The organism is Streptomyces flaveolus (assembly GCF_000716535.1).
GTDB classification, from domain to species: Bacteria; Actinomycetota; Actinomycetes; order Streptomycetales; family Streptomycetaceae; genus Streptomyces; species Streptomyces flaveolus_A.
In genome coordinates this window covers 171,990-214,992 of sequence record NZ_JNWV01000008.1, presented here as the reverse complement: position 1 = coordinate 214,992, position 43,003 = coordinate 171,990, and the positions used below count along the sequence as shown (strand labels likewise).

36 protein-coding genes and 1 pseudogene (1 of these 37 running past the window's edge) are annotated in these 43,003 nt (G+C 72.4%); 17 read left to right on the top strand and 20 right to left on the bottom strand.

From position 1 onward, the window contains the following. Positions 1–375 precede the first annotated feature (375 nt). Entirely contained in the window at positions 376–1,383 is a 1,008-nt protein-coding gene (locus tag OO52_RS10880; protein WP_030658233.1) for a stage II sporulation protein M, read from the bottom strand. A 142-nt stretch (positions 1,384–1,525) separates the two neighbouring features. Here OO52_RS10880 and OO52_RS10875 point away from each other — a divergent pair, with 142 nt between their 5' ends. After that, the gene (locus OO52_RS10875) at positions 1,526–2,461 is read left to right on the top strand and encodes an RDD family protein (protein WP_030658231.1); all 936 of its coding nucleotides are present in this window, start codon (positions 1,526–1,528) and stop codon (positions 2,459–2,461) included. 55 nt (positions 2,462–2,516) lie between these two features. On the opposite strand, the gene OO52_RS10870 is transcribed toward OO52_RS10875, so the two are convergent. Together OO52_RS10870 and ahcY are read right to left on the bottom strand one after the other, a co-directional pair. Then, positions 2,517–3,131, bottom strand: coding sequence for a hypothetical protein (locus OO52_RS10870; protein WP_030658229.1), 615 nt, complete (start codon positions 3,129–3,131; stop codon positions 2,517–2,519). Positions 3,132–3,451: 320 nt separating this feature from the next. Continuing rightward, entirely contained in the window at positions 3,452–4,909 is a 1,458-nt protein-coding gene (gene ahcY / locus OO52_RS10865; protein WP_030658227.1) for an adenosylhomocysteinase, read from the bottom strand. 517 nt (positions 4,910–5,426) lie between these two features. On the opposite strand from ahcY, the gene lepB reads away from it, so the two are divergent. Then, on the top strand, positions 5,427–5,984 hold the full coding sequence (gene lepB / locus OO52_RS10860; protein WP_030936899.1) for a signal peptidase I: 558 nt from the start codon (positions 5,427–5,429) through the stop codon (positions 5,982–5,984). A 21-nt stretch (positions 5,985–6,005) separates the two neighbouring features. On the opposite strand, the gene OO52_RS10855 is transcribed toward lepB, so the two are convergent. From OO52_RS10855 to OO52_RS10835, 6 genes are all read right to left on the bottom strand, one after another. Further along, on the bottom strand, positions 6,006–6,986 hold the full coding sequence (locus OO52_RS10855) for a cation diffusion facilitator family transporter (protein ID WP_030658224.1): 981 nt from the start codon (positions 6,984–6,986) through the stop codon (positions 6,006–6,008). A gap of 168 nt (positions 6,987–7,154) precedes the next feature. Beyond that, complete coding sequence (manA, locus tag OO52_RS10850) at positions 7,155–8,306, bottom strand: mannose-6-phosphate isomerase, class I (RefSeq protein WP_030658221.1); 1,152 nt, start codon at positions 8,304–8,306, stop codon at positions 7,155–7,157. Positions 8,307–8,406: 100 nt separating this feature from the next. Further along, on the bottom strand, positions 8,407–9,534 hold the full coding sequence (locus OO52_RS10845) for an SIS domain-containing protein (RefSeq protein WP_030658217.1): 1,128 nt from the start codon (positions 9,532–9,534) through the stop codon (positions 8,407–8,409). Between the two features lie 55 nt (positions 9,535–9,589). Then, entirely contained in the window at positions 9,590–9,760 is a 171-nt protein-coding gene (locus OO52_RS47055; RefSeq protein WP_014673093.1) for a Trm112 family protein, read from the bottom strand. Positions 9,761–9,833: 73 nt separating this feature from the next. Beyond that, complete coding sequence (locus tag OO52_RS10840; protein ID WP_030658215.1) at positions 9,834–11,198, bottom strand: phosphomannomutase/phosphoglucomutase; 1,365 nt, start codon at positions 11,196–11,198, stop codon at positions 9,834–9,836. 207 nt (positions 11,199–11,405) lie between these two features. Next, positions 11,406–11,831 carry a DUF3499 domain-containing protein gene (locus OO52_RS10835; protein ID WP_030658212.1) on the bottom strand — a complete coding sequence of 142 codons (426 nt, stop codon included), beginning with the start codon at positions 11,829–11,831 and terminating at the stop codon, positions 11,406–11,408. 351 nt (positions 11,832–12,182) lie between these two features. Between OO52_RS10835 and OO52_RS10830 the strand changes: the two genes are divergently transcribed. Continuing rightward, positions 12,183–12,569 (top strand): metallopeptidase family protein, encoded by a 387-nt coding sequence (locus OO52_RS10830; protein WP_030658210.1) that lies wholly within the window; start codon positions 12,183–12,185, stop codon positions 12,567–12,569. A gap of 63 nt (positions 12,570–12,632) precedes the next feature. On the opposite strand, the gene OO52_RS10825 is transcribed toward OO52_RS10830, so the two are convergent. The 3 genes from OO52_RS10825 to OO52_RS10815 all read right to left on the bottom strand — a co-directional run bounded on the left by OO52_RS10825 (position 12,633) and on the right by OO52_RS10815 (position 18,383). Continuing rightward, positions 12,633–14,150, bottom strand: a complete 1,518-nt coding sequence (locus OO52_RS10825) for a DUF5719 family protein (RefSeq protein WP_030658209.1) — start codon at positions 14,148–14,150, stop codon at positions 12,633–12,635. Continuing rightward, on the bottom strand, positions 14,147–17,920 hold the full coding sequence (locus OO52_RS10820) for a glycosyltransferase family 2 protein (RefSeq protein WP_106971966.1): 3,774 nt from the start codon (positions 17,918–17,920) through the stop codon (positions 14,147–14,149). Before OO52_RS10820 ends, OO52_RS10825 begins: the two co-directional genes overlap by 4 nt. Positions 17,921–18,119: 199 nt before the next feature. After that, a complete protein-coding gene (locus OO52_RS10815) occupies positions 18,120–18,383 on the bottom strand; it encodes a WhiB family transcriptional regulator (RefSeq protein WP_003975777.1) in 264 nt (87 codons plus the stop codon). Positions 18,384–19,072: 689 nt separating this feature from the next. Between OO52_RS10815 and OO52_RS10805 the strand changes: the two genes are divergently transcribed. From OO52_RS10805 to OO52_RS10790, 4 genes are all read left to right on the top strand, one after another. Continuing rightward, on the top strand, positions 19,073–19,579 hold the full coding sequence (locus tag OO52_RS10805; protein ID WP_030658205.1) for a cysteine dioxygenase: 507 nt from the start codon (positions 19,073–19,075) through the stop codon (positions 19,577–19,579). Positions 19,580–19,613: 34 nt separating this feature from the next. Further along, complete coding sequence (gene cofD, locus OO52_RS10800; RefSeq protein WP_030658203.1) at positions 19,614–20,573, top strand: 2-phospho-L-lactate transferase; 960 nt, start codon at positions 19,614–19,616, stop codon at positions 20,571–20,573. After that, positions 20,570–21,895 carry a coenzyme F420-0:L-glutamate ligase gene (locus OO52_RS10795; RefSeq protein WP_030658201.1) on the top strand — a complete coding sequence of 442 codons (1,326 nt, stop codon included), beginning with the start codon at positions 20,570–20,572 and terminating at the stop codon, positions 21,893–21,895. The genes cofD and OO52_RS10795 overlap by 4 nt, the downstream gene beginning before the upstream one ends. Before the next feature lie 114 nt (positions 21,896–22,009). Further along, positions 22,010–23,032 carry a DNA-3-methyladenine glycosylase family protein gene (locus tag OO52_RS10790; protein ID WP_199819905.1) on the top strand — a complete coding sequence of 341 codons (1,023 nt, stop codon included), beginning with the start codon at positions 22,010–22,012 and terminating at the stop codon, positions 23,030–23,032. Positions 23,033–23,501: 469 nt separating this feature from the next. Here the strand turns inward: OO52_RS10790 and OO52_RS10785 are convergent, their stop codons facing one another. Together OO52_RS10785 and OO52_RS10780 are read right to left on the bottom strand one after the other, a co-directional pair. Beyond that, positions 23,502–24,584 (bottom strand): nucleotidyltransferase family protein, encoded by a 1,083-nt coding sequence (locus tag OO52_RS10785; RefSeq protein ID WP_030658196.1) that lies wholly within the window; start codon positions 24,582–24,584, stop codon positions 23,502–23,504. A 227-nt stretch (positions 24,585–24,811) separates the two neighbouring features. Further along, positions 24,812–26,242: a peptidoglycan recognition protein family protein gene (locus OO52_RS10780; RefSeq protein ID WP_030653118.1), complete on the bottom strand. Its 1,431-nt coding sequence runs from the start codon at positions 26,240–26,242 to the stop codon at positions 24,812–24,814. 129 nt (positions 26,243–26,371) lie between these two features. On the opposite strand from OO52_RS10780, the gene OO52_RS10775 reads away from it, so the two are divergent. From OO52_RS10775 to OO52_RS10760, 4 genes are all read left to right on the top strand, one after another. Further along, positions 26,372–27,127 (top strand): TIGR03089 family protein, encoded by a 756-nt coding sequence (locus OO52_RS10775; protein ID WP_030653123.1) that lies wholly within the window; start codon positions 26,372–26,374, stop codon positions 27,125–27,127. 167 nt (positions 27,128–27,294) lie between these two features. Next, entirely contained in the window at positions 27,295–28,473 is a 1,179-nt protein-coding gene (locus OO52_RS10770) for an LCP family protein (RefSeq protein WP_030653125.1), read from the top strand. 252 nt (positions 28,474–28,725) lie between these two features. After that, positions 28,726–30,483 (top strand): LCP family protein, encoded by a 1,758-nt coding sequence (locus OO52_RS10765; RefSeq protein ID WP_030653129.1) that lies wholly within the window; start codon positions 28,726–28,728, stop codon positions 30,481–30,483. A gap of 82 nt (positions 30,484–30,565) precedes the next feature. Continuing rightward, on the top strand, positions 30,566–32,224 hold the full coding sequence (locus OO52_RS10760) for an LCP family protein (RefSeq protein ID WP_030653132.1): 1,659 nt from the start codon (positions 30,566–30,568) through the stop codon (positions 32,222–32,224). A gap of 60 nt (positions 32,225–32,284) precedes the next feature. Here OO52_RS10760 and OO52_RS10755 read toward each other — a convergent pair whose 3' ends face one another. After that, positions 32,285–33,316 (bottom strand): glycosyltransferase family 2 protein, encoded by a 1,032-nt coding sequence (locus OO52_RS10755; protein ID WP_030653135.1) that lies wholly within the window; start codon positions 33,314–33,316, stop codon positions 32,285–32,287. A 281-nt stretch (positions 33,317–33,597) separates the two neighbouring features. Here OO52_RS10755 and OO52_RS10750 point away from each other — a divergent pair, with 281 nt between their 5' ends. Next, positions 33,598–34,965: an LCP family protein gene (locus OO52_RS10750; protein ID WP_030653139.1), complete on the top strand. Its 1,368-nt coding sequence runs from the start codon at positions 33,598–33,600 to the stop codon at positions 34,963–34,965. Between the two features lie 10 nt (positions 34,966–34,975). Here OO52_RS10750 and OO52_RS10745 read toward each other — a convergent pair whose 3' ends face one another. Beyond that, positions 34,976–35,536, bottom strand: a complete 561-nt coding sequence (locus OO52_RS10745; RefSeq protein ID WP_030653142.1) for an acyl-CoA thioesterase — start codon at positions 35,534–35,536, stop codon at positions 34,976–34,978. 119 nt (positions 35,537–35,655) lie between these two features. Between OO52_RS10745 and OO52_RS10740 the strand changes: the two genes are divergently transcribed. Continuing rightward, positions 35,656–36,981 carry an LCP family protein gene (locus tag OO52_RS10740; protein WP_030653145.1) on the top strand — a complete coding sequence of 442 codons (1,326 nt, stop codon included), beginning with the start codon at positions 35,656–35,658 and terminating at the stop codon, positions 36,979–36,981. Between the two features lie 61 nt (positions 36,982–37,042). On the opposite strand, the gene OO52_RS10735 is transcribed toward OO52_RS10740, so the two are convergent. Then, a complete protein-coding gene (locus OO52_RS10735) occupies positions 37,043–37,411 on the bottom strand; it encodes a four-helix bundle copper-binding protein (protein ID WP_030653147.1) in 369 nt (122 codons plus the stop codon). 85 nt (positions 37,412–37,496) lie between these two features. Beyond that, the gene (locus OO52_RS10730) at positions 37,497–38,654 is read right to left on the bottom strand and encodes an acyl-CoA dehydrogenase (protein ID WP_030653150.1); all 1,158 of its coding nucleotides are present in this window, start codon (positions 38,652–38,654) and stop codon (positions 37,497–37,499) included. Positions 38,655–38,845: 191 nt separating this feature from the next. Between OO52_RS10730 and OO52_RS10725 the strand changes: the two genes are divergently transcribed. Beyond that, positions 38,846–40,189 (top strand): UDP-glucose dehydrogenase family protein, encoded by a 1,344-nt coding sequence (locus OO52_RS10725; protein ID WP_030653153.1) that lies wholly within the window; start codon positions 38,846–38,848, stop codon positions 40,187–40,189. Positions 40,190–40,289: 100 nt separating this feature from the next. Here the strand turns inward: OO52_RS10725 and OO52_RS10720 are convergent, their stop codons facing one another. Continuing rightward, positions 40,290–40,796, bottom strand: a complete 507-nt coding sequence (locus OO52_RS10720) for a CGNR zinc finger domain-containing protein (protein WP_030653156.1) — start codon at positions 40,794–40,796, stop codon at positions 40,290–40,292. Between the two features lie 86 nt (positions 40,797–40,882). On the opposite strand from OO52_RS10720, the gene OO52_RS10715 reads away from it, so the two are divergent. The 3 genes and pseudogenes from OO52_RS10715 to OO52_RS47050 all read left to right on the top strand — a co-directional run. Beyond that, positions 40,883–41,242, top strand: a complete 360-nt coding sequence (locus OO52_RS10715) for a VOC family protein (RefSeq protein WP_030653159.1) — start codon at positions 40,883–40,885, stop codon at positions 41,240–41,242. Between the two features lie 20 nt (positions 41,243–41,262). Next, positions 41,263–41,655 carry a VOC family protein gene (locus OO52_RS10710; protein WP_030653161.1) on the top strand — a complete coding sequence of 131 codons (393 nt, stop codon included), beginning with the start codon at positions 41,263–41,265 and terminating at the stop codon, positions 41,653–41,655. A 90-nt stretch (positions 41,656–41,745) separates the two neighbouring features. Continuing rightward, positions 41,746–41,971: pseudogene (locus OO52_RS47050) on the top strand (leucine zipper domain-containing protein); the annotation flags it as partial. 24 nt (positions 41,972–41,995) lie between these two features. On the opposite strand, the gene OO52_RS10705 reads toward OO52_RS47050, so the two are convergent. Next, positions 41,996–43,003, bottom strand: the 3' portion of a protein-coding gene (locus OO52_RS10705; protein WP_030653164.1) for a dipeptidase. The gene runs 87 nt beyond the window's last position; the window shows 1,008 of its 1,095 coding nt (coding positions 88–1,095); its start codon lies beyond the right edge, outside the window; the stop codon is at positions 41,996–41,998.

The following is a 43,003-nucleotide window of genomic DNA, read 5'->3' as shown; positions in this document are numbered from 1 at the left end:
CACCCTCTCGGGCTTTCCTCCGGGCGCTTCCCTTCGGTCTTGCGTTTCCGACTCTATCAGATCTTTTCTCGACCCGATTTCCTCGGTGCTTTCCAGGTTTGCGCTCTCGCGTTTCCCTTTCCGGCTTTTCCGACTTTATCAGAAGTTCTTGGCCGGTCTGACCGGCCGCTCATTCCTGAGTAATCGGAAGGTGCTTCCCGGAGTGCCGTTCACGGCTCCCGGCGAAGCGATTAGATTCTAACGGCTGCCCGCTGGATCTGTCCAGCTCCGGGCAACTGTTTGAATCTACCTCCCCACTCCCTCCGTGTCAACGGCTCTTGCGGGGCGAAGAGGAGATTAGCAGCTCACAGGGGTCGAGTGCACATCCGCCGGCCGTCAGGCGGCCGTGGGGACCGAGGAGCTGCGGTCCGTGGCTTCGAGATCGCCCGTCTCACCCGCGCGTGCCGCACGCCCGCCCAGCACGTAGACGTACGTCAGGAACGCCAGCTCGGCCGCGACTCCGATGCCGATGCGGGCCCAGGTGGGCAGGCCGGAGGGGGTGACGAAGCCTTCGATGGCACCGGAGACGAACAGGACCAGGGCGAGGCCGATCGCCATGCCGACGGCAGCCCGTCCCTCCTCCGCGAGCGCCGCGCGCCGGCTGCGCGGGCCGGGGTCGATGACGGTCCAGCCGAGGCGCAATCCCGTACCGGCGGCGACGAAGACCGCGGTCAGTTCGAGCAGGCCGTGCGGGAGGATCAGACCGAGGAAGGTGTCGAGGCGGCCGGCCGAGGACATGAGGCCGAAGCCGACGCCCAGGTTGAGCATGTTCTGGAAGAGGATCCAGAGGACGGGCAGTCCCAGAAAGACACCCAGGACCAGGCACATCGCCGCCGCTTGGGCGTTGTTCGTCCAGACCTGGGCCGCGAAGGCGGCAGCCGGATGGCTGGAGTAGTAGGTCTCGTACTCACCGCCGGGCCGGGTCAGCTCCCGCAGCTGGCTGGGTGCCGCGATGGACGACTGCACCTCGGGGTGGGTGCCGATCCACCAGCCCAGGAGGATGGCGACGGCGGTGGAGACCAGCGCTGTGGGCACCCACCAGTGGCGGGTGCGGTAGACGGCGGCCGGGAAGCCCTGGCCGAGGAAGCGCGTGACGTCCCGCCATGACGCGCGGCGGGTGCCGGCGACGGTGCTGCGCGCGCGTGCCACGAGCTGGCTGAGCCGTCCCGTCAGTTGCGGGTCCGGAGCGCTCGACTGGATGAGGGACAGGTGGGTGGCGGTGCGCTGGTAGAGGGCGACGAGTTCGTCTGCTTCGGCGCCGGTGAGCCGGCGTCGGCGGCCGAGCAGTGCGTCGAGCCGGTCCCATTCGGCTCGGTGTACGGAGACGAAGACGTCCAGGTCCATCGGGTCTGCCTGCTCCTCGGCTGGTCGTCCACGGCTCGTCGTGGATGCTCGTGCTTGCTGTCAGCTTGTCGTACTGCGGCGCGATGCGCCCACAGCTTGGCAGACTTGCGGTTCAGGGGCGGACCAGGGAAGGGCGGCGGGCGTGAGTGAGCTGGTGACGGGCGAGGCGGTGGCGCTCGAACTGCGGCCCGCGAAGCTGCCGAGCAGGGCGCTGGCCGTGTTGTTGGACCTGGTCGTGGCGGTGGTCGCGTACATCGTCGTGATGATGGTGCTGGCCGTGTCGACGGCTTCGTTGGACGAGGCCGCGCAGCTGGCGCTGTCGATCGCGACGTTCCTGCTGGTGCTGGTCGGCGGGCCGATAGCCGTCGAGACGCTCAGTCACGGGCGTTCGCTGGGGAAGCTGGCGTTCGGGCTCCGGGTGGTGCGGGACGACGGTGGGCCGATCCGCTTCCGGCATGCGCTGGTGCGGGGCGCGATCGGGGTGGTGGAGATCCTGATGACGTTCGGGGTGGTGGCCTGTATCGCCTCGCTGGTCTCGGCTCGGGGGCGGCGGCTCGGGGACGTTTTCGCGGGCACCCTGGTCGTTCGGGAACGGATACCCGCCGGGCGGACCGGCTTCGTTCCGCCTCCGCCGCCGTGGCTCGTGGGGCGGTTCGCCGGGCTGGACCTGTCGGCGGTCCCGGACGGGCTGTGGCTCGCCGTCCGGCAGTACCTGACCCGGATGCAGCAGCTCGATCCGCAGGTCTCGGCGGGTATGGCACAGCGGCTGGCGGCCGACCTCGCGGAGCGGACCGGGGCACCGGTGCCCCGGGACCTGCCTCCTGCCGCCTTCCTGGCGGCCGTGGTGCACGAGCGGCAGTCCCGTGAGGTCCGGCAGGCGTTCGGGAGGGGCGGCGGCGGCTTCGCTCCGCCGATGGCAGGGCCCGCAGCACAGCCGGTGGCGCACCCGGCAGCACCGCCGATGGCGCACGGAGCCGCACCGCAGCCGCCGCAGGCCCCTCTCGCTCCCTCGTCGGCGCCGCCGCGGGAGGAGTCCCGGACCGACCGGCCGGCCACGGGGTTCGCGCCGCCGGCGTAGTCCGGGTCTGCTTCCGCCGTGCTCGCGGCACCCCGGGCCGCCGGGGGTACCGGGTTCAGTCGAATCGCGACGGCGGTGACTGGAGGTCTTCCAGCTCGATCCCGGGTGCGGCGAGGACGACGTCGCCGGCGATGTGGACGGTGTGCTGTTCACCGGTGTCCAGGGCTGTGACCTGGTATTCGTCCACGATCAGGGGGGCGTTGTCAGTGGCGTGTGCTTCGCTGTTCACCAGAGCCCAGGACTGGTCCACGGTGCGGGGGGCGAGGACGGGGTCGGTGAAGGCCACGAGGCGTACGCGGGTCGCGGCGGACGAGGGGGTGAGGCGCAGGAGCCGGGCGGTGGCGACGAGGAACGCGGGGGACGTGCCGGTGAAGGCGTGGGCGCGCACATTGCCTTCGGTGGCTTGGGTGCCGGTGGGGTCGGTGCGGACCCAGGTGACGCCGTCGATGGCGGCGCCGCGCACCTGCCAGTCACCCGCGTGGAGTTCGAGGCGGATGGGGCGGCCTAGGTCGTCCAGGGCGAGGTCGACCGAGCCGCGGTGGTCGCCGGCGGGGCCGGTCAGCCGGGAGACGTAGCGCCAGCCGGACGGACCGGGGGCGCACTGGAAGTGTTCGTCCGCGAGGGGGGTGTGATCGTGCGGATCGTGGAGCGAATAACGGCCGCGGGGCATGGGGGTCCTGGGTCTTGACGGGCTGATCCGGCCGGAAGGCGCGGGTCCGGGAGCGATAGGGCGAGGGGTCGGAAAGCCCTGGGTCCCGAAACTCCCGGCTCCCCGAAACCCTGGCTTGCGGGATCCCTGGGTCCGGGAAGCCATGGCTCGGCCGGCCAGGCTCGGGGCGCCACGGGCCGGGTGCCGCAGGTCAGGGAGCCAAAGGGGCAGGCCCCCGGCACGGGGGTGCGGGGGCCTGCCTCGGAGGACCTGCTGCCGGGAGGGTGCGCCGGTGCACCGCGCACTCCCCCGGCGGGCTGGACTACGGGAGGATCACCGGATCAGTAGCGGTAGTGGTCCGGCTTGAACGGGCCGTCGACCTCCACGCCGATGTACGCGGCCTGCTCCGGGCGCAGCTTGGTGAGCTTGACGCCGAGTGCGTCCAGGTGGAGGCGGGCGACCTTCTCGTCGAGGTGCTTGGGCAGCACGTAGACGCCGATCGGGTACGCGTCGGGCTTGGTGAACAGCTCGATCTGGGCCAGGGTCTGGTCCGCGAAGGAGTTGGACATCACGAACGACGGGTGGCCGGTGGCGTTGCCCAGGTTCAGCAGGCGGCCCTCGGAGAGGACGATGATCTTCTTGCCGTCGGGGAACGTCCAGGTGTGGACCTGCGGCTTGACCTCGTCCTTGACGATGCCGGGCACCTTGGCGAGACCGGCCATGTCGATCTCGTTGTCGAAGTGACCGATGTTGCCGACGATCGCCTGGTGCTTCATCTTGGCCATGTCCGAGGCCATGATGATGTCCTTGTTGCCGGTCGTGGTGATGAAGATGTCGGCCTTGTCGATGACCTCGTCCAGGGTCGTGACCTGGTAGCCGTCCATCGCCGCCTGCAGGGCGCAGATGGGGTCGATCTCGGTGACGATCACGCGGGCGCCCTGGCCGCGCAGGGACTCGGCGCAGCCCTTGCCCACGTCGCCGTAGCCGCAGACGACGGCGGTCTTGCCGCCGATCAGGACGTCGGTGGCGCGGTTGATGCCGTCGACCAGGGAGTGGCGGCAGCCGTACTTGTTGTCGAACTTCGACTTGGTGACGGCGTCGTTGACGTTGATCGCCGGGAAGAGGAGGACGCCGTCGCGCTGCATCTCGTACAGGCGGTGGACACCGGTGGTGGTCTCCTCGGTGACGCCGCGGATCTCCGAGGCGAGCTGGGTCCACTTCTGGGGGTTCTCGCCCAGGGTGCGGTGCAGCAGCTGGAGGATGACGCGGTGCTCGTCGGACTCGGCGGTGTCCAGGGCGGGGACCTCACCGGCCTTCTCGTACTCGACGCCCTTGTGGACGAGGAGGGTGGCGTCGCCACCGTCGTCCAGGATCATGTTGGGACCGCCGGTGGGGCTGTCCGGCCAGGTCAGCGCCTGCTCGGTGCACCACCAGTACTCCTCCAGGGTCTCGCCCTTCCAGGCGAAGACCGGGACGCCCTGCGGGTTGTCCGGCGTGCCGTTCGGGCCGACGGCGATGGCCGCGGCGGCGTGGTCCTGGGTGGAGAAGATGTTGCAGGAGGCCCAGCGGACCCGGGCGCCGAGGGCGACCAGGGTCTCGATGAGCACGGCGGTCTGCACGGTCATGTGCAGCGAGCCGGTGACGCGGGCGCCGGCGAGCGGCTGGGCCTCGGCGTACTCCTTGCGGATCGCCATGAGGCCGGGCATCTCGTGCTCGGCGAGGGTGATCTCCTTGCGGCCGAACTCGGCCAGCGAGAGGTCGGCGACCTTGAAGTCCTGTCGGTTCTCGACAGTCGTCATTACGAGCTGCTCCTCGGGGTTGGGGCGAGGTGGGTACGGCTGGTCTGCGCGGCGGCGGACACAGGGGTGCCCGAGAAGAGGACACAGGCATGCCCACGTACGCGCAGCGCAGTCCGTCGGAGGCCCTCTCTCCCTCGGTCGGTCCGCGTGGGACCGCCCGACCGCCATCAGCAGCGACGTCTGGCTCCGTCCCAAGCTACACCGGACGGCCCGGTCGGCCCCAGTCCGCCTGAGCATTCGACGGGCCGTACGCGCGGCGTTCTCGTCGGTGGGCACCGCTCACCGGCGAGGGTGCGGCGAGCGGTCACGGGAGTGCCGAGGGCACCGGGCGTTCACGGAGGACCGCTATTGTCCGCGCCGCGGACGGGCCGCATGGGGAGGACGGGACATGGCGGGCAGAGGGCGGGGACTGGGGATCGCGGCGCTGGTGGTGGGGCTGCTGGGTGTGGTGCTGGCCGGGGGTGCCTTCGTCTACGGGCGCGGCGCGTACGGCACGGGCACGCAGCCGAGCCAGAGCATGGAGCCGACGTACCAGCGGGGTGACCGGATCATCTGGGAGCGGGTGGACGGGAGCGAGGTGCGGCGCGGTGACGTCGTGGTGTTCTCGTTGCCGGGGCGCTACCGGTCCGCGGGCGTTTTCATGCAGCGGGTGATCGGCGTGGGCGGCGACCGTGTGGCGTGCTGCACGAACGTGGGCTCCGAGGAGCGGGTCACCGTGAACGGCAAGCCGGTCGAGGAGCCGTACGTCTACGAGGGGGACGCCGACGGTGTGCACCGGCCGTACGACGTGAAGGTGCCGCGGGGCCGGCTGTTCCTGATGGGTGACCACCGGTCCGACTCGATGGACTCCCGCTTCTTCGCCGCCGATCACGGCGGAACCGTGCCGGCGGACGCCGTGCGGGGGCGGGTGACGGACGACCGTACGGGCCCGGCCCTGCTGGGTACGGCCCTGCTCGCGGGCGGTCTGCTGGTCCTGACCGGTGCCGGGCTGGGGATCGCCGCCCTGGTGGTGCGGCGGCGGAAGGCGCCGACGGTGCCGCCGGCGCCCTGGCCCGTGCAGCCGGCTCAGGGCTGAGGGCCGTACCGCGGAGTTTCCTCAGTGACCGGCGGGGTGCGGGGTCGGGCCGCCCGGGGTCGCGTCCGGGTCCGGGCCCTTGGCGGCCTCGGCCTCGCTGTAGATGTCCGGTTCCAGGTAGATGACGCGGGCGATGGGGACGGCGGCGCGGATACGGGCCTCGGCGGCGTCGATGGCGCTCGCGACCTCGGTGGCCGTGTCGTCGTGCCGGACGGCGATCTTGGCGGCGACCAGCAGCTCCTCCGGGCCGAGGTGGAGGGTGCGCATGTGGATGATGCGGGGGACCGTGTCGCCGTCGACGATCGCGGCCTCGATCTTCTTTATGTCTTCGAGCCCGGCGGCCTCGCCGAGCAGCAGCGACTTGGTCTCGGCGGCCAGGACGAGGGCGATCAGGACGAGCAGGACACCGATGCAGAGGGTGCCGATGCCGTCCCAGACGCCGTCGCCGGTGAGCAGGGAGAGGCCGACGCCGCCGAGGGCGAGGATCAGACCGATGAGCGCGCCGAAGTCCTCCAGGAGGACGACGGGCAGCTCGGGTGCCTTGGCGCGGCGGATGAACTCCTTCCAGGAGAGCGTGCCGCGCAGGCCGTTGGACTCCTTGATGGCCGTGCGGAAGGAGAAGCCCTCGGCGATGATCGCGAAGACGAGGACGCCGACCGGCCAGTACCAGTGCTCCAGGTCGTGCGGGTGGCGGACCTTCTCGTAGCCCTCGTAGATGGCGAACATGCCGCCGATGGAGAAGAGGACGATCGAGACGAGGAAGGCGTAGATGAACCGCTCGCGGCCGTAGCCGAAGGGGTGCTGCGGGCTCGCCTGGCGCTGCGCCTTCTTGCCGCCGACGAGCAGCAGGAACTGGTTGCCGGAGTCGGCGAGCGAGTGGACGCCCTCGGCGAGCATCGAGGAGGAGCCGCTGAACGCGAACGCCACGAACTTCGATGCCGCGATGGCGAGATTGGCGCCGAGTGCCGCCACGATCGCCTTGGTACCGCCTGACGCGCTCATGTGTTCGCGTTGTCCCTTCGCCTCTGTCGCCCTGGTGCGTCCGTCCGGACGAGTGCCCGGCTTTGCCCGGCCTTTGCCGGTGGGCCATTCTTGCAGCCCGGCCGGGCCCCGGTGCGTCAGGTATCCACAACCCCGGTCATATGATCCACAGGTTGTCCACAGCTCCGGTCATACGATCACGGTGGCGCGGAAGACCGTGCCCGCGCCCGCGATCTCCGCCCGCTCGCCGGCCGGGACGAAGACCGACTGACCGGCCCGCAGCTCGAGTTCGCCCGCCCGGACGGTGCCGGCCGTGCAGAGCAGGATCTGCGGGGTGTCCCGGGTGAGGTCGTGGGCGGCGCCGCCCTCGGGGAGGACGTACCGGGAGAGCCGGAACTCGTCGATCGGGGTCTCGTAGACCTCCTCGCCCTCCGGGGAGGCCTCCGGGCGCAGCACGCCCGGGTCGCTCGGCTCGAAGCGGACGATCCGCAGGAGTTCGGGGACGTCGACGTGCTTGGGGGTCAGGCCGCAGCGCAGGACGTTGTCGGAGTTGGCCATGATCTCGACGCCGAGACCGCTGAGGTAGGCGTGCGGGATGCCGGCGCCGAGGAACAGGGCCTCGCCGGGCTGGAGCCGGACGTGGTTGAGCAGCATGGCCGCGATGACGCCGGGGTCGCCCGGGTAGTGGTGGGCGATGTCGGCGTAGGGAGCGTAGGCGCCGCCGAGGCGGGTGCAGGCGGCGGTGGCCTCGGCGACCGTGCGGGCCATCTCCTCCGGGTCGGCGCTGAGGATCGCGGTGAGGACCTCGCGCAGGGCCGCGTCCTCGGGATGGGCGTGCAGCAGGTCGACGTACGGCTTGAGGGAGTCCACGCCGAGCCCGTCGAGCAGGTCGGCGGCCCCCACCGGGTCGCGGAAGCCGCACAGGCCGTCGAACTCGGTGAGGGCGCAGATCAGTTCGGGCTTGTGGTTGGCGTCCTTGTAGTTGCGGTAGGGGGCGTCGACGGGGATGCCGCGCCGCTCCTCGTCGGCGTATCCCTCCCTGGCCTGTTCCAGGTCGGGGTGCACCTGGAGGGACAGGGGCGCGCCGGCGGCGAGGATCTTGAGCAGGAACGGCAGCTGGGGGCCGAACCTGGCGACCGCGCGGGCACCGAGTTCCCGCTCCGGGTCGGCCTTGATGACCTCGACGAGGGTCCCGCGCTCGGTGCGCGACGGGGCGCCCGGGTGTGCGCCCATCCACATCTCCGCCTGGGGTTCACCGGTCGGCTCGACGCCGAGGAGGTGCGGGATGGCGGTGGGAGAACCCCAGGCATAGGGGCGGATGGTGTTGTCGAGGCGATCCATGTGTCTTCTCAGTCTCCGTACGTACGCTGCTCGGCCGCGTCGGCGACTGTACCTTCGCGGTGCCGGGGGGCGGGCTCGGGTCGTCCGGCCCGGAACAGGATCAGGCCCCTGAAGCGAGCGCCAGGTAAACGGCGGCGAAATCCGTGACGGCGATCAGTTCCGCGAGGGTCTCCAGTTCGCCGCCCTCCTCCGGTTCGAGTTCGCTGATCGCCGTGTCGTGGCTGAGGGCCACGTCACGGGCGGCGGGGGCGGCGGTGAGGCCGGTGATCGGGCGGTCGCGGAGCAGCACCACGCGCGCGTGCAGCGCTGGCGGCTCCTCGACGCGGTCGCGGAAGAAGTCCTCCGGGTCGGCGCTGGCGGCGAGCGGGCCGGCCAGCAGGGCGCCGTGCGCGGCGAGCGCCTCGGGCAGTTCGGCGACCAGGGCGGGGCGGCCGGCGAGTTCGGCGAGCGCGGCGGCGAAGCGGCGGCCCGCCGGACCGGCCGAGGTCCCTTCCGTCCACACCAGCGGGAGCGCGTCGGCGAGTTCGGCGGCGAGGGTCTTCGCCGGGTTGCTGTAGGTCGCGATGGCGGGGCCGCAGCGCTCCGCGATGTGGTCGAGGCGGTCGGCGACCTTCTCCAGGGCGTCCGGCGCGGCGGCGATCAGACCGATCCGGTCCAGGAGCGCGAGCAGCGGGGTCAGCAGCGCCCAGAAGACGCCCGGGGAGGACGCGGCGAGCGGTTCCTCCTGGTCGTACGGTGCCGTCGCCATCGGGACGAACATGCCGTGCGCGCCGGCGACCGCTTCGGCGAGCGGGGTGCCGGGCGGGGCCACGGCGGCTACCGAGCAGCCACGGCGGTAGGCCTGGTCGGCGAGGAGGGACAGGCTCGGTTCGGTGCCGTCCGGGGTGGCGATCAGCAGCAGGTCCACCGAACCGGCCCAGCCCGGGAGTTCCCAGCGCAGGGCGCCCGCTGCCGGGGCGACGCCGGTGGGGGCGAGCCGGACGACGGGGCTGCCGGGGCCGGCCAGGGTGCCGAGGAGGTCGGCGGTGTGGGTGGCGGCGGCGCCGGGGCCCGCGATGAGGACCGCGCGGGGGCGGCCGTCGGGCTTGAGCTCGCCGATGCCGGCCTCGGTGGCGTGCCGGGCGGCGGTGCGGACGCGGGCGCCGGCCTCCGCCGCGCCGCGCAGCAGACCCCGGCGGTCGGCCTCGGCGAGGCCCTCCGGGGTGTCGAGCAGCGTTTCGTCCAGCATGGGCGGCAGCCTCCGATGGCCGGGATCCTGGGGTGCTACGAGGTGACGGGCCTCGTCACTCGGGGCGGCGGGCCTCGTCGACCAACAGGACCGGGATGCCGTCGCGGACCGGGTAGGCGAGGCCGCAGTCCTGGCCCGTGCAGATCAGCTCGGTGTCCTGCTCCTTCAGCGGGGCATGGCAGGCCGGGCAGGCGAGGATCTCCAGGAGGCCGGCTTCGAGCGGCATGGGCTGTCCCTTCAGAGGGCGTACGGGTGTCTGTGCATATGCCTGGTCAGCGTACCGCTCATGGGCAGACCGCTCAGCCCCTGATGATCGCCAGTGCCTCGTCGCGGACCTTCGTCATCGTGGCCTCGTCCTTCGCCTCGGCGTTCAGGCGCAGGAGCGGCTCCGTGTTGGACGGGCGGACGTTGAACCACCAGTCGGCCGCGGCGACCGTGAGGCCGTCGAGGTCGTCGAGGGTGACGTCGGCGCGGCCCTCGTACGCGGTGCGGATCGCGGCGAGGCGGGCGGCCTGGTCGGCGACGGTGGAGTTGATCTCGCCGGAGCCGGTGTAGCGGTCGTACTGGGCGACCAGGGCGGACAGCGGGCCCTCCTGGCCGCCGAGGGCGGCGAGGACGTGCAGGGCGGCCAGCATGCCCGTGTCGGCGTTCCAGAAGTCCTTGAAGTAGTAGTGGGCGGAGTGCTCGCCGCCGAAGATCGCGCCGCTGCGGGCCATCTCCGCCTTGATGAAGGAGTGGCCGACGCGGGTGCGCACGGGGGTGCCGCCGTTCTCCTTCACCACCTCCGGGACCGTGCGGGACGTGATCAGGTTGTGGATGACCGTGCCCTTGCCGCCGTTGCGGGCCAGTTCCCGGGCGGCGACCAGCGCGGTGATCGCGGACGGGGAGACCGGGTCTCCGTGCTCGTCCACGACGAAGCAGCGGTCGGCGTCGCCGTCGAAGGCGATGCCGAGGTCGGCGCCCTCCACCGGGACCCGCTTCTGAAGGTCCACGAGGTTGGCCGGGTCGAGCGGGTTGGCCTCGTGGTTCGGGAAGGTGCCGTCCAGTTCGAAGTACATCGGGACGAGGGTCAGGGGCAGGCCGGCGAAGACCGGGGGGACCGTGTGGCCGCCCATGCCGTTGCCGGCGTCGACCACGACCTTCAGGGGGCGGATGGACGTGAGGTCGACCAGGGAGCGGAGGTGCGCCGCGTAGTCCTCCAACGTCTCGCGCGCAGAGAGGGTTCCCGGCCGGTCCACGGGCTCCGGGGCGCCCTCCGCCAGCCAGCGCTCGACCAGTTCGCGGATCTGCGTGAGGCCCGTGTCCTGGCCGACGGGGGCGGCGCCCGCGCGGCACAGCTTGATGCCGTTGTACTGGGCCGGGTTGTGGGAGGCCGTGAACATCGCGCCCGGCAGGTTCAGCGCGCCGGAGGCGTAGTAGAGCTGGTCCGTGGAGCACAGGCCGATCTCGGTGACGTCCGCGCCGCGGTCCGCCGCGCCGCGCGCGAAGGCGCGGGAGAGGCCGGGGGACGAGGGCCGCATGTCGTGGCCGACGACGATGGCCGCCGCTTCCGTCACCTCCGCGAAGGCGGCGCCGAAGAGTCCGGCCAGTGCCTCGTCCCACTGGTCCGGGACCACTCCGCGCACGTCGTACGCCTTCACGATCTGCGACAGATCAGCAGTCACGGCCAACCCTCCTGAAGTCCTATGGGTGCCCACAAACTACCCGCCGGGCGTTCGGGCGCCGTGCGCGGACACCAGTCGGACGCGCGGTGGACCCCCTTCCGTAACGCCCGGACGGGCCGGACCGTCACGCGGGCCGGGGGTGGCGTGGGGTGGCGTTCCGTCGTGGCGCACAGGCGGCCCCGGGGTGGTGCTCGCCGGTTGTCGCGCTCAGTTGTCAGGGGAGCGCAGGACCCTCAGATGGCCGCGGCGGGCGACCTCCATGGGGTCGGCGGCGCGGGATCCGCCACCGCCGGCCTCCGCCGCGCGCTCCTGCGGACGGGCCGCCTCGCGCACGGCGTTGGCGAGCGCTTCCAGATCGTCTCCGCTGGGCCGCGCGGGCGCGGATCCGTCGAGGAGTCGTACGACCTCCCAGCCGCGCGGGGCGGTGAGGCGCTCGGAGTGCTCGGCGCACAGGTCGTAGCAGTGGGGTTCGGCGTAGGTGGCGAGCGGGCCGAGGACCGCGGTCGAGTCGGCGTAGACGTACGTCAGCGTCGCGACGGCGGGTCGGCCGCAGGCGGTGCGCGAACAGCGACGTACAGGGCTCACGACGTTGGACGGTACCGCACTCTTGAGCGGGCCGCGACGACTCTCCACCAGGTCACTCCACCGTGTCGTGTTGTGAAACGCCCCACACACCCCTTCGAGCGGACTTCGTTGACCTGCATGGACGCATCTGCGGTGAGTGCCGGGCGGGACCGCGTCCGGTCAGGAGTCGGCACAAACACCGTCAATTGCCTTGAGTTCGGCGGTCTCGGAGAGTTACGGAAACGAGCCAGACCTTGGCTGAAATGGTCATCCTGCGACATGCGGGGGCAGGGGCCGGTTGCCGCGCGGAGCCGGACGTGCGGAGGGCGCGGGGACTACCCTTCACCAGTGATGGACAACCGTGTACCGCCCCGTGCCGCCGGCCCCGGGCCCCGTCGCCGTGATCGCCACGGGCGGGGCATGCGAGGGCCGATCGCGCCGCCGCAGGTGCCGCTGGCGGCCAGCCGTGCCGAGGTGTTCGCGGACCTGGTGCAGGACTCCGTGGAACGCCTCGAGCGGCGGTGGCCGCAGCTGGCCGACATCGACTTCCTGGTGCTGGAGGTGCCCCGGTTGGAGGGGCGCGGAGATCAGGTGGCGTGGGCGGACGACACCGTTCCGCTCGGTGGGGTCAGTCCCGCGCGGGACGGACGGCGGGCTCGGGTGGTCGTGTACCGGCGGCCCGTGGAGATCCGGACCAAGGGGCGGGACGAGCGGGCCGCGCTGGTGCACGAGGTGGTCGTGGAGCAGGTGGCCGAGTTGCTGGGGCTGACGCCGGAGACCGTGGACCCCCGGTACGGGGAGGACTAGGGCACCTTTGCCGGTGCCCGGCGTCCCGTGCTGGGCGGGGGGCGGCCTGCCAAGCCGCACCCCTCACTTCTGCAGGACCGACAAGTCCTGCTCCGTTCTCGGTACCGACACCATTCCGTGGTCGTTCGGGAGGGTCTGGACGGTGAAGGCGGGGACGCCCCCCTCGGTGGCCGCGAGCGTGCGGGAGCCGTAGACGGGGGCCCCGGAGACGGGTTCGACCGTGAGGGCGTACGTGCCCTTCAGGCCCGCCGGGGCGGGGACGTCGACGTTCTGGGTGGTGCCGGACTTGATCGTGTACGTCTTGGTCACCGGGGCCCCGCCCTCGCTGCCCGCCGACGCCGTCACCTTGACCGTGGCCGTGCCGGTGGGGGCCGTCAGGGCGAGCGTCGTGCCCTTCGCGCTGTTGTCGGCCGAGGTCGCGCGCGTGCCGACGGCGGCCGTGGCCGGGATGAACGCCGTCTCCTTCCTGTCTCCCTTGCCGCGCACCACCTGGAGCGCCGCGACGACCGGAACCGTCTGGTCGGTGGGCGTGAGGACCAGCGAGCCGGCCTCGCCACGCGTGACGTCGCCGAGGTCGACCGCCGTGGACATGCCGGACTTGACGTGCAGGCTCTCGTTCCCGGCGGGGGTGATCAGGCCGTCGGGCGAGGCCAGGCGGATCTTCAGGTCGGCGTCGTCGTCACCGGGGGCGAAGGCGATCAGGCGGACGTCGGTGGCGTCCTTCGGGATGCCCGGCAGGACCTGGCTGCCGGCGGGGTCGGCGGCGGCGGCCAGCCAGTCGCCGCCCACCTTGTCGTCCAGGGCCTGCACGGCCGCGCCGACCCGGCCGCTGCGCACGCTGACGTGCACGGTCAGGTCGGCCTGCCGCTCGTCGGTGAGCGTGGAGAGCAGGATGGGCTCGCTCGCGTGCGGCTTGACGGTGAGGTTCTCGCCCAGCGGGGACTTGATCGCGCCGTCCTTGCCGTACAGCTCGATGTCGACCACGGCGGCCGAGTCGTCGGGGTTGGTCAGGTGGACGTAGTCGGTGCGGCCGGTGGCCGTGCTGGCGCCCGGGAACCAGAACTCGGTGTCCGCGCCGGTGCAGTTGACGCCCAGGAGGCCCCGGCCCGTGCCGGCGGCGACCTCGGTGGTCTCCTGGACGGTCCAGCCGGGCGCGAACCTGCCGTCCGCGGTGCCGATGAGCGCGGGCGCCTCGGCGCCGGAGGTCTCCCCGGTGGCCGGCGTGCCCGGCGCCTTGGGGGTGAGCACCGGCTCGTCGGCCTTCTTGTCGGCGCCCTTGCCGCCCTTGCTCTTCGGGCTGCCGTCCGTGCCGTCGGCCGACTGCCCGCCGGCCGCCTGGAGTTGGGCCTTTCCGTCGCTCCCGGTGCCCTTGGTGACGGGCGTGAACGACGTGTAGGCCGTGTCGGCGATGTCCGACATGCTCGGCGCCGGGCACAGCAGGCTGGTGCGCTCCACGGGCAGCCGGGCAGCCGCCTGGGGGGCGGCGGCGCCGGACGCGGACGGCGAGTCGAGCGCGGCGAACGCGGTGACGGCGGCCAGCGCGGCCGTGCCGGCGATCAGGGACAGGGTGGTGCGGTTCACTGCTGGCTCCCGTCGGGGCGCTGGCTGCCGGTGCCGTGGGGGTGCTGGGCCGGGTCGTAACCCTGCTGAGCCGGGTCATAGCCCTGCTGGGGGTCGTAACCCTGCTGGGAGGGGTCGTAGCCCCGCTGGGAGGCGTCGTACGCCGGGTCGTAGCCCTGCTGGTAGGCCGCCGGGTCGTACGGCATCTGGTCGGCGGTGCCGTGGTAGCCGTACGGGTCGTACGGGGCCGTCTCGTAGGGGTCGGGCTGCTGGTACTGCTGCTGGTCGTAGCCGGTCGCGGGCTGGTACGGGTCCGTGTCGTAACCGCTGTACCCGGCGTTCCCGGCGTTCCCGTACGTGCCCGGGTCCCTCCCCCAGTCTCGGCTTCGCTCGACCGGGGGGACCCCCACGTCGTACGACTGCTGGTGCGGTACGGCGGCCGGGGGCTGCTCGGGCTGCGCAGGCGTGCCGGGCTGCTCCTCGGCGGCGGACTCCTCCGCCTGGGCGCGCAGGCGGCGGGCGCGGCGGCCCTCGCCGGCGGTGGCCTGCGCGGGCAGGGGCTGCTCCTCGGGCAGGTCGTCGTCGACGTCGCGGCGGCGGCCGGGCAGGGCGAGGACGACCAGGACGAGGGCGAGCGCGCCCTGTGCCCAGAGCCAGGCCGTGTGGCCGATCGGGGTGTCGTAGGTGACGTCCAGCCTGCCGCCGGTGGAGGGGAGTTGGAAGCCCTGGGCCCAGCCGTCGACCGTGGTCCTGGTGAGCGGCTTGCCGTCGAGGGTGGCCGTCCAGCCGTCGGCGGCGCTGTCGGCGAGGCGCAGGACGCGGCTGCCGGAGCCGGGCGGGATCGTCGTGTGGACCTCCACCGGCCCCGCCGTGACCGACTGGGCCTTGCCCGAGCCGGAGGCGGGCACGATGGCCGCGCGGCCGACCCCTTGGTCGACGCGCCACAGGGCGCTGCCGTTCTGCTGGCTGAGCCGGCTCAGGCCGGGCGTGGCGTCGAGGACGCGGGTGATGTCGCGGGGGGCGCCCTTGTGGACGAGGACGTAGCGCACGGCGAAGCCGCCGAGTTCGTCGGCCTGGTCGGCGCCGGAGCCGGCGACGAGGTTGGCGACGGTCTTGTCCAGGCGGGCGTTTTCGCCTTCGGCGGCGGCGAGTTCGGCGTCGCCCATGCGGGCGCCGGAGCCGCGGACCAGGGTGTAGCGCACGCGCGCGGTGGAGTCGCTGTCGAGGATCAGGGTGCGGGCCTGGTCGCCGCCGCTGGAGTCCTCGGCGACGAACGCGGGCACCTGGGCGGGGTCGCGGCGCTCCAGCGGGCCGTCGGCGCCGCGGATCATCCAGCCGGCGGCGACGAGCAGCGGGCCGGCGGCTGAGGCGAAGGCGATCAGGGCGGCGACGGGCTGGCGCCAACCGAAGCTCTGCTCGGCCACGCGCGCACGTGCGCCGTCGGCGCCCAGGGCCGCGGCGGCCAGCAGGGCGATGCCGTAGACGAGGGTGGCCGGTCCGGCCCAGGCGGACTTGTTGGACAGGACCGCGAAGACGAGGCCGAGCAGGGCGACGGCCCAGGCGGTGCGGACGCCGAGCTGCCGCTCGGAGCGCAGCAGTGCGGCGAGCGCCGCGAGCACGATGCCGATGAGCATCAGGCCGTGCACGGTGCCGGGGCCGCCGGGCGCGGCGCCGAGCAGGTCGAGCGCGGAGGCGGCCGAGGGGCCGTACTCCAGGCCGGCCTCCCGGAAGAAGCCGGTCGGCAGGAGGGTCAGCGACCAGGGGGCGAGGAGCAGCAGCGGGGTGCCGAGCTGGGCGAGGAAGCGCAGGCCGTGGGCGACGAGGTCGCCGCGGCGCAAGCCCAGTACGCCGAGGCCGAGCAGCAGGGCGATGGGCCAGACGATCGGCGTGAAGGCGGTGGTGACGGTCAGCAGGAGCGCGTACGCCCAGGTGGCGCGCCAGCTTCCGCGCGCGCCGGTGCGGCTTGCCAGGCCGCTGGCGGCGATGCCCGCGCGGGCGATGAGCGGCAGCAGTACGGCGAGGACGGCGGTGCCGATGCGGCCGCCGGCCAGGGCGCCGGTGGTGGCGGGCAGGAAGGCGTAGCCGATCGCCGCCCAGGCGCGCAGCAGCCGGGAGGTGACCAGGGGCCGGGAGGCGAAGTAGGCGGTGAATCCGGCGAGCGGTACCGAGCAGACGAGCAGGACGGTGACGGTGAGTCCGGTGGAGCCGAACAGGATCGAGGCGAGGGTCGCGACGATCGCCAGGTAGGGCGGTGCGGACGGGTCGCCCCCGGCGCCGACCGGATGCCAGGCGTCCAGGTAGCGGGACCACAGGTCGCCGGCGCCGGCCGGGGCGGGCAGCAGGGCGCCGCCGGCGAGGGCACCGCCGGCGAGCAGGGCGCGGCAGGCCACGAGGGAGATGAGCAGCAGCGCGAGGAAGAGCACCGGGCCGGGTCTGCGGGCGATCCGCTTGAGCCGGGCGAACTGCTCGACCTCCAGGAACTCGGCGTCGTCACCGCCGGGCCCGGACTCCACGGCGCCGCCGTGCCGGCCGGCCGAGGCGGTGTCGCTGTCGGTGCCGCTGGTGAAGTTGCCCGCGATCTGCTCCACCGTGGCCCGGATGGTGGCGCCGGGCGGCGGGAAGAGCTGGCGCAGCTCGCCCTTGTCGATCCGGGCGGGGCCGCGGCGGCGCCGGGTGGCGATGATCCGCTCGGGCCGCAGCAGGGTGCTCAGCAGGCCGCGGATCTCGTCGAGGGCCTGGCCGGGGACCTTGCCGACGAGGTAGGCGAGGGTGCGCAGGACGGTGCCGAGGACGAGCCGAAGCAGGACCCAGGGCAGCGCGGCCGTACGGGTGTTGACGAGGAGGGTGTAGACGGCGCCCGCCTTGTCGACCTTGTGCGGGGAGGCGGTGGTGCGGCCCGCGCAGTCGACCGTGCGGCGTTCGCGGGAGGCGGCCTCGGCGTGCCGGACGACGGCGTCGGGGGCGACCAGCACGCGGTGGCCGGCCGTGTGGGCGCGCCAGCACAGGTCGACGTCGTCGCGCATGAGGGGCAGCCGGCGGTCGAAGCCGCCGAGCTGTTCGAAGACGTCGCGGCGGACGAGCATGCCGGCGGTGGAGACGGACAGCACGGTGCGGACGTGGTCGTGCTGCCCCTGGTCCTGTTCGCGGCGGTCCAGGCCGGTCCAGCGGCGGCCGGAGTTGGCGATGGAGACGCCGACCTCCAGCAACTGGCGGCGGTCGTACCAGCCGCGCAGCTTGGGGCCGACGACCGCGACGTCGTCGCGGCCGAGTTCCAGTTCGTTCTCGACGACCCGCAACAGCTGGGCGAGGGCGTCGGGTTCGGGGGCGCAGTCGTCGTGCAGCAGCCACAACCACTGGATGGGCTCGCCGTGCGGCAGTTCGGGCAGGTCGTAGGCGTCGTCGCGCCAGGTGCGCGTGACGGGGTCCCAGCCGCTGGGGCGCTTGAGGTACGGCAGGTCGTCCGGGGTGAGGACGGGCGCGGTGCGGCTCGCCTCCTCGACGGCCTGGCCGAAGCCGGTACGACGGGCCAGGTGCAGCACGTTGGCGTCGCCGAGGGCGTCGGTGAGCAGCTGGGCGGAGTCGTCCGCGCTGCCGGTGTCGGCGGCCACCGCGTACTGGACGGGGCGCTCCTGGCCGAGCAGCCCGGTGAGCGCGTCGGGCAGCCAGCGGGCGCCGTCGTGCGAGACGAGGACCGCGGTCACCACATGACGCGGAAACTCGGGCGGGCGGGCTGGGTCGAACGCTGCTGTGGCGGTGCCGCTTCGGGCTGCCGTATGGCTGTGCACGGACATCGAGGTACGGGCCCCGGTTCGATGGACTGCGGTGGACGCCTGTGCCTCCCCGTGCGTCGAGCGGATCGAGTGCGTCGAGGGGACAGCGGGGCGTCTCGGACGAGCGACCACACTATCGGCTGGCCATGACGACGGCCCGCCGCCTGTGGATAACCCACTGGCGACGGGCCGTTCGCGACGTTGGAGGCCGGCCGTACGGTCACACGGCGGCCTTCTTCAGGCGGCGGCGTTCCCGCTCGGACAGGCCGCCCCAGATGCCGAAGCGCTCGTCGTTGGCGAGGGCGTATTCGAGGCACTCGGAGCGGACCTCGCAGGCGAGGCAGACCTTCTTGGCCTCTCTGGTGGAGCCGCCCTTCTCGGGGAAGAAGGACTCGGGGTCTGTCTGGGCGCACAGCGCGCGCTCCTGCCAGCCGAGTTCCTCGTCCGCGTCGTCGACCAGCAGTTGCTGCACCAGCTCGGTCATGTGCGCCCCTCGTCTGTCTTTCGCGTCCCCGTGCGTAGCCGTTACCGATTTCGGCTGAACGACACGAGTGAAATTACAAGTGTGCTGCTCCGGGCGAGTCAAGCCGAGATCTGCTATTGGGTCCGTTATTCACTCTGCGGAACCAAGGCCGTGCGGAAAGTGTTCAAATCGCCATAAACCTTGACACACAGACGGGCCCCACGGGGCGGCCACCACCTCGTACAGATCTCTGTACGGAGAAAGACGCCTCCGTGTTCGATCCCGTTCCGCGAGGCTCGAGCGCTCGGATGTGCCCCATGTGTCCCGACCCCCCGGCGAGCAAACCTTTCACCTTTCAGATGAACCGGATGAGGTGAAACACATCCCACATACCGGGCGTCGAGTTGACAGCGCGGGTGTGAACCGATGTCCTAGTGGGCATGCTCGCGAACTTGGCACGCACCTCGACCCGCACCGCCGGGTCCCTCGGTGCCGCCCGCGCGCGCTGTAGCTGTTGTTGCTGTTCCAGCTGTTGAGCCACGTCGCTCCGGCTGTCCCCGAGCCCATCCCGGCTCGGCCGCGTCTCCACGCTCCGTGATCCCTCATCCAGGGCACCCCGCCCGCCCGTGACCCGGGCGGACCGTACGCGTCACCCAGCACCACATCCCGGCTCCAGCCCCCCACTCTTCACCGAGGACCACCGAACCCCGATGAACAGCGACAACGACCTCCAGATCGCCGGCGACATCCTCGAAGTCCCGCACCTGCTCCAGCCGCCGCGCGAGCACCCGGCCACCGTCGCCGAGTTCGCGGGCCTGGCCCGCTCGATCGCCGCCGACCGCGCCCAGTGGGCGCACCTCGTCCGCTACGACGCCACCACCCGCTGGTACCACCGGCTGCGCACCGGACCCGGTTACGAGGTGTGGCTGTTGTCCTGGGTGCCCGGGCAGGGTAGCGGACGGCACGACCACGGGCGCTCGTCCGGTGTCCTCACCGTCCTGGAGGGCACCCTCACCGAGCGCACCGAGCGCGGCACGCGCGCGCTGGCGGCGGGGGCGCAGCGGGTGTTCGCGCCGGGCTACGTCCACGAGGTCGTCAACGACGCGCTGGAACCGGCGGTCAGCCTGCACGTGTACCACCCCGGACTGACCGAGATGCCCATGCACACCTCCCCCCACTGCGAGGCGCACGGCGAGGCGCGCCCGGTGACTGCCTGACGCGTTGTCGGACCGGCCTGCGAGACTTGGTCGCATGCGCATTGTGGTTCTGGCAGGCGGCATCGGCGGTGCCCGTTTCCTGCGCGGTCTGAAGCGGGCCGCGCCGGAAGCGGACGTCACGGTCATCGGCAACACCGGCGACGACATCCACCTCTTCGGGCTCAAGGTCTGCCCGGACCTGGACACGGTGATGTACACGCTGGGCGGCGGCATCAACGAGGAGCAGGGCTGGGGGCGGACGGACGAGACCTTCCACCTCAAAGAGGAACTGGCGGCCTACGGCGTCGGCCCGGACTGGTTCGGGCTCGGCGACCGGGACTTCGCCACGCACATCGTGCGGACGCAGATGCTGAGCGCCGGCTATCCGCTGAGCGCGGTCACCGAGGCGCTGTGCGACCGCTGGAAGCCGGGCGTGAGACTGATCCCGATGACGGACGACCGCGTCGAGACGCACGTGGCCGTGGAACTGGACGGGGAGCGCAAGGCGATCCACTTCCAGGAGTACTGGGTGAGGCTACGGGCCTCCGTCCCGGCCGAGGCGGTCGTCCCCGTCGGCGCCGAGCAGGCCAAGCCGGCCCCCGGCGTGCTGGAGGCCATCGCCGAGGCGGACGTGATCCTCTTCCCGCCGTCCAACCCGGTCGTGTCCATCGGCACGATCCTCGCCGTGCCCGGCATCCGTGAGGCCATCGCCGAGGCGGGCGTGCCCGTGGTCGGCCTGTCCCCGATCGTCGGGGACGCGCCCGTGCGCGGCATGGCCGACAAGGTGCTGGCCGCCGTCGGGGTGGAGTCCACGGCGGCGGCGGTCGCCGAGCACTACGGCTCCGGGCTGCTGGACGGCTGGCTGGTCGACACGGTGGACGCGGGCGCGGTCGAGCGGGTCGAGGCGGACGGCATCCGCTGCCGGGCCGTACCGCTGATGATGACCGACGTGGACGCGGCCGCGCAGATGGCACGGGAGGCGCTGGCGCTGGCCGAGGAGGTGCGGGGGGCGTGAGCGACACGGCGTCCGCCGGGGCCGGGCGGCCCGGGTACCGGGTCTGGGCCCTGTCCGGCATCCCCGAGGTGCAGCCGGGCGACGACCTCGCGAAGCTGATCGCCGCGACCGAGCCGGGTCTGGCCGACGGCGATGTGCTGATCGTCACTTCCAAGATCGTCTCCAAGGCCGAGGGCCGGGTCGTGCGGGCGGACGACCGGGAGGCCGCGATCGACGCCGAGACGGTCCGGGTCGTGGCCCGGCGCGGCCCGCTGCGCATCGTGGAGAACCGGCAGGGCCTGGTCATGGCCGCCGCCGGGGTCGACGCCTCCAACACCCCCGCCGGGACCGTGCTGCTGCTGCCCGAGGATCCGGACGCGTCCGCGCGCGCGATCCGGGCCGGCCTGCGTGCCGCCCTCGGCGTCGACGTCGGCGTCGTCGTCAGTGACACGTTCGGGCGGCCCTGGCGCGCGGGGCTCACCGATGTCGCGATCGGCGCCGCCGGAGTGCGCGTGCTGGACGATCTGCGCGGGGGCGCGGACGTGTACGGCAATCCGCTGAGCGCGACCGTCGTCGCCACGGCGGACGAGCTGGCGGCCGCCGGTGACCTGGTCAAGGGCAAGGCGGCGGGCCTGCCCGTGGCCGTGGTGCGCGGACTGCCCCACACCGTGGCCGACGAGCACGGGGAGGGGGCCCGGGCCCTGGTGCGTACCGCGCGGGACGACATGTTCCGGCTCGGCACCTCCGAGGCCGTGCGGGAGGCCGTGACCCAGCGCCGCACCGTGCGGGCGTTCACCGACGAGCCGGTGGACCCCGGCGCGGTCCGGCGCGCGGTGGCCGCCGCCGTCACCGCGCCCGCCCCGCACCACACCACGCCGTGGCGGTTCGTGCTGCTGGAGTCGGAGGAGTCGCGGGTACGGCTGCTCGACGCGATGCGGGACGCCTGGATCGAGGACCTGCGCCGGGACGGCAAGAGCGAGGAGTCCATCGCGAAGCGGATCCGGCGCGGTGATGTCCTGCGCAACGCGCCGTACCTGGTCGTGCCGTGCCTCGTCATGGACGGCTCGCACACCTACGGCGACGCCCGGCGGGACGGTGCGGAGCGGGAGATGTTCGTCGTCGCGATGGGCGCGGGCGTGCAGAACCTGCTGGTGGCGCTGGCCGGGGAGCGGCTGGGCTCGGCGTGGGTGTCGTCCACGATGTTCTGCCGGGACGTGGTGCGCGAGGTGCTTCGGCTGCCGGCGGACTGGGATCCGATGGGCGCGGTGGCGGTCGGTCACCCGGCTCAGGAGCCGAGACCGCGGCCGGAGCGGGACGCGGGGGCGTTCGTGGAGGTGCGGTGAGCTCGGCGCGGGGCTCGGTCCGCCCCGAGGCGGCTCCTTGGGCGCGTCGAACGCCTACTCTCGTAGGCGGCACCGGCAAGGCACGGCACTCCTGAGATCCATAAGGACTCCTTCGTGGCAGGACGTTTCCCCCAGCGGCCCACGCGTACGACCGTGCGCGGCGGGCATGTCGCCGTGCCGGCGGGGGCCGCCGCCGGGATACCACGGCAGGCGTCGGCGCCCGCGCGGGTACGGCGGTGGGTGCCGGACGGGCCGCTGGACCTCGGGCTGACCCTCGGACCGCTCCGGCGCGGGCCGGCCGACCCGACGTTCCGGGCCACGGCGGACGGGTCCGTGTGGCGGGCCTGCCGTACGCCCGCCGGGCCGGGCACGCTGCGGGTGCGGGCCTACGGCGGTGAGGTGCTCAGCGAGGCGTGGGGACCGGGTGCCGCGTGGCTGCTGGAACAGTTGCCGGAGCTGCTCGGTGCCGGTGACGATCCGGGGGCGTTCGTGCCGCGGCACCGGGTGGTCGCGCTGGCGCGGCACCGGCGGCCGGGGCTGCGGCTGACCCGGACCGGGCTGGTGCTGGAGTCGCTGATCCCGTCCGTGCTGGAGCAGAAGGTCACCACCGACGAGGCGTACCGGGCGTGGCGGCTGCTCGTCCGCAGGTTCGGGGAGCCGGCGCCGGGCCCCGCGGGGGTCGGCGAACGGCCGATGTGGGTGATGCCGGCGCCACGGACCTGGGCGCTGATTCCGTCCTGGGAGTGGCACCGCGCCGGGGTCGACGACAAGCGGGCGTCCACGATTCTGCGGGCCGTGCGGGTCGCCGCGCGGCTGGAGCAGGCCGTGGGGATGCCGGCGGGTGAGGCTCGGGCGCGGTTGGAGGTCGTGCCGGGGGTGGGGCCGTGGACGTCGGCGGAAGTCGTGCAGCGCAGTCACGGGGCGGCGGACGCGGTGACCGTCGGGGACCTGCATCTGCCGGGGATCGTGGGGTGGGCGCTGGCGGGGGACCGTGACGCCGACGACGCGGAGATGCTGCGCTTGCTCGAGCCGTATGCCGGGCAGCGGCACCGGGCGGCTCGGTTGATCCTGCTGAGCGGGCACGTACCGGCGCGGCGGAAGCCGAAGATGCGGCGGGTGGACATCGGGTTGCTGTGACCCGCGGTTCGCTGCGCCGGGCCGGCGCCGGGCTGGGCGGCGGTCTCGCTCACCGGCACCGGCCGGGTGCGGGGGCTGCCGCCGGCCCCGGGTGGGTGTCGCTCCCCGGCACCGGCGGTGGCCGCTGCGCCCACCCGTGCCGCCCCAGCGGCACGACTGCCCGCAGCTGAACGGGTGCGACCCCCGCTGCCGGGTGGGCACCGCGCCGACGGCACGACTGCCCGCGGCTGTGTCGGCTGGACTGCTCCGCCTACGCGAGTTGCACGGCCGTAGAGGCGAACGGCACTGCGCGGCCGACGGTGCCGCGGTTCCCCAGGGGCGAGGGAACCGCGCTGGTGAGCCGCTGCGGGCCGCGGACGGCATCCGGCGGGCGAGACCGTGGCGGGCCGACGCTGTCCCCCGCCCGGACCCTGGCCGTGGGGGCCGAGGGCGGAGCCCCCGGGCGGTGGGCGCGGCTCCGGGGGCCCTGCTACTGGTCGGAAGAGAAACGCACCGCTCCCGCCGGGATGCGGGCATCGCACCACACCCGCGCGCCCTCGCGGAGTTCGTTGTCGGCGCCCACGACCGCGCCGTCGCCGATGACCGTCCCGGTGAGGACGGAGCGTTCGCCGACGCGGGCGCGGGTGCCGATGAGGGAGTCGGTGATGACGGCGCCGGGTTCGATGACGGCGCCCGGCAGGATCGTGGAGCCGAAGATCCGCGCGCCCTGCGCCACGAAGGCGCCCTCGCCCACCACCGTGCCGCCCGTCAGCTTGGCGTCGGGCGCCACCGTGGCCGTCGGCAGCACGAGCTGGTCGCCGCAGCGGCCGGGGACCGCGGGGGACGGGGCCCGGCCCAGGACCAGGTCGGCCGAGCCGCGGACGAAGGCGGCCGGGGTGCCGAGGTCCAGCCAGTAGGTGGAGTCGACCATGCCCTGCAGGTGCGCGCCGGCCGCCAGGAGGCCGGGGAAGGTCTCGCGTTCCACGGACACCGGACGGCCTGCCGGGATGGTGTCGATGACCGAGCGGCGGAAGACGTACGCCCCCGCGTTGATCTGGTCGGTGACGATCTCCTCCGGCGTCTGCGGCTTCTCCAGGAAGGCCAGGACGCGGCCGGTCTCGTCCGTGGGCACGAGGCCGTAGGCACGCGGGTCCGTCACCTGCGTCAGGTGCAGCGAGACGTCCGCGCCCGTCGACTCGTGGGTGTCCACGAGGGCCGTGATGTCCAGCCCCGTCAGGATGTCCCCGTTGAAGATCAGCACCGGGTCGTCGGGACCGGAGTGCAGACGGGCGGCGACGTTGCGGATGGCCCCGCCCGTGCCGAGCGGCTCCTCCTCCGTGACGTACTCGATGTGCAGGCCCAGCGCGGCACCGTCGCCGAAGTACGGCTCGAAGACCTCGGCCAGATAGCTCGTGGCGAGGACGATGTGCTCGACGCCCGCCGCGCGCGCCCGCGCGAGCTGGTGGGTGAGGAACGGCACCCCGGCGGCCGGGACCATCGGCTTGGGTGTGTGCACCGTGAGCGGCCGCAGCCGGGTGCCTTTGCCGCCGACCAGGAGGATCGCTTCTGTCACCTGTCGTCTCTGCTTCCTGCCGGGACCGGCCGAACTACTCGTCACACTCGTTTCGGCCGGTCAGTGTATGCAGACCGTGCGACGACGCCTTCGCTGGCCGCGCGGTGTCCCGCGAGATCGGCGTGCGGTTTCCCCCGGCCGCCCCCGCCCCGGCCCCCCGTCCGGGACCGTCCGCTCCCCCGAGCCCCCCACCCGTCCCCCGACGGCGACGCACGCGGGCCCCGGCCTCAGCGCCCCTGGTAGCTCGCCGCGCTGGAGCGGGCCGTGCCGAGCTTGGCGTAGAGCCGCTTGCCGGGGCACTCGGTGGCGAACCCGTCCCGATGGCCGGAGATCACGTTCAGTCGTACGTTCTTCCCCTTGGGGTAGAGATTGCCACCGCCCGACGTGAGATATGTCTTTCCGTTGGGATTGACCCCATAGAGCCCGAGCTTCCACGCGGTGAGCCGGGCGATGGCCGTCACCGCGGCGCTCGGCGGCTTGGCGGCGCTGTACGTGCCGATCACGGCGATGCCCATGCTGTTGGTGTTGAACCCGAGGGTGTGCGCGCCGAGCACCGCCTTGGCGGCGCCCCCGGCCCGGCCCTCGTAGAGGGTTCCGCACTTGTCGACGAGGAAGTTGTAGCCGATGTCCCGCCAGCCCATGCTCTTCACGTGGTAGCGGTAGATACCGCGGATGACGGAGGGGGCCTGGGCGCAGGTGTAGGCGTTGCCCGTGGCGGTGTGGTGGACGAAGGCCGCCTTGATCTTCTTCGTGTAGACGAACCCGCGCTCGCGCAGGGACTCGTCCGCGCCCCAGCCCCGGCGCGTGACGATCCGCGGGCGCGGCCCGATGTACGGCTTCCCCCGCACCGGTCCCTGGAGACGGGTCAGCTCCTGCTCGGTGGCCGACCGGTCCAGTTCCGGGATCGCGGTGGCACCGAACGCGGTGATGTCGGCGTTGGCGGCCGAGGCGGCCAGGGCGGCCTCCGTGTCGAGGGCGGTGCGGGGCGGGTCGTCGCCGGGCGGGTTCCCGGGCAGCCCCTCACCGGTCACCCCGCTCTGCCCCGCGCTCTCCCCGCCCCCGGGGTCCACCAGCTCCAGCCGCAGTCCCGGCGGCAGCGACGCCCCCGGCCTTCCGGCCCGCTTCCCGGAAGGGAGCCCGGTGCCGTGCCCGCCGCCCGCACCCGCCGCCCGCACCCGCACCTCCACACCGTCGGAGTCCCCCACCCACAGCGGCGCCGTCGCGCCGCGCACCCGCCGGGACGAGCCCTCCGCCGTGTCCGGGTCGGCGCCGTGGTCGGCGTTGTGCGTCTCGACGTCCTGCCAGCCGGACCACTGTCCGGTCGCGGCGGACCGGGTGCGCACCCGCACCCGTCCGCGCAGTTCGGTGTCCGGGTCGTCCCAGACCACGCCGACCAGCGAGAACCGGTCGACGCCGGCGCGGTACAGCCCCTGCTCCGGGACCCCGCCGAGGTTCCGCTCCCGGGAGAGCGGGGCGAGCGGCAGCGACCGGGTGCTGCCCGGGATCGCGCCGCCCTGGACCGGGACGGTCGCGGCGGTGGCGGGTGCGGCGGTCGCGGGCGGGGCGGGAGCGAGCGCGAGGGCCGTGGCGAGGGTGAGGCCGAGCGAACAGACGGCGAGCGGGGAGACGCCAGGACATGAGGTGAGCAATCCACGCATGTACCTGATCTTGAACAAAACACTACATATCTGTCCATCCATGAACTGACGGCCTGTCGGCAAACGTTCCGCCGAACCGGTGGCCCCACCGTCCGCCGCGCGCGCTCGCCCGCGCGTACCCTGTCCCGGGTGAACGCCACCGATCGCACCCCTGCCGACCTGCTGACTTCCGCGCTCGCCGCGGATCCCGGCCGCCCGCTGGTGACCTTCTACGACGACGCCACGGGCGAACGCGTCGAACTGTCCGTGGCCACCTTCGCCAATTGGGTGGCCAAGACCGCCAACCTCCTCCAGGGCGACCTGGCCGCCGGGCCCGGCGACCGGGTCGCGCTGCTGCTGCCCGCGCACTGGCAGACGGCGGTGTGGCTGCTGGCCTGTTCGTCGGTGGGTGCGGTCGCGGACGTCGCCGGGGACCCGGCGGCGGCCGACGTCGTCGTGAGCGGGCCGGACTCGCTCGACGCGGCGCGCGCCTGCACCGGTGAGCGAGTGGCGCTGGCGCTGCGGCCGTTGGGCGGACGCTTCCCGCAGACTCCGGCCGGGTTCGTCGACTACGCCGTGGAAGTCCCGGGTCAGGGAGACCGGTTCGTCCCGTTCGCTCCGGTGGACCCGCAGGAGCCGGCGCTCATCGTCGCCGGGCGGGAGTTCAGCGGGGCCGAGGTCGTCGAGCGGGCCGCTTCCGAAGCGGGGGCGCTCGGGCTCACGGGTCCCGGCTCCCGGTTGCTGTCGGGGCTGCCGTACGACACCTGGGAGGGGCTGAGCGCGGGGTTGTTCTCGCCGCTGGCCGTCGGGGGGTCCGTGGTGCTGTGCCGGAACCTGGAGCGGCTGGACGAGGATGCGCTCGCCAAGCGGGTGGAGAGCGAGAGGGTGACCGCGGTACGGCGGTGAGGCCGCCCGCGCGGTGCGGGTGCCTCGTGGCTCGTCGCGCGGTTCCCCGCGCCCCTCAGGCCGTCGTCCCCCGATCGGAGTAGCAAAGGGCGCCTCCCCCTCCCCTCCCCGCCATCGTCGTAAGTGCAGGACGTGACGCTCGTACGCCATGAGGGGATGGCCTCACCGTGACCGACACCGCAGGCGAGCCCGTCGGTCCCGCGGGGGCCTCCGCGACCGGGGACGGGCTGATACGGCGCCGGCGGCGGCGGTGGGGACGGAACTCCGCGCTGGGAGCGGCCGTACTCCTCGTCGTGGCCGCCGGTGCCGGGTGGGCCGTCTACGCCCGGCTCAGTGCCAACATCACCGCCGACGAGGCCGCGGCCGCCGAACTGGCGCGGTTCGAGCGGGAGCGGCCCACCGCGCTGGTGCGGGACGCGCAGAACATCCTGCTGATCGGGTCCGACACGCGCGCCGGGGACGACAACGGCAAGTACGGGAAGGACGTCGGCACCGAGCGGTCGGACACGACGATCCTGCTGCACCTGGCCGCCGACCGGCACAGCGCCACCGCCGTCTCGCTGCCCCGGGACCTGATGGTGGACATCCCGAGCTGCGGGCAGAAGGACGGCAGGCGCAGCGATCCGGTGTTCGCGATGTTCAACCACGCCTTCCAGGTGGGCGGTTCGGCGTGCACCATACGGACCGTCGAGAAGCTGACCGGGATCCGGATCGATCACCACATGGTCCTGGACTTCAGCGGGTTCAAGGAGATGGTGGACGCCGTCGACGGCGTGGAGGTGTGCCTCAAGGAGCCCGTGGACGACAAGGCGGCGAAGCTGAAACTGCCCGCGGGGAAGGTCACGCTCGACGGGGAGCAGGCACTCGGGTTCGTGCGGGCCCGCAAGTCGCTGGGCAACGGCAGCGACACCGAGCGGATGGAGCGGCAGCAGCGGTTCCTCGGCGCGCTCGTCAGCAAGGTGCGGAGCGATGACGTCCTGCTGAACCCGGTGAAGCTGTATCCGGTGCTGGACGCGGCGACCTCCTCGCTGACCACCGATCCGGAACTGGCAAGTCTGCGCGGTTTGTACCAGTTGGTGCGTGGGCTGCGTGAGATCCCCACCGAACGCGTGCAGTTCCTGACGGTGCCCAGGGAGTCGTACGTCTACGACGCCAACCGTGACCAACTCGTGGAGCCGGAGGCCGAGAGGCTGTTCGCCCGGCTGCGGGCCGATCAGCCGGTGGTGGTGACCCAGGAGAATTCACAGGAAGTTCCCGGGCAGGACACAGGTTCGGGCGCGGCGGACGACCCCTCCCCCGCCCCGACGTTCCGCGGGAGGACCGCCGCCGAACAGACCTGTGAGTGAGCCGCGCACCGGGGTGGTGAACCGTCGTTCAGAAAATCCGTTCAGAAAATGAGGGGGATTGCCCGGTTGTAGGCATGTCGAATTTGTCACCAGCGTCGCTCGACGCTGAACTGGGCGGATAGTGTGAGCGATCCGGTGCACCTGGCCGCGAGGTCCGACGGGCTTTGTCGGGGCCGTGCACTGTTTCACCGAGACCCGAGCGCCTTGGAGGGGAGAGGCGCCGCGTGGCCCCGACGGAGGATTCGGACAACCGTGGACGCGCAAGGCCGTGGGCGGGCGGACAACATCGACCCCGCAGACCAGTGGGTACTCAATCCGAACACCGGCGAATACGAACTGCGACTGGGTCCTACCACAGCGCAGTCGCCGGTCCCGGGACCGCGCAGACCGTCCCCCCGGGACGGCGGTGACGCGGCAGGCGGTCGTGCGCGGCAGACGGCCGGGCAGACCCGGCAGACGCCCCGGGCCCGCGGCACCGAGGTGCCGGCGCCGCGCTCGGCCCGGCGCCGGGGCGGTGAGCCGGAGGCGCCGCAGGGCAGGCGCGCCTCCCGGCGGCCGGTGAAGAAGAAGTCGACGGCGAAGAAGGTGCTGCTGTGGACCGGCGGGTCCATGGCCTTCGTTCTGGTCGCCGTGTCGGCCGCCGGCTACCTCTACATCAAGCACCTGAACGACAACATCACGTCCGTGTCGGACGACGGCGCCAGCACCGGCGGCTTCCGCAAGGACGAGGCGATCAACATCCTGCTGATCGGCACGGACAAGCGCACCGGCGCGGGCAACGAGGGCTACGGCGACTCGGGCAGCGTCGGGCACGCCGACACCACGATCCTGCTGCACGTCTCCAAGGACCGCTCCAACGCGACCGCGCTGAGCATCCCGCGCGACCTGATCGTGGACGTCCCGGACTGCCCGACCGAGCAGGAGGACGGCACCAAGAAGGTCATCCCGGGCTCGCAGGGCGTGCGCTTCAACACGAGCCTCGGGCAGGACGACCGTACGCCGAGCTGCACCATGCGCACGGTCACCGAGCTGACCGGGATCAAGCCGGACGACTTCATGGTCGCCGACTTCAACGCGGTCAAGACGCTGACCGAGGCGGTCGACGGGGTCGACGTGTGCCTGGCCAAGGACATCGACGACCCGAAGTCGCACCTGAAGCTGTCCAGGGGCACGCACAAGATCTCCGGCGAGCAGGCGCTGGCGTTCGTGCGCACCCGGCACTCCGTCGGCTTCGGCGGTGACCTGAGCCGGATCGGGCTCCAGCAGCAGTTCCTGGGCGCGCTGATGCGCAAGCTGAAGGGCAACGACACGCTCACCAGCCCGACGAAGATGGTGAAGCTGGCGGAGGCGGCCACCGACGCGCTCACCGTCGACGACAAGCTCAAGAGCATCGGCAAGCTGAAGGACCTGGGTCTGGAGCTGGGCAAGCTCAACCCGAAGAACCTGACCTTCACCACGGTGCCGGTCGTGGACAACCCGGCGGAGAAGGTGCACGCCACGGTCGTGCTCAACGACGCGAAGGCCCCGGCGGTCTTCGACGCCATCAGGAACGACGTCTCCTTCACCGACGTGAAGAAGAAGGAGAAGGCGGCGAAGGACGCGCAGGCCGCCCGGCTCAAGGGCACCAAGGCGCCCGCCTCCGAGGTGCGGGTGCGCATCCTCAACGGCGGGGCCCAGGCCGGCAGCGCCCAGGCGGTGCTCAACTGGCTCCAGAACGACGAGGGCGTGACCAAGTCGGAGAACGCGGGCAACGCGCCCGCCCAACTGAGCAAGACCACGCTGGAGTACGCGCCCGACCAGGCGGCCCAGGCACGCCGGCTCGCCGCGATCATGGGCCTGTCCGGGGCCGCGCTGAAACCGGGCGAGAGCGTGACCAACTCCCAGGGGCTGCCGGCGATGACGCTGACCCTGGGCAAGGACTTCAAGGGAGCGGGGGTCTCCCTCACGGCGCCGACGAAGGCACCGGACGTCGACAAGTCCACGGCAGACAAGGTGAAGTGCGCCTCGTAGGTAACCCTATGGGCCCGTCAAGCGTCTAACCGGACGCGGGACGGGCCCGTTGCTTGGCGCAAGGGTGGGGAGGGCAGGGAGTTTGGCGCAGAGCGAGGTGCGCGGGGAGGCTCCGGCGGTCGAGGACATGACGTCGCTCGCGCCGAAGAACTCGGAAGCGCCGGTGCGTTCCGGCCGGCACGGCGGACGCGGCGGCGGACGGCGGGCGGGTGGTCCGAAAACCGACCGGCGGCGGCGCAGACGGCGCGTGCTGCGCTGGTCGGCGACCCTGCTGGCGGTGGTGATACTCGGCACCGCGGGTGCCGGATATCTCTACTACCAGCATCTCAACGGCAACATCCAGAAGGGCAAGCGGGCCAACGGCGACGACTCCAAGGCGCACAAGACCCGCCCGAACGCGGCCGGCCAGACCCCGCTGAACATCCTGCTGATCGGCTCCGACAGCCGGAACTCCAAGGAGAACCTGAAGCTCGGCGGCAGCAGGGACCACGTAGGCGACCCGCCGCTCGGCGACGTGCAGATGCTCATCCACCTCTCGGCGGACCGTAAGAGCGCCGCCATGGTGAGCATCCCGCGGGACACCCGGGTGAACATCCCCAAGTGCACGGACCCCAAGACCGGCCATGTGTACCCGGCGACGAACGACATCATCAACGTCAGCCTGGCCCGGGGCGGGGCCGGCTGCACCCTGCTCACCTGGGAGAACCTCACCGGGGTCTACATCGACCACTGGATGACGATCGACTTCGCGGGCGTGGTGCGGATGGCGGACGCGATCGGGGGTGTCGAGGTGTGCGTCAACCAGAATGTCTGGGACCACTCGACACCCAGTCAGCGCGGCGGTTCCGGCCTGAAGCTGACGAGGGGCTCGCACAAGGTGAAGGGTGAGAAGGCACTTCAGTGGCTGCGCACCCGGCACGCCTGGGGCAGCGACCTGATGCGGGCCCGCGCCCAGCACATGTACCTGAACTCGATGGTCCGCACGCTGAAGCAGCAGAACGTGTTCACCGACACGGGCCGGCTGATGGACCTGGCCGAGGCGGCCACCAAGTCCCTGAAGGTCTCCGAGGAGATCGGCACGGTCAAGAAGCTGTACGACCTGGGCATGGAGATGAAGTCGGTGCCGACCGACCGCATCACCAGCCTGACGATGCCCAACATCCCGGACCCGAACGACCCGGACAACCACGTCGTACCGGACGACGACAAGGCCGGCCAGCTGTGGCGGATGCTCCAGGACGACGTGGCGCTCGACAAGAACGGCGGGGAGTCCGGGAAGAAGGACACGGGCAAGGCCACGCCGGCCAAGAAGCCCTCGCTCGACGCGGGCCGGCTCGGGGTGCTGGTGCAGAACGCCACCCGGACCGACACCGAGGCCGCGGTGCAGCAGCGGGCGTCGGCGATCGGCCAGGTGCTCGTGCAGAAGGGCTACGCGCGGGCGCAGGCCGACCTCTCGGGGAGCCAGGCCGAGGACAAGACGGTCGTGCGGTACCCGAGCGCGGACCTGGAGGGCGACGCCCAGGCGGTGGCCAAGGCGCTGGGCATCCCGCTGAGTTCGGTCAAGAAGTCGACCGACGTGTCGGGGGTCACCGTCGTCGTCGGCGCGGACTGGCGCTCGGGCAGCAGCTACCCCAAGCAGTCCGCGCCGAAGGCGGGCGACCTGCCCGAGGGCACCGACGCCGTCAACGCCTCGGACAAGGGGGACTGCATGGACGTGTACAAGCCCTACCAGTGGTCGTGACGCCCCGGCACACGGGGGAGGGGCCCCTTCCGCGCACGGGAGGGGCCCTTCGGGTGTCCGTCAGGCGGCGGCGTCCACGACCGCGGGCCGCCGGGAGGCGATGACCCTCTTCGCCAGGGACTTCGGGCTGGTCAAAAAGCCCCAGCCCCACGACATGTGCATGGTGGCCAGGGCCACCGGGATCTGCAGCCGGGCCTTCAGCGGCAGCCCCTTGCCGGCCGGGACGGACCCCGCGACGATCGCGGCCAGGTAGCCGCCGGGGACCACGAAGCCCCACGGGGTCAGCACCGCGCCGACGACCAGGCCCGCGGCCATCGCGCACACCGCCGTCGGCGGCGCCAGGTAGCGCAGGTTGATCGAGCCGGAGTGGTAGCGGGCGACGACGTGCCGCCAGCGGCCGTAGTCCTTGTACTGCTTGGCCAGAGCCCGCACCGACGGCCGCGGCCGGTACGACACCTTCAGCTCGGGCGAGAACCAGATGAGCCCGCCCGCCTCGCGGATGCGGAAGTTCAGCTCCCAGTCCTGGGCGCGGATGAACTCCTCGTTGTAACCGCCCTGCTGCTCCAGCGCCTCGCGCCGGAAGACGCCGAGGTAGACCGTCTCGGCGGGGCCGGCCTGGCCGCCGGTGTGGAACGCCGCGTTGCCGACGCCTATCTTCGAGGTCATCGCGGCGGCCACCGCGTGCTCCCAGTCGGTCTCCCCCTCGGCGTGCATGATGCCGCCGACGTTCTGCGCGCCGGTCTCCTCCAGGAGCCGCACGGCGGTCGCGATGTAGTTCGGCGAGAGCATGCCGTGGCCGTCGACGCGGACCACGATCGGGTGCCGGGACGCCTTGATCGCCGCGTTGAGCGCGGCAGGGGTGCGGCCGGTCGGGTTCGGGACGGTGTGCACGCGCGGGTCTTCGGCGACCAGCTCGGCGGCGATCTCGTCCGTGCGGTCCGTGGACGGACCGAGGGCGATCACGACCTCCATCTCGCCGGCGTACTCCTGCGCGAGGATCGCTTGGACGGCCCCGCGCAGATGCCGCTCCTCGTCGAGGACAGGCATGATCACGGACACTGCGGGGAGCCGCACGTCGGGCTTGGCGTTCATAGGGGCCTCACGTTACCGCGAACGGGGGATACGGATGCGCGCCGCCGGGCCTGCGACGCGGGCTGGAGATCGTATCGGCCTACTGTGCTCACGGATCCCACGTACGGCCTCGTCCGGAGGTGTCCCCCTTGCCCAGCCCGCCCCGGTCCCCCTCCTCCACCGCCAGAAGCACGGGAGGGGCCCCCAGCCCGCAGCGCCGCCCGCGGCCGCCCCGCCGGGTGCCGCGCCCGCCCGAGCGGCACGTGCGGTCCGTCCGGCCGCCGCGGCGGCCCCGCTGGGCCATGCGGGCGGTCACCACGCTGTCGGTCGTGGTGCTCGCCTCCGCAGGGATCGGGCACGCGGTGGTCGCGAGCCTCGACGCGGGCATCGCCCGGATCGACGCCTTCAAGGACATGAAGAACCGGCCCCGGGCCGGGCACGGCATGAACGTCCTGCTGGTCGGCACCGACGGCCGCGACAAGCTCAGCGAGCGGGACCGGCGGGCCTACCGGCTGGGCGGGGCACCCTGTCACTGCACCGACACCATGATGATCGTGCACATCGCGGAGGACCGGGAGCGGGCCACCGTGGTGAGCCTGCCGCGCGACTCCTACGCCGAGATGCCCGCGCACGTCGACCAGAACACCGGGCAGCGGCACGGCCCCCACCCGGTCAGGCTCAACGCGGCCTACGCCGAGGGCGGCCCCCAGCTCACCATCCGCACGGTCGAGAGCATGACCCACGTGAAGATCGACCACTACCTGGAGGTCGACTTCACCAGCTTCATGAAGACCGTGGACGTGCTCGGCGGGGTCAAGGTGTGCACACCGACGCCGCTGAAGGACGCGTACACCGGGCTCGACCTCGCACCCGGCACGTACACCCTCCGGGGCGGGCAGGCGCTGCAGTACGTACGGGCCCGGCACGTCGACGGGGCCAGCGACCTGGGCCGGATGAAGCGGCAGCAGCGGTTCCTGGCCGCGCTGCTGGACAAGGCGACCTCCTCCGGGGTGCTGCTGAACCCGATGCGGTTCCGGGACGTGACCCGGGCGGTGCTCGGCTCGGTCCGTGCCGACGCCGGCTTCGGCACCGACGAGCTGCTCGACCTCGGCCGGGCGATGCGGGACTTCTCGCCGTCCTCGTCGGAGTTCACCACCGTCCCGATCGGACGGATGGACTACCCGGTCAAGGGCATCGGCTCGACCCTGAAGTGGGACCCGGCCAAGTCGGAGCAACTGTTCCGGGCGCTGCGTGACGACAAGCCGCTCGCCGGGGAGCAGCCGCGCCGTGACCCGGCGCGGACCCCGGTGCCGGTGGAGGTGTCCCCGGACACGATCCGGGTCCAGGTGGCGAACGGCAGCGGCACGGTGGGGCTGGCCAAGCGGGTCGACGCGGCGCTCGCCGCGACCGGCTTCGCCACCACCCGCCGGCCGGTGACCGCGCCCGCCCGGGTGGCGCGCACGGTCGTCTTCTACGACCCCCGCTGGGACCGCTCCGCCCGCTCCCTGGCCGCGGCCCTGCCGGGCAGCGAACTGCGGGCCGTGCCGGGCCAGGGACCGCTGCTGAAGGTGACGGCCGGCACGGAGTTCAAGAACGTGCGGAAGGTACGGTTCGACGACCCGGCGCAGCCGGAGCAGAGCGTCGTACGGGGCAACGAGGTGACGTGCTGAGGCCGTCTCCTCAGTCCGCGAAGCCTTCCGCCGCCCGCTGCTCCCGCAGTTCGCGGATCGCCCGGCGGCGGGCCAGGCGGTGGGTGCGGCGGATCTGGGCCTCCTGGTAGCGGCGGCGGTCGCGGTCGGTCTCCGGTATCACCGGCGGCACCCGGCGCGGCTTGCCGTCGGCGTCGACGGCCGCGAAGACCAGGTAGGCCGAGCCGACCTGGGTGGCCGGGTCCGACTCGTTCCAGCGCTCGGCGAGGACCCGCACGCCGATCTCCATCGAGGTCCGGCCGGTCCAGTTCACCTGTGCCTTGACGTGGACCAGGTCACCGACGCGGACCGGCTCCAGGAACGCCATCTCGTCCATGGACGCGGTGACGGCGGGACCGCCGGAGTGCCGGCCGGCCACGGCGCCCGCCGCGTCGTCGACGAGCTTCATGATCACGCCACCGTGCACGGTCCCCAGCAGGTTGGTGTCGTTGTGGGTCATGATGTGGCTGAGGGTGGTGCGCGAGGCGGACGTGGGCTTGCCCGGGATGTCCGGTTCCATCGCCGGATCCGTGTCCGTGACCTGGTCTGTCATGCCCCCTACCTTATGCCGAAGCCTCATTCGCGGAATTTGTGTCGGCTTGGCAACAGCACCGCCCTGATTTTCCTACATCCCTTGTCGAGCACATAGCAGCGCCCTGCACACTGGGGCGCATGAATGACTGGCCCGAGGGATGGTCCGACGACAACCGCGGCCCGCGCTACGGACGCGGCAGTGCCGGCGCACAGCCGGAGGGGGCCCGCGTGATGCGTCAGGTGCAGCGCGGCCCGGCGGTACCGCCCGGACCGCGCTCGGCGTACGGCGACCCCGGCCCGGCGGCGCCGCCGTACGGAGCCGGTGTGCCGCGGCAGCCGTCGTACGTCGACGGCCAGGGGCACGAGGACGGCGCCGGTTACGGCGACTGCGACAGCGGCTACAACACCGGCCAGGTCTACGGCGGCTCCGGCGGCCGGGGTCCGGGCGGTACGGCGGGCGCGCCCACCCGGGCGCCGCGCCCCGCGCCGAACTGGCGGCGCCGGATCAAGTGGACGGCGATCACGCTGGCCACCGTGCTGGTCGTCACCTCGATCGCGACCTACTTCTGGGCCGACTCCAAGCTGCGCCGCGAGGTCGACCTGTCGAAGGTCATCGACCGGCCGGAGGGCGGCGACGGCACGAACTACCTGATCGTCGGCTCGGACAGCCGTGAGGGCATGTCCAAGGAGGACGAGAAGAAGCTGCACACCGGCGGCGCCGAGGGCAAGCGCACGGACTCGATGATGATCCTGCACGTCGGCGACAACGGCGACACGCTGATCTCGCTGCCGCGCGACTCGGACGTGGTGGTCCCGTCGTACCAGGGCTCGACGTCCGGGAAGACCTACCCGGCGCAGGGGCGGCACGCGAAGCTGAACGCCACCTACGCCGAGGACGGGCCGACGCTGCTGGTCCGCGCGATCGAGGCCAACACCGGCCTGCGCATCGACCACTACGTGGAGATCGGATTCCAGGGGTTCGCGAGCATCGTGGACGCGGTGGGCGGCGTCGAGATCGACATCGACAAGGGCTTCAAGGACAAGTGGTCCGGTGCCGACTTCAAGGCCGGCAAGCAGACCCTGAACGGCCAGCAGGCGCTCGCCTTCGTCCGTACCCGGCACGCGTTCGCCGCGTCCGACCTCCAGCGCACCAAGAACCAGCAGAAGTTCCTGGCCGCCCTGGCCCACCAGGTGGCCACCCCGTCGACGGTCCTCAACCCGTTCAAGCTCTACCCGACCATGGGCGCGGGCCTGGACTCCCTGATCGTCGACAAGGACATGTCGCTGTGGGACCTGGCCTCGATGTTCTGGGCGATGAAGGGCGTCAACAGCGGTGACGGCACCTCGATGAACATGCCGATCTCCGGCTCCGTGGGCGGCAACCTCGTCTGGGACAAGGCCAAGGTGAAGACCCTGGTGAACGAGCTGAACAACGACGAGAAGGTCACCGTCTCCGGCAACTGACGGCGTCACGCACCGGTCCGAGGGCACCCCGCGGGGTGCCCTCGGCCGTGCCGGGGTGGGCTCACATGCTGGCGCCCGCCATCGCCCGGCAGGTCTCCGCGCAGCGGCGACACGCCTCGGCGCAGCGCATCATCATCTGGTCGTCGGGCATGGACATGCACGCCTCGGCGCACATGTCACAGGCCCGCGCGCAGACGGCGCACATCTCGCCCGCCATGGGCGAGCGCCGCATCATCATGTCGGCGCACATGCGGGTCGTCTCGGAGCAGTCCATGAGCGCGCGCATGATCTGCATCTGCGCCTGGCCGCCCTGCTGCATGCAGGAGCTCATGGCCTCCTCGCAGATGTTGTGGCAGTTCATGCAGGCGTCGATGCAGTCCTGCATCTGCTGCGTGAGGGCGGGCATCGTTCCGGACTGGGACTGGGTCATGGCTCCTCCTCGGAGGCATGCGGGACCCGGGGCGGGCCCCGTGTGCTTCCGTCCTACGCCGGGGAGCGACGTCCCGCACGTCGGGTTACGGCAGGTTGCGTGCCATGACGATGCGCTGGACCTGGTTCGTGCCCTCGTAAATCTGCGTGATCTTGGCGTCGCGCATCATGCGCTCCACCGGGTAGTCACGGGTGTAGCCGTAGCCGCCGAGGAGCTGGACGGCGTCGGTGGTGACCTCCATGGCGACGTCCGAGGCGAAGCACTTGGCGGCGGCACCCAGGTAGGTGAGGTCGGCGTCGCCGCGCTCGGAGGCGGCGGCGGCCTGGTAGGTCAGGGCGCGGGCCGCCGAGATTTTCATGGACATGTCGGCGAGCATGAACTGGACGCCCTGGAAGTCCGCGATCGGCTTGCCGAACTGCTTGCGCTCCTGGACGTAGCCCTTGGCGTAGTCGAAGGCGCCCTGCGCGACACCGAGCGCCTGGGCGGCGATGGTGATGCGGGTGTGGTCCAGGGTCTTCATGGCCGTCAGGAAGCCGGTGCCCTCCTCGCCGATCATGCGGTCGGCGGGGATGCGGACGTTGTCGAAGTAGACCTCGCGGGTCGGCGAGCCCTTGATGCCGAGCTTCTTCTCCGGGGCGCCGAAGGAGACGCCCTCGTCCGACTTCTCCACGACGAAGGCGGAGATGCCCTTCGAGCGCTTCGAGGGGTCCGTCACGGCCATGACCGTGTAGTACTCGGAGACGCCCGCGTTGGTGATCCAGCGCTTCACGCCGTTGAGGACCCAGTGGTCGCCGTCGCGGACGGCCTTGGTCTTCATGCCGGCCGCGTCCGAGCCTGCCTCCGGCTCGGAGAGGCAGTACGAGAACATCGCGTCGCCCTTGGCGAGCGGGGTCAGGTACTTCTTCTTCAGCTCCTCACCGCCGGAGAGGATCACCGGGAGGGAGCCGAGCTTGTTCACCGCGGGGATGAGGGAGGAGGAGACGCAGGCGCGGGCCACCTCCTCGATCACGATCACCGTGGCGAGCGCGTCGGCGCCGGAGCCGCCGTACTCCTCGGGGACGTGCACGGCGTGCAGCTCGTTGGCGACGAGGGCGTCGAGGGCCTCCTGCGGGAAGCGGGCCTCCTCGTCCACCGCCGCGGCATACGGCGCGATCTTCGCCTCGACCAGGGAACGGACGGCGTCCCGGAGCATGTCGTGCTCCTCGGACGGGCGGTACAGGTCGAAGTCAGCCGATCCGGCCACGGTCTCTCACGCTCCAAAGACGCAGTGATACTGACGCTAATTACCGTTAAGTAACTGAATTTTAGAGCCCCCGTGTGAACCCGCCTACGTGAGCTTGGTGACAGCGGGGAAATTGCCCGCCGAGCGGCCCGACTATGCTCAGGCTCCGCATGACCGAGCAGGACCGACGGACCGGAGCTGGAGCGCACCCCATGAGCCTGAAGATCACCGTGATCGGCACCGGCTACCTCGGCGCCACGCACGCCGCGGCCATGGCCGAGCTGGGCTTCGAGGTGCTGGGCCTGGACGTCGTACCCGAGAAGATCGCCATGCTGGAACGCGGCGAGACCCCGATGTACGAGCCGGGGCTGGAAGAGCTGCTGCGGCGCCACGTGGCGGGGATCGAGGGGTCCACCGGGCGGCTGCGGTTCACCACGGACTGGGCCGAGGTCGGCGCCTTCGGCGATGTGCACTTCGTGTGCGTGAACACCCCGCAGAAGCACGGCGAGTACGCCTGCGACATGAGCTACGTCGACTCCGCCGTCGCCTCGCTCGCCCCGCACCTGCACGGCCCTGCCCTGGTCGTCGGCAAGTCGACCGTGCCGGTGGGCTCCGCCGACCGGCTGGCCGCCTACCTCGCCGAGCACGCGCCGGCGGGCGGCGACGCCGAGCTGGCCTGGAACCCGGAGTTCCTGCGCGAGGGCTTCGCCGTCCAGGACACCCTGCACCCGGACCGGATCGTCGTCGGTGTGCGCAGCGAGCGCGCGGAGAAGCTGCTGCGCGAGGTGTACGCCGGGCCGGTCGGCGAGGGCACGCCGTTCGTGGTCACCGACTTCCCGACCGCCGAGCTGGTGAAGACGGCCGCGAACTCCTTCCTGGCGACCAAGATCTCCTTCATCAACGCGATGGCGGAGGTGTGCGAGGCCGCCGGCGGTGACGTGGCGAAGCTCGCGGAGGCGATCGGCCACGACGACCGGATCGGCCGCAAGTTCCTGCGCGCCGGCATCGGCTTCGGCGGCGGCTGCCTGCCCAAGGACATCCGGGCGTTCATGGCCCGAGCGGGTGAGCTGGGCGCCGACCAGGCGCTGACCTTCCTGCGTGAGATCGACTCCATCAACATGCGCCGGCGCGGCCAGATGGTGGAGATGACCCGGGAGGCACTCGGCGGCGGTTCCTTCCTCGGCAAGCGGGTCGCGGTGCTCGGCGCCACCTTCAAGCCGGACTCGGACGACGTCCGCGACTCGCCCGCGCTGAACGTGGCCGGCCAGATCCACCTCCAGGGCGGCCAGGTGACCGTGTACGACCCGAAGGGCATGGACAACGCCCGCAAGGTCTTCCCGACCCTCGGCTACGCCGGCTCCGCGCTGGAGGCCGCCCGCGGCGCCGACGTCGTCCTGCACCTGACCGAGTGGCGGGAGTTCCGCGAGCTGGACCCGGTGGCGCTCGGCGAGACGGCGGCGGCCCGGGTGATCCTCGACGGCCGCAACACCCTGGACCCGGAGCTGTGGCGCCGGGCCGGCTGGACGTACCGCGCGATGGGCCGCCCCACGGCGTAGGCGCCCCGCGGCGTAGCGACCCGTATGGCGACGCCGGTTCGGCCGAGGCTCAGTCGGCCGAACCGGCGTCTGTCCGCATTCTGCACCACGCCGCCGTCGCTCACGCGCCCTTCGCCCGGTATCGGCGCATCTTCGCGCGGGCCCCGCACACCTGCATGGAGCACCAGCGCCCGCGTCCGGCGGGGCTGCGGTCGTAGTACGCCCAGTGGCAGGTGTCGGCCTCGCAGGCCTTGAGCCGGGTCCAGGTGCCCGCGACGAGTGCCTCGGCGACGGCGGCGGCGACCCGGGACGGCAGCGGGTCCGTGTCGGCCGGGGCGAGGCGGGCCGAGCCGTCGTGGTCGTCGACGGCGACGTACAGCGGGGCCCGCGCCAGCAGGGCGCCCAGCGGGGTCACGGGGCGGTGCGGCGGATGCCCGGCGTGGGCGAGCAGCGCGGCCCGCAGCGACTCGCGCAGTTCCCGGGCGTCGGCCAGCCCGTCCCGGGTGATCCCGAGGCGGGCGCGGCCCTCCGGCGTGTCCAGACCGTCCCTGCCCGACTCGATGTCCAGGGTGTTCACCAGGGACTCGATCAGCGCCAGGCCGCCGGGAGCAGCCGATCTCTCGCTCATGCTTGCGACGTTACCTCCGGTACGGGAGCATGCAGTAACGGTTACCGGTTACCCGCTTCTACGGGTAACGCTACGAGGAGGTAGTCATGGCTCTCGCCAAGCTCGGTGTCGTCGTCCTGGACTGTCCCGACCCCCGCGCGCTGGCCGGCTTCTACGCCGATGTGCTGGGCGGCACGCCGGAGGGGGACGAGGAGTGGGTGGACCTGAAGGTGCCCGGCGGGACGGCGCTGGCCTTCCAGCGGGCGGCGGGGTTCGTGCCGCCTGAGTGGCCCGCGGCGGACCGTTCGCAGCAGTTCCACCTGGACCTGGTGGTGGAGGACCTGGACGCGGCGGAGAAGGGCGTGCTGGAACTGGGCGCCAAGCCGCTGGACGCGCAGGACCGCGAGCGGACCTTCCGTGTCTACGCCGACCCCGTGGGGCACCCGTTCTGTCTCTGCGCCTGCTGACCGTCCCGGAGGAGGACCTCATGGCGTCCGTGGCCCGTTTCCGCAACGTCGTGCTCGACTGCCCCGATCCGCACGCGCTGGCCGCCTTCTACGCGGCGGTGGCCGGCGGGACCGCGCAGCCGGAGGACGACGACTGGGTCGTGCTCCAGGTGCCGGACGGGCCACGGCTCGCCTTCCAGCGGGCCGAGGGGCACACCCCGCCGGAGTGGCCGCGCGCGGACCGCAACGGCCAGCAGCTCCACCTCGACTTCGACGCGGGCCCGACCTGGGCGGACCTCGACGCGGCGCACGAGCGGGTGCTGGCGCTCGGCGCCCGCCCGCTGGACCTCGAGGACCGCGAGACGAAGGACTTCCAGGTGTACGCCGACCCGGCCGGGCATCCGTTCTGCCTGTGCCGGATCGAGCGGTCGTGACGCCCGACGGGGCGTGCCGCTCCGGCTGTGCCGTCCCGGGACGTTGGTGACACGCGTGCCTGGTGCTCGAACGGGTGAGGGCCGGGCCCTCTGGGTTCGGTGTGGATATCGGCATGCAGGCTGCGTCCGGCCCGGTGCGTCGTGGACGACGGCTGGCCGCTGCGCCGGGCCGCGGAACGCTTCCAGGTCGGCCTCACCACCGCAGCCCGCCGGGCCGCCCTGCTGCCGGCAGCAGGGCGGGGCCGGAATGCAGGACCGCCGCTGCCGGCCGCACCACCAGCCCCGTCGCGCCCCTGCCGCCGTCGAGGCACAGGTGGCTGCGGCTGCGGCGCGAGCACGCCTAGCGTTGTGACGCCCCGGGAGGGTCGGGTTCGGTGATCTTCGCGTGCGCCGGCTTCGGCCGGTACCGCGTGGCGCGGGCGGTGGAGTCCGCGCTGCGCAGCACCCGCTGTACGTTCCCCCAGGTCAGCAGGGCCAGCTCGGTCTCGGACCAGCCGCGTCGGAGCAGCTCGGCGATCAGGTGGGGGCAGCGGGAGGCGTCGGCGAGGTCACGCGGGTGCGTGGCCGCCGGGTCGTAGGTGCCGGACAGGCCGACGCACTCCGGGCCGGCCACGTCGCGGACGTGGTCGAGGTGGTCGGCGACGTCGGTGACGGCCGGGCCGGTCTGCTCGGCGGTCAGCGGCACCATGCACAGCCCCTTCGCCTCGCCCAGGGCGGCGAGCAGGTCGTCGGGCAGATTGGCCGGGTGCGGGCGCAGGGCCAGGGCGGCCGAGCGGGTGCACAGCACCGGCGTCCTGGACAGGGCGACGGCCCGCGCGACGGTGGCCGGGGAGGCGCCGGAGACGTCGGCGAGCACCCCGAGCCGGTTCATCTCTCGCACGACCTCCTCCCCGAACCGGGTCAGCCCCGGCCCGGCCGCCCAGGCGGTGCCCGCGAGGGTGAGCACGCGCAGTCCGAGGGCGCGCAGCATGCGCAGGACGGCCAGGGAGTCGTCCAGCGCGGCGCCGTGCGCAGGCCCGGGCACCACGGCGACCCGGCCGCAGTTGCGGGCGTCGATGATCTCCCCGGCGGTGCGCACCATGCGCAGCCCCTCCGGGTGGGTCTCGACGACCGTGCGCACCAGGTCCAGCCGCTCCAGGGTGGCCGTCAGGGCACGCCCGCCGGACGGTGCCTCCGGCGGGTGCAGCGACCAGAACAGGGCACCGACGTGCCCCTCGCACAGCCGGGGCACGTCGGTGTCGAGGGCGGCCTCGCCCACCTCGCGCAGGACCCACGGCAGGCCGCCGTGGCCGTCGGCGACCGGGTGGCCGGCGAGCAGGCTGTGCGCCCGCTCCAGCAGCTCGCCGGA

What these genes read in the sequence shown, in the direction of transcription:
- OO52_RS47055 (WP_014673093.1), bottom strand. Translation starts at nt 9,760, where the DNA reads ATGCCGCTCGAAGCCGGCCTCCTGGAGATCCTCGCCTGCCCGGCCTGC.
- OO52_RS10805 (WP_030658205.1), top strand. Translation starts at nt 19,073, where the DNA reads ATGAACAGCGACAACGACCTCCAGATCGCCGGCGACATCCTCGAAGTC.
- lepB (WP_030936899.1), top strand. Translation starts at nt 5,427, where the DNA reads ATGGAGCCGACGTACCAGCGGGGTGACCGGATCATCTGGGAGCGGGTG.
- OO52_RS10735 (WP_030653147.1), bottom strand. Translation starts at nt 37,411, where the DNA reads ATGACCCAGTCCCAGTCCGGAACGATGCCCGCCCTCACGCAGCAGATG.
- OO52_RS10745 (WP_030653142.1), bottom strand. Translation starts at nt 35,536, where the DNA reads ATGACAGACCAGGTCACGGACACGGATCCGGCGATGGAACCGGACATC.
- OO52_RS10820 (WP_106971966.1), bottom strand. Translation starts at nt 17,920, where the DNA reads ATGTCCGTGCACAGCCATACGGCAGCCCGAAGCGGCACCGCCACAGCA.
- OO52_RS10880 (WP_030658233.1), bottom strand. Translation starts at nt 1,383, where the DNA reads ATGGACCTGGACGTCTTCGTCTCCGTACACCGAGCCGAATGGGACCGG.
- manA (WP_030658221.1), bottom strand. Translation starts at nt 8,306, where the DNA reads ATGGATCGCCTCGACAACACCATCCGCCCCTATGCCTGGGGTTCTCCC.
- ahcY (WP_030658227.1), bottom strand. Translation starts at nt 4,909, where the DNA reads ATGACGACTGTCGAGAACCGACAGGACTTCAAGGTCGCCGACCTCTCG.
- OO52_RS10870 (WP_030658229.1), bottom strand. Translation starts at nt 3,131, where the DNA reads ATGCCCCGCGGCCGTTATTCGCTCCACGATCCGCACGATCACACCCCC.
- OO52_RS10755 (WP_030653135.1), bottom strand. Translation starts at nt 33,316, where the DNA reads ATGAACGCCAAGCCCGACGTGCGGCTCCCCGCAGTGTCCGTGATCATG.
- OO52_RS10740 (WP_030653145.1), top strand. Translation starts at nt 35,656, where the DNA reads ATGAATGACTGGCCCGAGGGATGGTCCGACGACAACCGCGGCCCGCGC.
- OO52_RS10830 (WP_030658210.1), top strand. Translation starts at nt 12,183, where the DNA reads ATGCGAGGGCCGATCGCGCCGCCGCAGGTGCCGCTGGCGGCCAGCCGT.
- OO52_RS10750 (WP_030653139.1), top strand. Translation starts at nt 33,598, where the DNA reads ATGCGGGCGGTCACCACGCTGTCGGTCGTGGTGCTCGCCTCCGCAGGG.
- OO52_RS10845 (WP_030658217.1), bottom strand. Translation starts at nt 9,534, where the DNA reads ATGCTGGACGAAACGCTGCTCGACACCCCGGAGGGCCTCGCCGAGGCC.
- OO52_RS10725 (WP_030653153.1), top strand. Translation starts at nt 38,846, where the DNA reads ATGAGCCTGAAGATCACCGTGATCGGCACCGGCTACCTCGGCGCCACG.
- OO52_RS10715 (WP_030653159.1), top strand. Translation starts at nt 40,883, where the DNA reads ATGGCTCTCGCCAAGCTCGGTGTCGTCGTCCTGGACTGTCCCGACCCC.
- OO52_RS10815 (WP_003975777.1), bottom strand. Translation starts at nt 18,383, where the DNA reads ATGACCGAGCTGGTGCAGCAACTGCTGGTCGACGACGCGGACGAGGAA.
- OO52_RS10855 (WP_030658224.1), bottom strand. Translation starts at nt 6,986, where the DNA reads ATGAGCGCGTCAGGCGGTACCAAGGCGATCGTGGCGGCACTCGGCGCC.
- cofD (WP_030658203.1), top strand. Translation starts at nt 19,614, where the DNA reads ATGCGCATTGTGGTTCTGGCAGGCGGCATCGGCGGTGCCCGTTTCCTG.
- OO52_RS10720 (WP_030653156.1), bottom strand. Translation starts at nt 40,796, where the DNA reads ATGAGCGAGAGATCGGCTGCTCCCGGCGGCCTGGCGCTGATCGAGTCC.
- OO52_RS10780 (WP_030653118.1), bottom strand. Translation starts at nt 26,242, where the DNA reads ATGCGTGGATTGCTCACCTCATGTCCTGGCGTCTCCCCGCTCGCCGTC.
- OO52_RS10710 (WP_030653161.1), top strand. Translation starts at nt 41,263, where the DNA reads ATGGCGTCCGTGGCCCGTTTCCGCAACGTCGTGCTCGACTGCCCCGAT.